46 protein-coding genes (2 of these 46 running past the window's edge) are annotated in these 57,671 nt (G+C 73.6%); 20 read left to right on the top strand and 26 right to left on the bottom strand.

All coding sequences use genetic code 11. The annotated features are described in order from the left end of the window. From ACH4D3_RS21975 to ACH4D3_RS21925, 11 genes are all read right to left on the bottom strand, one after another. Nucleotides 1–1,576, bottom strand: partial view of an SDR family NAD(P)-dependent oxidoreductase gene (locus tag ACH4D3_RS21975; RefSeq protein WP_398324328.1) — the beginning only. Its footprint begins 7,775 nt before the window's first position; the window shows 1,576 of its 9,351 coding nt (coding positions 1–1,576); its start codon is at nt 1,574–1,576; its stop codon lies off the left edge, out of view. Nucleotides 1,577–1,666: 90 nt separating this feature from the next. Further along, complete coding sequence (locus ACH4D3_RS21970) at nt 1,667–7,888, bottom strand: SDR family NAD(P)-dependent oxidoreductase (RefSeq protein ID WP_398324327.1); 6,222 nt, start codon at nt 7,886–7,888, stop codon at nt 1,667–1,669. Next, on the bottom strand, nt 7,881–9,206 hold the full coding sequence (locus ACH4D3_RS21965) for an FAD-dependent oxidoreductase (RefSeq protein ID WP_398324325.1): 1,326 nt from the start codon (nt 9,204–9,206) through the stop codon (nt 7,881–7,883). The genes ACH4D3_RS21970 and ACH4D3_RS21965 overlap by 8 nt, the downstream gene beginning before the upstream one ends. After that, nucleotides 9,203–9,967, bottom strand: coding sequence for a 2-oxo acid dehydrogenase subunit E2 (locus ACH4D3_RS21960; protein WP_398324324.1), 765 nt, complete (start codon nt 9,965–9,967; stop codon nt 9,203–9,205). Before ACH4D3_RS21960 ends, ACH4D3_RS21965 begins: the two co-directional genes overlap by 4 nt. Then, nucleotides 9,964–10,236: an acyl carrier protein gene (locus ACH4D3_RS21955; RefSeq protein ID WP_398324323.1), complete on the bottom strand. Its 273-nt coding sequence runs from the start codon at nt 10,234–10,236 to the stop codon at nt 9,964–9,966. The genes ACH4D3_RS21960 and ACH4D3_RS21955 overlap by 4 nt, the downstream gene beginning before the upstream one ends. Beyond that, nucleotides 10,226–12,124 carry an HAD-IIIC family phosphatase gene (locus tag ACH4D3_RS21950; protein WP_398324321.1) on the bottom strand — a complete coding sequence of 633 codons (1,899 nt, stop codon included), beginning with the start codon at nt 12,122–12,124 and terminating at the stop codon, nt 10,226–10,228. The genes ACH4D3_RS21955 and ACH4D3_RS21950 overlap by 11 nt, the downstream gene beginning before the upstream one ends. Then, entirely contained in the window at nt 12,121–13,176 is a 1,056-nt protein-coding gene (locus ACH4D3_RS21945; protein WP_398324319.1) for a 3-oxoacyl-[acyl-carrier-protein] synthase III C-terminal domain-containing protein, read from the bottom strand. Before ACH4D3_RS21945 ends, ACH4D3_RS21950 begins: the two co-directional genes overlap by 4 nt. Next, nucleotides 13,173–13,433 (bottom strand): acyl carrier protein, encoded by a 261-nt coding sequence (locus ACH4D3_RS21940; protein ID WP_398324317.1) that lies wholly within the window; start codon nt 13,431–13,433, stop codon nt 13,173–13,175. The genes ACH4D3_RS21945 and ACH4D3_RS21940 overlap by 4 nt, the downstream gene beginning before the upstream one ends. A 391-nt stretch (nt 13,434–13,824) precedes the next feature. Continuing rightward, nucleotides 13,825–14,700 (bottom strand): 4'-phosphopantetheinyl transferase family protein, encoded by an 876-nt coding sequence (locus tag ACH4D3_RS21935; protein ID WP_398324315.1) that lies wholly within the window; start codon nt 14,698–14,700, stop codon nt 13,825–13,827. Further along, the gene (locus ACH4D3_RS21930) at nt 14,697–16,466 is read right to left on the bottom strand and encodes an acyl-CoA dehydrogenase (RefSeq protein WP_398324314.1); all 1,770 of its coding nucleotides are present in this window, start codon (nt 16,464–16,466) and stop codon (nt 14,697–14,699) included. The genes ACH4D3_RS21935 and ACH4D3_RS21930 overlap by 4 nt, the downstream gene beginning before the upstream one ends. Before the next feature lie 155 nt (nt 16,467–16,621). After that, nucleotides 16,622–17,314: an alpha/beta fold hydrolase gene (locus ACH4D3_RS21925; RefSeq protein ID WP_398324312.1), complete on the bottom strand. Its 693-nt coding sequence runs from the start codon at nt 17,312–17,314 to the stop codon at nt 16,622–16,624. Between the two features lie 234 nt (nt 17,315–17,548). On the opposite strand from ACH4D3_RS21925, the gene ACH4D3_RS21920 reads away from it, so the two are divergent. Then, complete coding sequence (locus ACH4D3_RS21920; RefSeq protein ID WP_398324310.1) at nt 17,549–17,818, top strand: DUF6059 family protein; 270 nt, start codon at nt 17,549–17,551, stop codon at nt 17,816–17,818. A 24-nt stretch (nt 17,819–17,842) separates the two neighbouring features. Here ACH4D3_RS21920 and ACH4D3_RS21915 read toward each other — a convergent pair whose 3' ends face one another. Continuing rightward, entirely contained in the window at nt 17,843–19,102 is a 1,260-nt protein-coding gene (locus tag ACH4D3_RS21915) for a sensor histidine kinase (protein WP_398324308.1), read from the bottom strand. A gap of 500 nt (nt 19,103–19,602) precedes the next feature. On the opposite strand from ACH4D3_RS21915, the gene ACH4D3_RS21910 reads away from it, so the two are divergent. The 7 genes from ACH4D3_RS21910 to ACH4D3_RS21880 all read left to right on the top strand — a co-directional run bounded on the left by ACH4D3_RS21910 (nt 19,603) and on the right by ACH4D3_RS21880 (nt 27,143). Next, nucleotides 19,603–19,932: a hypothetical protein gene (locus ACH4D3_RS21910; protein ID WP_398324307.1), complete on the top strand. Its 330-nt coding sequence runs from the start codon at nt 19,603–19,605 to the stop codon at nt 19,930–19,932. Nucleotides 19,933–19,975: 43 nt separating this feature from the next. Further along, on the top strand, nt 19,976–22,264 hold the full coding sequence (locus tag ACH4D3_RS21905) for a TOMM precursor leader peptide-binding protein (protein WP_398324305.1): 2,289 nt from the start codon (nt 19,976–19,978) through the stop codon (nt 22,262–22,264). A 187-nt stretch (nt 22,265–22,451) separates the two neighbouring features. Then, entirely contained in the window at nt 22,452–23,057 is a 606-nt protein-coding gene (locus tag ACH4D3_RS21900) for a DNA-binding response regulator (protein ID WP_398324303.1), read from the top strand. Between the two features lie 151 nt (nt 23,058–23,208). After that, nucleotides 23,209–23,982: a BTAD domain-containing putative transcriptional regulator gene (locus tag ACH4D3_RS21895; protein WP_398324301.1), complete on the top strand. Its 774-nt coding sequence runs from the start codon at nt 23,209–23,211 to the stop codon at nt 23,980–23,982. Between the two features lie 142 nt (nt 23,983–24,124). Continuing rightward, a complete protein-coding gene (locus ACH4D3_RS21890) occupies nt 24,125–25,186 on the top strand; it encodes a nucleotide disphospho-sugar-binding domain-containing protein (RefSeq protein WP_398324299.1) in 1,062 nt (353 codons plus the stop codon). Further along, nucleotides 25,183–26,877 (top strand): acyl-CoA carboxylase subunit beta, encoded by a 1,695-nt coding sequence (locus ACH4D3_RS21885; protein ID WP_398324297.1) that lies wholly within the window; start codon nt 25,183–25,185, stop codon nt 26,875–26,877. The genes ACH4D3_RS21890 and ACH4D3_RS21885 overlap by 4 nt, the downstream gene beginning before the upstream one ends. Before the next feature lie 44 nt (nt 26,878–26,921). Beyond that, nucleotides 26,922–27,143, top strand: coding sequence for an acyl-CoA carboxylase epsilon subunit (locus ACH4D3_RS21880; protein ID WP_398324295.1), 222 nt, complete (start codon nt 26,922–26,924; stop codon nt 27,141–27,143). A gap of 31 nt (nt 27,144–27,174) precedes the next feature. Here the strand turns inward: ACH4D3_RS21880 and ACH4D3_RS21875 are convergent, their stop codons facing one another. Beyond that, a complete protein-coding gene (locus tag ACH4D3_RS21875; RefSeq protein ID WP_398324293.1) occupies nt 27,175–28,749 on the bottom strand; it encodes a class I adenylate-forming enzyme family protein in 1,575 nt (524 codons plus the stop codon). Between the two features lie 176 nt (nt 28,750–28,925). On the opposite strand from ACH4D3_RS21875, the gene ACH4D3_RS21870 reads away from it, so the two are divergent. Further along, a complete protein-coding gene (locus ACH4D3_RS21870; protein ID WP_398324291.1) occupies nt 28,926–29,417 on the top strand; it encodes a nuclear transport factor 2 family protein in 492 nt (163 codons plus the stop codon). A 95-nt stretch (nt 29,418–29,512) separates the two neighbouring features. Here the strand turns inward: ACH4D3_RS21870 and ACH4D3_RS21865 are convergent, their stop codons facing one another. After that, entirely contained in the window at nt 29,513–30,292 is a 780-nt protein-coding gene (locus tag ACH4D3_RS21865; RefSeq protein ID WP_398324289.1) for a cyclase family protein, read from the bottom strand. Between the two features lie 213 nt (nt 30,293–30,505). Between ACH4D3_RS21865 and ACH4D3_RS21860 the strand changes: the two genes are divergently transcribed. Further along, complete coding sequence (locus ACH4D3_RS21860; RefSeq protein ID WP_398324287.1) at nt 30,506–30,976, top strand: nuclear transport factor 2 family protein; 471 nt, start codon at nt 30,506–30,508, stop codon at nt 30,974–30,976. A gap of 152 nt (nt 30,977–31,128) precedes the next feature. Here the strand turns inward: ACH4D3_RS21860 and ACH4D3_RS21855 are convergent, their stop codons facing one another. The 8 genes from ACH4D3_RS21855 to ACH4D3_RS21820 all read right to left on the bottom strand — a co-directional run bounded on the left by ACH4D3_RS21855 (nt 31,129) and on the right by ACH4D3_RS21820 (nt 39,773). Continuing rightward, nucleotides 31,129–31,392, bottom strand: a complete 264-nt coding sequence (locus ACH4D3_RS21855) for an acyl carrier protein (protein ID WP_398324285.1) — start codon at nt 31,390–31,392, stop codon at nt 31,129–31,131. Nucleotides 31,393–31,457: 65 nt separating this feature from the next. Next, the gene (locus ACH4D3_RS21850) at nt 31,458–32,399 is read right to left on the bottom strand and encodes an aromatase/cyclase (protein WP_398324283.1); all 942 of its coding nucleotides are present in this window, start codon (nt 32,397–32,399) and stop codon (nt 31,458–31,460) included. Nucleotides 32,400–32,456: 57 nt separating this feature from the next. Further along, complete coding sequence (locus tag ACH4D3_RS21845) at nt 32,457–33,248, bottom strand: SDR family NAD(P)-dependent oxidoreductase (RefSeq protein ID WP_398324281.1); 792 nt, start codon at nt 33,246–33,248, stop codon at nt 32,457–32,459. Then, the gene (locus ACH4D3_RS21840) at nt 33,218–34,351 is read right to left on the bottom strand and encodes an acyltransferase domain-containing protein (protein WP_398324279.1); all 1,134 of its coding nucleotides are present in this window, start codon (nt 34,349–34,351) and stop codon (nt 33,218–33,220) included. Before ACH4D3_RS21840 ends, ACH4D3_RS21845 begins: the two co-directional genes overlap by 31 nt. Continuing rightward, nucleotides 34,348–35,568, bottom strand: a complete 1,221-nt coding sequence (locus ACH4D3_RS21835; protein WP_398324277.1) for a ketosynthase chain-length factor — start codon at nt 35,566–35,568, stop codon at nt 34,348–34,350. The genes ACH4D3_RS21840 and ACH4D3_RS21835 overlap by 4 nt, the downstream gene beginning before the upstream one ends. Continuing rightward, a complete protein-coding gene (locus ACH4D3_RS21830) occupies nt 35,565–36,836 on the bottom strand; it encodes a beta-ketoacyl-[acyl-carrier-protein] synthase family protein (protein ID WP_398324275.1) in 1,272 nt (423 codons plus the stop codon). The genes ACH4D3_RS21835 and ACH4D3_RS21830 overlap by 4 nt, the downstream gene beginning before the upstream one ends. Nucleotides 36,837–37,032: 196 nt before the next feature. After that, entirely contained in the window at nt 37,033–38,079 is a 1,047-nt protein-coding gene (locus tag ACH4D3_RS21825; protein ID WP_398324273.1) for a ketoacyl-ACP synthase III family protein, read from the bottom strand. Nucleotides 38,080–38,228: 149 nt separating this feature from the next. Next, entirely contained in the window at nt 38,229–39,773 is a 1,545-nt protein-coding gene (locus ACH4D3_RS21820; protein ID WP_398324271.1) for an MFS transporter, read from the bottom strand. Between the two features lie 123 nt (nt 39,774–39,896). On the opposite strand from ACH4D3_RS21820, the gene ACH4D3_RS21815 reads away from it, so the two are divergent. The 7 genes from ACH4D3_RS21815 to ACH4D3_RS21785 all read left to right on the top strand — a co-directional run bounded on the left by ACH4D3_RS21815 (nt 39,897) and on the right by ACH4D3_RS21785 (nt 47,846). Beyond that, nucleotides 39,897–41,027, top strand: a complete 1,131-nt coding sequence (locus ACH4D3_RS21815) for a DUF4190 domain-containing protein (protein WP_398324269.1) — start codon at nt 39,897–39,899, stop codon at nt 41,025–41,027. A gap of 147 nt (nt 41,028–41,174) precedes the next feature. Beyond that, entirely contained in the window at nt 41,175–41,927 is a 753-nt protein-coding gene (locus ACH4D3_RS21810; protein WP_398324267.1) for a GntR family transcriptional regulator, read from the top strand. A gap of 448 nt (nt 41,928–42,375) precedes the next feature. Beyond that, nucleotides 42,376–42,567, top strand: a complete 192-nt coding sequence (locus tag ACH4D3_RS21805) for an SPOR domain-containing protein (protein WP_398324265.1) — start codon at nt 42,376–42,378, stop codon at nt 42,565–42,567. 60 nt (nt 42,568–42,627) lie between these two features. Further along, a complete protein-coding gene (locus tag ACH4D3_RS21800) occupies nt 42,628–43,062 on the top strand; it encodes a (deoxy)nucleoside triphosphate pyrophosphohydrolase (RefSeq protein WP_398324263.1) in 435 nt (144 codons plus the stop codon). 38 nt (nt 43,063–43,100) lie between these two features. After that, on the top strand, nt 43,101–43,547 hold the full coding sequence (locus ACH4D3_RS21795; protein ID WP_398324261.1) for an ATP-binding protein: 447 nt from the start codon (nt 43,101–43,103) through the stop codon (nt 43,545–43,547). Between the two features lie 299 nt (nt 43,548–43,846). Next, entirely contained in the window at nt 43,847–46,474 is a 2,628-nt protein-coding gene (locus ACH4D3_RS21790; RefSeq protein ID WP_398324259.1) for a SpoIIE family protein phosphatase, read from the top strand. 241 nt (nt 46,475–46,715) lie between these two features. After that, on the top strand, nt 46,716–47,846 hold the full coding sequence (locus tag ACH4D3_RS21785) for a glycoside hydrolase family 18 protein (protein ID WP_398324257.1): 1,131 nt from the start codon (nt 46,716–46,718) through the stop codon (nt 47,844–47,846). An 11-nt stretch (nt 47,847–47,857) separates the two neighbouring features. Here ACH4D3_RS21785 and ACH4D3_RS21780 read toward each other — a convergent pair whose 3' ends face one another. The 4 genes from ACH4D3_RS21780 to ACH4D3_RS21765 are packed head-to-tail and all read right to left on the bottom strand — an operon-like array spanning nt 47,858 to nt 51,802. After that, nucleotides 47,858–48,637, bottom strand: coding sequence for a succinate dehydrogenase/fumarate reductase iron-sulfur subunit (locus ACH4D3_RS21780; protein WP_398324255.1), 780 nt, complete (start codon nt 48,635–48,637; stop codon nt 47,858–47,860). Beyond that, the gene (locus ACH4D3_RS21775; RefSeq protein WP_398324253.1) at nt 48,634–50,598 is read right to left on the bottom strand and encodes a fumarate reductase/succinate dehydrogenase flavoprotein subunit; all 1,965 of its coding nucleotides are present in this window, start codon (nt 50,596–50,598) and stop codon (nt 48,634–48,636) included. Before ACH4D3_RS21775 ends, ACH4D3_RS21780 begins: the two co-directional genes overlap by 4 nt. A 16-nt stretch (nt 50,599–50,614) precedes the next feature. Further along, on the bottom strand, nt 50,615–51,451 hold the full coding sequence (locus ACH4D3_RS21770) for a hypothetical protein (protein ID WP_398324251.1): 837 nt from the start codon (nt 51,449–51,451) through the stop codon (nt 50,615–50,617). Between the two features lie 60 nt (nt 51,452–51,511). Continuing rightward, on the bottom strand, nt 51,512–51,802 hold the full coding sequence (locus ACH4D3_RS21765; protein ID WP_398324249.1) for a hypothetical protein: 291 nt from the start codon (nt 51,800–51,802) through the stop codon (nt 51,512–51,514). A gap of 322 nt (nt 51,803–52,124) precedes the next feature. Between ACH4D3_RS21765 and ACH4D3_RS21760 the strand changes: the two genes are divergently transcribed. From ACH4D3_RS21760 to ACH4D3_RS21750, 3 genes are all read left to right on the top strand, one after another. After that, nucleotides 52,125–54,395: an ABC transporter family substrate-binding protein gene (locus tag ACH4D3_RS21760; RefSeq protein ID WP_398324247.1), complete on the top strand. Its 2,271-nt coding sequence runs from the start codon at nt 52,125–52,127 to the stop codon at nt 54,393–54,395. A gap of 132 nt (nt 54,396–54,527) precedes the next feature. Continuing rightward, nucleotides 54,528–56,444: a translational GTPase TypA gene (typA, locus tag ACH4D3_RS21755; protein ID WP_398324245.1), complete on the top strand. Its 1,917-nt coding sequence runs from the start codon at nt 54,528–54,530 to the stop codon at nt 56,442–56,444. An 898-nt stretch (nt 56,445–57,342) separates the two neighbouring features. Continuing rightward, on the top strand, nt 57,343–57,671 hold the beginning of the coding sequence (locus ACH4D3_RS21750; protein WP_398324243.1) for an ABC transporter permease. The gene runs 703 nt beyond the window's last position; 329 of the gene's 1,032 nt are visible here — the first part of the coding sequence; its start codon is at nt 57,343–57,345; the stop codon falls past the right edge of the window.

Here is a 57,671-nt window from a genome sequence, read left to right as displayed (position 1 = left end):
GGGTCACGGTGTAGGCGAACGCGCCGTACTCCCCGTCGGACAGCTCCGCCAGCCGGCCGGCCAGCAGGCCCGCCCAGGCGCGCAGGGCGTCCTCGGTGCGGGCGGAGAGCTCGAACCCGGTCACCGGACCGGCGGCGGGCACGGCGGCCGGCCGCTCCGCCTCCGTCGGCGCCCCGAGCACGACGTGGGCGTTGGTGCCGCTCATGCCGAACGAGCTGACGCCCAGGCAGCTCCCCGGACCGCTGTCGCCGGTCTCCCAGGGCACCACCTCGCGGGGGATCTCGATGCCGGTGCCGTCCAGCCGGATGCGCGGGTTGAGGGTACGCAGGTGCACGACCGGCGGGAGCATGCGCCGCTTGACGGAGAGCACACCGCGGATGAGCCCGGCGATGCCGGAGGCCGCCTCCAGGTGGCCGAGGCCGGTCTTGACCGAGCCGATGCGCAGCGGGGCGCCGCTCGCCGACCGGTCGAGGGCGGCGACGATCGCCTCGACCTCGATCGGGTCGCCGAGCGCGGTGCCGGTGCCGTGCGCCTCGATGGCGCCGATCGTCTCCGGCCCCAGCCCGGCATCCTCCAGGGCGGCCCGGATCAGGGCGATCTGCGCCCGCACGTTGGGCGCGGTGAAGCCCGAGGAGCGGCCGTCCTGGTTGACCGCGCTGCCCCGCACCACGGCGTGGATCCGGTCGCCGTCGCGGCGGGCGTCGGCGAGCCGCTTGAGGACGACGACACCGCAGCCCTCGCCACGGGTGAAGCCGTTGGCCCGCGCGTCGAAGGTCTTGCACAGACCGTCCGGGGCCAGGGAGTTGGTCTGCTGGATCAGCCGGGTGGAGCGGGGCGAGAGGATCAGGTTGACGCCGCCCGCGAGGGCCACGTCGCACTCGCCGTGCCGCAGCGCCCGGCCGGCCAGATGGACCGCGGTCAAAGAGGACGAGCAGGCGGTGTCCACGGCGACCGCCGGTCCCATGAGACCCAGGGTGTAGGCGATCCGCCCGGCCGCGAAGCAGTGTCCGTTGCCGGTCAGCCAGTAGGCGTCCTCCTGCCCCGCGGGCTGCCAGTCGCGGTAGTCCTGGCCGGTCACGCCCACGTACAGCCCGGTGCGCCTGCCGTCCTCGGCGAGGGTGCGCGGCGGCAGCGCGGCGTCCTCGAGCGCCTCCCAGGCCACTTCGAGCAGCAGCCGGTGCTGCGGGTCGAGACTGCGGGCCTCACGCGGGCTGATGCCGAAGAAGGCGGCGTCGAAGCCGAGCACGTCGTCGAGGTGACCGCCGCGGTGCGGCAGGCCGTCCCAGGCGTCGGTGAAGGGCTCCTTGCGCTGCTCGGGCATCGGACGGACCAGGTCACGACCCTGGGCGAGGGCGTCCCAGTAGCCGTCGAGGTCGGCGATGCCACCGGGCAGCCGGAGCCCGGCGCCGACCACGGCCAGCGGGCCGGCGTCGTCGGCCGGCTGGGCCTTCGCCTCCTCCAGCTCCGCGCGCAGCTTCTTGATGGTGTCCATCGCCCGGCTGAGCGGGGTGGCGGTGGGGCGTCCGGCGCCGGACTGCCGGCCGGCCGGGGCCCCATGGGTCGGTGTGCTGGTCACAAGAAGTCCCTCGCGATCGGCAGTCGTTGCTGGGCGGCTGAGCGGAGGAGGGGCCGGGCGCCGCCGGTGTGCGGCGGCGCCCGGCCGGCATCAGTTCTGCGCGGGTTCGGCCGGTTCCGTCAGGCGCCCGGCGAGCATTCCGGTGAGCGCCGCGGTACTCCCGTAGGTCCACAGGAGCGTGGGCGACAGCTTCATGCCGAACGCCGATTCCAGTCGGTTGCGCAGCTCCAGGCTCATCAGCGAGTCAAGCCCAAGGGACTTGAAGGGGGCTTCACGGTCGATGGAGGCAGCCTCGAGCCGCAGCACCCGGCCGGCCAGTTCCCGGACCTTGCCCTCGACCAGCCCGGGGCGTTCGGCCTCGTCCGCCCGGCGCACCCGGCCCAGGAACTCCTCGCCGCCGCCCGGCCCGCCGCCGTCCCTGGCCAGCGCGGCCATGACCGTCCAGCTCGGCTGCGCCGCGGTCTCCGGGTAGGCGTCGAACCAGTGCCGGGCGTCCAGCGGTACGTAGGACACCACCCGGCCGGGCCCGCCCAGGAGCCGGGCGAGGGCCTGCCAGCCCTCGGCGGCGGTGAACCCGGACATGCCGTGGTCGGCCAGCCGGGCCCCGCGGATCTCCTCGTCGGCGGCGAGGCCGATGTCGGCGAACGGGCCCCACTGGACGGCGAGCGCGGGCCGCCCCCGCCGCCGCCTGGCCTCGGCCAGCGCGTCCATGAAGACGTTGCCCGCCGCGTACCCGGCCTGGCCGGGGTTGCCGACCAGTCCGGCCACCGAGGAGAACAGCACGAACAGGTCGAGCGGATCGTCGGCGGTCAGCTCGTCGAGGTGGCGTGCCCCGTCGACCTTGGGACCCAGCACCTTCGCCAGTTGCCCGGCCGTCAGGGTCCCGATGACCGCGTCGTCGAGGACCCCCGCCGCGTGGAACACCCCGCGCAGCGGCGGCAACTGGGCACGGACCGCGTCCAGGGCCGAGGCCAGCGCCGCCCGGTCGCACACGTCGACGGAGAGGGTGGTGACCTCGGTGCCCCGGGTCCGGAGCGCCTCGACGCGGCGTTCGGCGGCCTCGCCCGGCCGGGAGCGGCCCAGCAGGACGACGGAGCGGGCGCCGCGGTCCGCGAGGAACTCCGTGAGGGACAGCCCCAGCGCGCCCAGACCGCCGGTGACCAGATAGGTGGCGTCGGGGCGCAGCCGGCCCCCCGGCAGGGCCTGCGGGGCGACGGAGGCGACCTGCTCGGGACCGGTGAGCACGAGCTTGCCGGTGTGCTCCCCGCGGGCCATGGAGCGCAGCACCTCGGCCGCGTCGGCGAACGGGTGCTCGGTGACCGGCAGCGGCGCAAGGGTGCCGTCGGCCACGCGCCGCCACACCTCGTCCAGGATCCGCGCGAAGCGTGCCGGGCGGCGGGTGATCAGACCGGCCACGTCGACGGCCGCGAAGCTGGTGCCCTTGGCGAAGCTGCGCAGGCTGACGGTGCGCGAGGCGTAGATGTCCCGCTTGCCGACCTCGACGAACCGGCCGTCCTCGGCCAGCACCGCCAGGCCCCGCTCGATCGCCGCGCCCGCCAGGGAGTTGAGGACCACGTCCACACCCCGCCCGTCGGTGATCCGGCGCACCTCGTCGGCCCAGGACAGGTCCCGCGAGTTCAGGACGTGTTCGATGCCCATCTCCCGCAGCGCGGCGCGCTTGGTCTCGGTACCGGCGGTGGCGACCACGTGGGCGCCCAGCGCGCGGGCCACCCCGATCGCGGCGAGCCCCAGTCCGCCGGCCGCGGAGTGGATCAGTACGGTCTCGCCGGACTCCAGGGCCGCCTTGTCCGCCAGGGCGTGCCAGGCGGTCGCGGTGACCAGCGGCAGGGCGGCGCCCTGTGCGGGCGTCAGCCCCTCGGGAAGCGGCCTGACGTGCTCGGCGCGTGCCGTCAGGTGCGAGGCGAGCGCCCCGAACCCGCAGGCCACCACCCGGTCGCCGACGGCGATCCCGGTCACCCCGGGGCCCACCGCCGTGACCGTGCCCGCGCACTCTCCGCCCAGCAGCCCGGCACCGGCCGAGTCGTCGGGATAGGTGCCTATGGCCTTCATCACGTCGATGAAGTTGACCGCGGCAGCCTCGACCGCCACCTCGACGCGGCCGGCGGCCGGCGCGCTGCGGGCCAGCGGTCGGAACTCCAGCCGCTCCCACAGCCCCGAGGCGTCCGGCCGCAGCCGGAACGGCTGGGCCGCCCCCGCCCACGGCAGCCGTGCCGTGTCGGGGTCCTCCTCCTCGCCACGCACCAGCCGGCCCACCAGGCGCCGGTCGCCGCGCAGTACGGTCTGGTCCTCGGCGTCCGCGGACAGCAGCAACGCGGCCAGCGGCCCGGTCCAGTCGCCGGCCGCCGTGCGCACGTCGACCAGCGACGCGGCCAGCTCGGGGTGCTCGCGGCGCAGTACCCGGCCGAAGCCCCAGTACAGCGCCGCCCCCGGGTCGGGCGACTCGTCGGCGGACACGCCCTGCGCGCCCTCGGTCACCACCACGGTCCGCGGCGGCACCGGCAGCGCGGTGGCCGCCCGGACCACCTCGGCCAGGTCCAGCAGGCCCGCCCGCTGCTCTTCGAGGCCGCGCCGCCCGCCGGGGGCGAGGAAGACCAGCCCGTCCGGGCCGTCGCCCTCGCGCAGCCGGTCCGCCGCCTCCGGCCCGGCCGGCAGCACGGTGGCGGTCGCGCCTTCGGCGGTGAGCGCGGCGGCCAGTTCCTCGCCGGTGCCCGCGCCGTCGTACAGCACCCAGTGGCCGGTGCGGGTGGCGGTGAGCGCCTCGTCGGCGGGCCGGAACTCCAGCCGGTGCAGCCGCGCCGGGTCCACCGACTGCTCCTCGTCCGCCGCGACGGTCTGGAACCCGAGGCCCGTCATGCCCAGCACGGGCCGGCCCGCGTCGTCGTGGCAGACCAGGTCGAAGGTGCCGTCGTCGCAGCGCCGGGCGTGCGCCGTCACGGCGGTCACGGTCGCGTCCGGGCCGACGGCGAAATCGACGCGGGCCACCGCCGTGGGAACGACGGTGGTGTCGCCCGGCACCAGCGCGAGGGTGACCTGGAGTACGGCGTCCCACAGCGCGGGGTGCAGTTCGCCGGGGCGTACCCCGGCCAGGCAGGCGTCGGGGAGCCGCACCGTTCCGGCGGCCCGGTCGCCGGACACGCGCAGCCCGGTCACGCCGCGGAAGGCGGGGCCGTAGTTCAGCCCGCGGGCGGCGCAGTCGGCGTAGAAGGCCTCCGCCGCCACTTCCCGGGCGTCCTCGGGCAGTTCGGCCGGGACCGGCAGCTCCCGGCCGCCCGCGCCCACCCGTGCGGTGGCGTGCCGGGTCCAGGAGTCCGCGCCCTCGGGCAGTGAGGTGAGGGTGAAGCCCGCCGAGTCGGCGCCGTCCTCGCGCCACACGGCACCGACGCGGACCGGCTCGTCGGTGAGCGTCAGATCGCTGCGGAACCGCACGGAGTGCAGGGCCTCGGGGTTCGCACCGGTGCGCAGGCGGGCGGCGGCCACCGCCAGCGCCAGCATCGCCGCGCCGGGCAGCACCACGGCGTCGTACACCTGGTGGTCGCGCAGCCAGGGCAGGTCGTGCAGGGACAGTTCGGTACGGCCCTCGTGCACGTCCTGCTCGGTCGCCGCGGGGGTGAAGGCGAAGGTCAGACCGCCCGGACCGGCAGTGCGCCGGGGCGCCTCGGGCAGCCAGAAGCGGGACCGCTGCCACGGGTAGGGCGGCACGGCCGCGCCCGGCCGGGCGGGCAGCGTGCCGAACGGGGCCAGGCCCGCCGTGTAGGCGCGGCCCAGCGCACGGGTGAAGTCGACGAGCGCGCCCTCCTCGCGGCGCAGGCTGGACAGCACCGCCACCGGCGTCTCGCGGCCGGCCGCCAGTTGCTCCACGGCGGGCGTCAGCACCGGGTGCGGGCTGATCTCCACGACATGGGTGACCCCGTCGTCCAGCAGGGCGGACAGGGCGTCCGCGAACATCACCGGCCGGCGCAGGTTCGCGGCCCAGTAGGCGGCGTCCAGTTCCGTGCCGTCGACCTCCCGGCCGACCACCGTGGACATCATCGGCACGGCGCCGGCGCGCGGCGTGATGGGCGCGAGCACCTCGACCAGTTCGTCGGTCAGCTCGTCCATGTGGTGGCAGTGCGAGGCGTAGTCGACGTTGACCAGCCGGCAGAACGTGCCGTCCGCCTCCAGCAGCTCGCGCAGCATCAGCACGGCGTCCGTGTCGCCCGACAGCACGCAGGACGACGGGCCGTTGTTGACGGCCAGGGACACGCTGTCCTCGAAGCCCTCCAGCGCCTTCTCGGCCTGAGCGACGCCGAGGTCGACGGCGAGCATGCGCCCGCGGCCGGCCGTGCGCTTGGCGAGTCGGCTGCGCAGCGCGATGATCCGCGCCCCGTCCTCGTAGGACAGGTGCCCGGCGATGGTCGCCGCCGTCACCTCGCCCTGGCTGTGGCCGACCACCACGTCCGGTGCGACGCCCGCGGCCCGCCACAGCTCGGCGATGCCCAGGGACATCGCCCACAGGGTGGGCTGCAGCATCTCGACGTGCTCCAGCCACGCCTCGCCCTCCGTCCCGGAGACGATGCCCTCCAGGTCCCACGGGAAGTGCGGCTCAAGCGCCTTCGCACAGCGCCGGATCACCTGCGCGAACAGCGGCGACTCGACGTACAGCCGCCGGCCCATGCCGGCCCACTGCGAGCCCTGTCCGGGCAGCACGAAGGCGACCCGGCCGCGCTGTCCGGCCCGTCCCGCGACCACGCCCGGGATCTCCGCGCCGGGATCGGCGGCGAACAGGCCCAGCCGGTCCCGCAGTTCAGCCGCGTCACCGGCGACGACGGCGGCGCGCGCCGGGAAGTGGTCGCGCTCGTTGGCGAGCGAGCCGGCCAGGCGTACGACACCGTCGGCGTCCTCGGGCAGCGAGGCGAGCACGTCCTCGGCGCGGCGGCGCAGCGCGGCGTCGTTGTGCGCGGACAGCGGCAGCAGCAGGGCGCCGGACGCGGTGACCGCGGGCGGCTCGTGCACGGGCGGGGTCCGCAGCACCACATGGGCGTTGGTGCCGCCCCAGCCGAAGGAGTTGACGCCCGCGTACAGCGTGCCGTCGGCCGGCAGGTCGACCGGCTCGGTGGCGACCTTCAGATTGTGCTCGGTGAACGGGATCTTCGGGTTGGGGTCCTCGGCGTGCAGGCTGCGCGGGACGTGCCGGTGACGCAGCGCCAGCACGGTCTTGACCAGCCCGGCCAGTCCCGCCGCCGCCTCCAGGTGACCGATGTTGCTCTTCGCGGAGCCGATGAGCAGCGGCCCGGAGCCGGCCGGGCGGGTCCGGCCCAGGGCGCTGCCCAGCGCCTCCGTCTCGATCGGGTCGCCGCGCAGCGTGCCGGTGCCGTGCGCCTCGACGTAGGCCAGCCGGTCCAGGGGGACGCCGGCCCGCGCGTACACCTGGCGCAGCAGCTCGGCCTGCGCCTCGATGTTGGGGGAGACCAGACTGTGCCCGCCGCCGTCGTTGTTGACGGCGCTGTCCACGATGACGCCGTGGATGCGGTCGCCGTCGGCGATCGCCCGGTCCAGCCGCTTCAGCCAGACGCCGACCGCGCCCTCGCCGCGCACGAACCCGTTGGCCTGCGCGGAGAACGCCCGGCAGTGGCCGTCCGGCGACAGGCCGCCGAAGTGGGTCAGCCCGATGGAGTTGTCGGGCGCGAGGATCAGGTTGACGCCGCCGACGAAGGCACCGTCGAGGTCGCCGGAGCGCAGCCCGCCCGCGGCCAGGTCCAGTGCGACCAGGCCGGAGGAACAGCCCGTCTCCACCACCATGCTGGGGCCGCGCAGCCCGAGGAAGTACGAGATGCGGGCCGCGATGATGTCCAGGGCGTTGCCGACCGCGGTGTGCTGGGTGGTCGGTACCCCCCGCTCCTTGCGGGTGGACTGGTAGTCGTGCCACAGCGCGCCCACGTACACCCCGGTGCGGGTACCGCGGACGGCGGCGGCCGGGACACCGGCGTGCTCCAGCGTCAGCCAGCCGATCTCCAGCATCAGCCGCTGCTGCGGATCGAGGTCCTCGGCCTCGCGGGGGGAGATGCCGAAGAAGCCCGGGTCGAACTGGTCGACGTCCTCCAGGAGCGCCGCCACCGACGGGATCTTCTTGGCCGGGTCGAGCTGCGCGGAGGTGTCCCAGCGTTCCGGCGGCACCGGACGCACCGCCTCCGAGCCCTCGGTGAGCAACCGCCAGTACGCGTCGATGTCCGGGGCTCCCGGGAAGCGGCCCGCCATGCCGATCACCGCGATCGGCACCCGCTGCTCCCCGGTGGACGGGGACTCGTCACTCATGCGCGCTCACCTCGTACGTGCTCGGGTCTGCGGCGTCGGCCGCGCGCGGCCCGCCGGTGCGGGCCAGGGCCAGGTCGACGTCGTCGATCGCGTGCCGGGCGTTGATGACCTTGTTGAAGATCCGGTACTTGCCGGGGAAGGAGTTGAGCAGCCGGAAACGCAGCCGGCGCAGCCGTACCCCGCGCGGGTCGCCGACCGCCAGCGCGGCCTCCTGCATCCGCTGGAAGCGGGTGACGTGCGTCTTGTGCGCGCGCCGCGCGGCCACGAAGCCGGCCAGCTCGGCCCGGGTGACGACCCGTTCGGGACCGCCGCGGGCGAGTGCCTCGGACAGGACCGGGACCAGCGTGATCGAGTCCTGCATGGCGAGGTTGACGCCCTGGCCGAGGATCGGCGTCGCCGTGTGCGAGGCGTCCCCGATCAGCAGCAGGCCGTCGCGCGCCCACTGCTCCATCTCCGCGGTGAAGATCTCCAGGAAACCCGTGTCGTTCCAGGACCGCAGATGCTCGTCGACCAGCGGGGCGAGCTGCGGGGAGATCCGCATGATGCCCTGCTTGAAGGCGTCGAAGCCCGCGGCGCGCAGCTCGCCCAGCCCCCGCTTGGGCAGGTTGTGGCCGACGCGGAGCGTGTCGGGGAACGTCGGCAGGATCACCAGGTGCTTGTCCCGCTCGACGACGAGCTGGGCGGCGCTGCCCCACTCCGGCGGCCGGGGCAGCTTGAACGACAGGAAGTCGCGGGCCATCGGCTGGATGTCGGCGGGGAGCCCGGAGGCCTTGCGGACCTTGGAGAACCGCCCGTCGGCGCCGACGACGATCCGGGCACGCACCGACACGCGCTCCTCGCGGCCCCGGCCCAGCACCGCGCCGCGTATCTCGCCGCCCTCCTCGATGAGCGAGGAGAAGCTCCAGCCCTTCAGGTAGTGGTAGCCCTGGAGGTCCTCGGCGGCCCGGTTGAAGATGCGGATCAGGGCGGGCTGCGGAATGTCGATGGGCAGCGGCTGGTCCTTGAAGCGGCGGTAGTCGACGTGCAGGACCGGACGCTGCTCGGCGACCGTGGTGACCGAGGTGGTCTCCAGGAAGCCGTGCGCGCGCAGGGCCGGGCCGAAGCCCAGCCGGTTCAGCGACGTCACCGACGGCGCGGCGATGGTCTCCCCGCGGAAGCTGCGCTCCAGGTCGGTCTGCTTCTCCACCAGGACGGTACGGATGCCGCGCCGGGCCAGCAGCGTGGCGAGCAGGGAGCCGGCCGGGCCGCCCCCGATGACGAGCACGTCGGTCTCGGCCGGCGCACGGCCGGCCCCGGACGGGTTGGTGTGATCGGTCATGCCGGCTCCCAGTTCTCCAGCCGGCTCTTCACGCCGGCGAGGATTTCGGCGGCCATCGCGCCGTCGATGACGCGGTGGTCGAAGACGAGCGAAAGGGTCAGCACGGGCGCGACGACCACGCTGCCCGCGCGTACGGTGGCGGCATCGGCGATGTTGCCGACACCGAACCCGAGCGTCCCGGAGATCAGCGGCAGGATCGCCCCGACCGGCTCGTGGCCGATCGAGGTGACCGAGAACGTGCCCTGCAGCAGAGCCCGCCGCCCCGGGTCGCGGGACATGACCCGGTACAGCAGCCGGAACACCGGCAGCGGCAGCCGCTGGAGCCGGCGCACCCGCGCGAACGGCCCCTCCGGGTCCTCCACCCGGGCCTTCTTGTAGACGTCGATGGTGCTCTGCACGCCGTGGACGTCCTTGTCCTGGACGTCCGGGACCGTGCCGGAGACCACGCAGCGCTGACCGTCGACGGTCTTGTCGAACAGCACCTTGGCGTGCACCGACGGCGACACGCTGAGCCGCGGCGCGAGCCCGCCGCGGAACACCGCGCGGGCCTGCGGGTACTTGTCCAGGACGTCGGCGGCGGCCTTCACCACGTAGCTGACGTAGGAGGCGGGCCGCTCGGCCGCGGCGCGCGCGGTCCGCAGCGCCGTGGCGTCCACGTCCGCCATCAGGTAGACGTGCGCGGTGCGCCGGGCGTCCGCCAGGAAGACGTACGTCCCCCGCCGGGCCGCGGGCAGCGGGGCCGTGCTCATCGAGGCACTCATGGCGCCTGCCCCTCGGCGGCGGCCACCAGCGCGCCGATGTCCCCCGCGGTCTGTGCGGCGGCGAACCGCTCGTAGTCCAGCGGGGCACCGGCCTCGCGCTCCAGGGCGACCAGGACGCGCAGCGCGTTGACGGAGTCCCAGCCCTCGATCGCGGACAGCGGGGTGTCCGGGCCGAGGAGGTCCTCGTCGGCGTCCAGCAGCCGGGCGATCGTCTCGACGGCCGTCCGCATTGCCGAGTCCAGGGCGGATGCTGTTCCCTCAGGGGGCATGGAAGGTCCCTTCGCCGGGGCCGATGCGCACCCATGCGGGCAGCTCGGCGAGTTGGGTGAGGTCGTGCCGGAAGTCGCCGTCCCGACCGGCGAAGCCGAGAGCGGGGTAGAAGTCCGCGAACCGCGCGTTCTTCGCCGTCGGCACGTGGCGTCCGCGTACGGCGGGGGCGCCCGCCTCGCGCGCGGCCCGCAGCACGAGCCCGACGACCGCGTCCTCGACCGAGCGGGAGAACACCCGGCAGGACAGGACGAAGTTCTCGATCAGCCAGGTGCCGTCCGGCTCGCGGACCAGGGTCAGCGCGGCGGCCAGGCCGTTGTCGCCGAAGGCGTCGGTGACCCGGACGCCGAAGCAGCCGGCCGAGCCGTCGGCGACCGCCCGGGCCAGCTCGTCCGCGCCGTAGCGGATGCCGGTGAGGTTGAACTGGTTGGTCTTGCCGAAGAGCTGGGCGATGCGCGCGGCGTTGAGCGGGCCGTGGGCCTCCACCGTGACGACGGTGTCCAGCTCGCGCAGGTAGTCCTCGATGCCGCCGGTGCTCTCGCGCAGCCGCTCCCGCTCGGCGCGGGCCCGGTACATCGCGCCCCGGCCCCGGTCCTCCTCGGTCAGCCGCAACTGGTTGAACCGGCCCGACGAGGCGAGCGCGGCGGCGTAGCCCGCCGGATCGCCCGGCAGGTCCACGACCGCCACCTCCGGGCGCCGGCGGGCCATCAGCCCGCGCTCCGCCGGGTTGTCGTCGACGAAGACCATCGCGTCGGTGCCGATGTTCAGCTCGGCGGCGATGTCCGCGAGATTGCCGGGCTTGGGCTCCCAGTTGGCGCGGAACGCGGCGAAGTCCCCGGTGCGCAGCACCATCTCCGGGTGCGTGTCGACCGCCTCACGGGCCACCGCGTCGTCGTTCTTGGAGCACACGGCGAGCAGGACGCCCTGCCGGGACAGGTCCTTGGCCAGGTGCTGCAACTCGCTGTGGGCCGAGCCGGGGAAGGCCCCGCCGATCTTCAGCGCGCCGACACCGTCGTCGCCGACGACCCCGCCCCACAGGGTGTGGTCCAGGTCGAGGACCAGGCACTTGGCGGCGCGGCCCAGCCGGGCCAGCACCACCCGGGCGACCTCGCGGGCGTAGGCGTCCAGGAACTCCGGCCGGTAGGCGTGCGCGGCGATGTGCCGCATGCGGTCCGTGGCCGCCCAGCCGGTCTCGGCCCGGGCGGCGACGGCGTCGGCGGACAGCACGACGGTGCCCGGACGTTCGGCGAGGTCGAGCACGGCCGCGTTCATCCGCTGCCAGGCCGCCTCGATCCGCGCACGGGTCGCGTAGTCCAGGTACCGGTCGCGCCGCCCGGCGCTCAGCGGCACGGTGTTCAGCACCGCGAGGGTGCCGAGATGACGCTCGTACGCGTCGAGCCAGGCCGCCAGTTCCCCGGGGAAGGCGGCGCAGCGCGCCACCACCTCGTCGGCGTCCAGCGGGTCGGTGACCTTCTCGAAGACGGCGGTGTCGTCGAGGAGGCAGGCGGTGACGGCGGGCCGGTGGTCCTTCAGCGTTGGCGCGCCGGCCAGGATCTCGACCCGCCACTGGTTGAATCCGGTGGCCGCCGTGTCCGGCTGGACGCCCTCGGCCAGCAGCGCGGCCGTCAGCAGCGGCGGCACCGGGTCGGCGGTGGAGGAGGCGAGCAGCGCCAGCGGGACCGGGGTGAACGCGCCGGACTCCGCGAGCGCGGTGCGTGCAGCCCGGGCGCCGAGCAACGCGCCGGCCGCCTCCCGGTCGACGGGGTCCGCGAGCGCGGTGAGGACCGCACGCACCCGGTGGGCCGCGTCGCCGAGTTCCCCGGCGCGCTTGAGCGCACGCAGCTCCGTGAGGTCGCCGGTGGCGGCGGGCCGGGCGGGGGCCGTGGTCATCGCGGGTCTCCGTCCTGGTGGCGCAGGGCCAGGCCGGACAGGATCCACTTGGAGGACTCGACGTTCGCGACCAGCAGCCGGCCGCCGACGCCGAGGCCGGAGCGGATTCGCCCCATGGCCCGGCTGAGCTGGACGAAGGGCACGGCGTTGCCGTTGTTTCCGGTGTCCGCGACGCAGTTGACGGCCTGTTCGGGGCGGACGCCCAGACGCTTGCGGATGCCGTCGGTCATCACGCCGTTGAGCTGGGGCAGCAGGACGTGCTCGACGTCCTCCAGCCGCCAGCCGGTCTCGGCCGTCAGCTCCTTGAAGATGGTCTCGGCGTGCTCCGGCACGTGGTGTTCGATGGCCTTGTAGTCCTCCTCGCCCCACGGCTCGCGCACCGGTCCGTCGGGGCCGTCCGTCACCGGCGCGCCCTCGGTGCCGAACCAGCGCGCGATCTGCGCCGGGGAGCGGCCCATGCCGGTGGTGCGCAGGAAGAGGTGTTCCACCAGCAGCCCCGGCCCGTCCGGGTCGGCCTCGACGACGACCGCACCGGCGCCGTCCCCGAACAGGGCGAAGTTGATCAGCTCGGCCGGTGACATGCCGGCGATCTCGCCGCTGGAGGGGAAGAGCTTCAGACAGGTGTCGGCGCCGATGACCAGTCCCCGGCGCAGCCCGGAGGCCAGCAGGGCACGGGCGGTGTAGAGGCCGGTGAGGGCACCGGCACAGCCCGACATGAGCTGGAAGGTGGGTACGTCGTTGAGGCCGATGCGGTCGGCGACCAGGTTCACGGTGGCCGGCATCAGGTGGTCGGGGGAGGCCGTGGTCAGCACGAGGAAGTCGAGCGACGCCACGTCGGCACCGGCGTCGGCGAGCGCGGCGGTGGCCGCGGCCACCGCGAGGTCCGAGGTGGTCCTGGGTACCGAGGGCGGGGAGTCCGTCCGGCAGAAGTACCGGGTGCGGTTGCCCGTCATCATGTCCAGCCACTTCTCGTGCAGCCCGAAGCGCTCGGCCATGTCACGGTTGGTGACCGGCTCGCCGGGGAGCACCTCGCTGAATCCGCTGAGCCTCATGCCGCCACCTCCGAGAGGGCGGTGTTGACCAGCCGGAGCAGGGCGCGCGGTGTGTCCGCGGCGGCGATCCGGTCCCGGTCCAGCTCCACGCCGTACTCCCGCTGGATGCGGCCGGTGGTCTGGAGCAGCATCAACGAGTCGCACTCCAGGTCCTCGAAGACGACGTCGAGGGCCCGGGTGTCGATGACGCTCGGGGACCCGTGGTCCTGGAACTCGAGCATGATCTCGCCGAGTTCCCGGAGGGTGAGTTGTGCCATGGTCGGTTACCCCTTCGCAGGCGGCGGTTCGTCCGTTCGGCGTGGTCGGGCCGGGCCGGGACGCCATCTCACGGAGCAGCTGCGCGCGCCGGGGAGGTGACGAGTGCGGTCCGAACACGGTCCAGGGGCCGGGACAGCCGGCTTGTGGCCTCTGTCCCGGCCCGGGCGCCTCCGATGGACGCCGCCCCAGGTCCCGAAGCGGTCTCATCGGCGAGTCCACAGTGGCGGTGCGGCCTTGACACGACCTAGAGCCGGGGTGGAAGCGGACCACCCCCGTGCCGGACGGCGGATCCGGCCCACCGGCCCTCCGGCCCTGCGGCCCACCGGGCTCCGGACGCGCGACAGGGCGGCCCGTGCGGAGGGGCCGCCCTGCGGGTGTGCGGGTGCCGGTTCAGTGGTCCAGGGTGCCGATGGCCGCCAGGATCTGCCGGTTCAGGGCCGTACCGGCGCGGGTGTCCGGCTGGTCCGAGCGGCGGGTGTCCTGCAGCGCCAGCGCCGCCAGATGGCCTGAGGGCAGGTCGAACGTCGCGAACCGCCAGGTGTCGTCGGCGACGGGCGTACCGTCGGACCGTTCGAGCAGGATCGTTTCGGCTGCCGGGGTCCCGTCCTCCACCGCCGGCCCCCGCTGCGCCACCGTGCGGAATCCGAACTCGGTGAACGGGAAGCGCAGCCCCTGCCCGAGCGCCTTGCTGTACGCCTCCTTCAGCGTCCACAGGGAGAGCAGCACCCCGTTGCGCTCCTCGTCCGCCGTCGCCGCCAGCCGCAGCCGTTCCGGCGCCGTGCACATCAGCGTCTCCACGTCCCGACCGCTGAGCCGTCGCTCCCGGGGCTCCGCGTCGACCCCGATCACCCCCAGCGAGGTGATCCCGCACAGCAGCAGGTCACCGGTGTGGCTCAGGCTCACGTCGATCTGGTCGTGACCGCGCAGGTGCACCCGCCCGTTGAGCCCGTAGCTCAGCTCCAGCGAGTCGGCCTCCGTGCCCAGCGCGACCGCCGCGGTGCACCGGATCAGCAGCCGGGTGGCCAGGAACCGGTCGCGCAGTTGCCCGCCCCCCAGCCTGTCGTAGCGCGCCCAGTCCCGCCCGAGCAGGAAGCGGCGTTCCTCCTCCGGCGGCAGTTGCGGCCGCCAGTCCGCCAGCGAGGCGTACACCAGACCCACGCCCGACGTGTCCAGGTCGTGCAGGAGCCGGGCCCACGGTCCACCGGGCCCGTCGACCCGGCTCGGCGGGCACAGGGGCGGCCGGGGGCCGCCGCGCAGCGGGCTCATCCCGCGCACCGGGTGCGCAGCAGGTCCAGACTGTGCGGGACGCGGACCCGCTCCAGCACCTCGTCGCACAGCCGGCCCTCGATCGAACGGGGCAGCGCGGGCACGGACCTGCCGATCCGGCGCAGCAGCCGGTGCAGGGCGAGCGCCGCCCACGCCGGGTCGGTGAGGAAGTCGTCGCCGCCCGCCCCCGCGTTCAGCCACACACCGACGCAGGCCGCCGCGGCCAGCACCAGCGCGTACCGCTCGCTGAGCGGGAAGCTGTGGGTGTCCAGCAGCAGCCCGCCCGCCGACGCGGTGAGCCTGCCGGCCTCCTCGCGGATCTCGGCGGCCTCGGCGCACAGCCCGGCGACCAGGTCCCGCATCAGGTCCGTGTGGTCCTGCCCGGTGAGCGCGTCGGGCAGCCGGAGCGCGGCGTGGTCGAGGTAGTCGAGCAGCCCGTCGCCGCCCCCGAACACGGCGAGCCGCTCGCCGTCCATCGGCGGCAACGGCACCTCCAGCCGGAACAGGTCGGCCGGGGTCGGGGCCACGGCGGGCGCGCCGGGTGCCAGGGCCGGCAGGTAGGGCGCGATCACCGACTGGCAGATGGCACTGCTGACATGCCCGAACGTGATGGTGGACAGGTCCCGCATGTGCTTGCGGAAGACGGCGTGGTGGCCCTGGTCGGCATGGAAGGCGTCGCCCATCACGGCCGACAGGTCGTACAGGGCCTCACTGACTATCTTGGGCACGATGTACTTGGTGACCGCCGTGAGCACGTCGCACTGGTCGGGCAGCAGATGCACCGAACGGCTCGCCGTCAGCGAGAGGCAGTCGGCGACCAGCAGGTCGGCGAAGGTGCCGGCGAGCGCCGAACGCGCGGAGGCGTCCCCGGCCGCCCCGCCGAACTCCCGCTCCTGCGCGGCGCGCACCGCGGCCCGCAGGGCCGTGTCGGCGAGTCCGACGGTCATGGCGGGGAAGACGGCGTGCACCGCGGGGTAGGCGCGCAGGCTCAGCGCGACGCCGTCGCCCCAGGTGCCGACCAGTGACTCGCCCGGCAGCGGGCAGTCGGTGAACTGCAGGCCGGCCGCCTGCACGCCCCGCACTCCGGTCGTGCGGTGCCGGCCGAGGGCCCGCACCCGCGAGGGCGGCACCGTGGCCGGGTCGAACATCAGGATCGAGTAGTCGGTGTCGCCGTCGCCGGTGCGCACGAAGCCGATGAGGAGCTCCGCCGTGTGCGCGTTGTTGATGGCGTTCTTGCGGCCGTTGAGCCGCAGCATGCCGTCGTCGCTCCAGGCGGCGGTGTACTCCTGGGAGTGGAACTCGCTCTCGTGCTCGAAACGCTGGCAGGCCACTCCCACCGTGCCGCCGCGCAGGATCACCGAGGCCATCCGGCCGCACTGACGGGCGTCGCCGTTCAGCCAGACCATCTGGGCCCCGAGGAACGGGGTGAAGCCGTGGCTGAAGGCCAGCGCCGTATCGCGCCGGAAGACCGGCCGCATCACCAGGCCGAGCAGGTCGGCGCCCGCCATCCGGCCGCCGAGCGACTCGGGCACCAGCTCGGCGGGCAGGCCGAGGCTCTGGAACCGTCGGACGCCGACCGCCGAGGTCTGTCCCGACCGGTCCGCATCGAGGACCGCGTCGAACCCCATCGGGTTGTCGGGGTGCCACGGGTCGCCCAGGCCGTCCTCGATCTCGTCGAGACGCGCCCGGAGCCGGGTCAACCGGTCGGGCCGCCATTGTGTGTCGTCGCCGGTGACGGCGGCGAGGATGTCGTCGTGTTCGTACATGGTCACCCCAGGGCGTGGAGAGGGGTCGCGAAGGACAGTCCCCCGCACGGTGACCCCACGGGCTGGAGACGGCCTCGACCGGGAGTCGAGGCGGCGTTCCCGGCCCGCCGCCGACGGCCGGTGTCCGAGGAGATCGGGCAGGCGGTCCCGGGCTGTCAGGGGCGCGCGGCCCGCCGGGGCGGCGCCACCCCCTCCACCAGCCAGCGCCGTACCGCGCGGCTGGACGCGGTGGGGCCGACCCCGGCCGGGAAGGCCCGGAACTCGCTGCGCTCCAGGGCGAGTTTCAGCAGGGCCAGGTCCTGCGGCGGGGTGAGCGGGTCGTCGGCCGCGTAGCCGACCCGCACCAGCCCGCTCAGGGGGTAGAGCGTCTCCGGGCGCAGGGCCAGGGCGCCGAGCACCTCGGGCAGCAGCTCCCGGCGGCAGGCCCCGGTCATCCGTACGAGGGCGTCCAGCTCGCCCGTCGGCAGGGACAGCAGCCGCTCCGGTTCGTCGAACAGCCGGGCCACCGGGGCGCCGACCAACTGGACCACCCGGATCCGGTCGTCCCGGGCGGCGGCGCCCAGCGCGAGCCGCCCGCCGAGACCGAAGCCGATCACCTGGAGCTCCTCGACCCTGGCCGCCCGCGCCCCGTCGTCGACGATCCGCGACAGCGGCGCCTCGGGACGGCCGGAGCCGAGCGGCGCCCGGGGCGGCCCGGTGGCGAGCACGGTGTACCCGCGCCGCACCAGCCGGTCGAGCAACGGCGCGTACCGGTGCGGCCCGCCGAGGCCCGCGGTGACGACGACCACCAGGGGCCCGGGAAGCCGGCCCGGTGCTCCTCCCCACCACACGGGCCCCTCGGCTGCCATCAGGCCCTCGCCACGTGACCGGTAACGGGCCTGGTCATCACTCACTCCTCCCACGGCGGCACGAGGGCACGCGGGTCCTGGGGAAACGGAACGAGTGTCCGCGCAGCTCCTCGAGTGCCGCTGAAGCCGACGGCGGGGCAGGGCGGGGCCCGCCGTCGAGCAGGGTTCGAGCCGGACGTGAGCGTGGAGCGGGACGCTGCCGGGAAGAGGACCGGATCGACGGGAGGAGAGGGCGTGACGGGTGGGGGAGCGAGACGCGGCCGGGCGTTGCTGCGCCGGACGGAGGGCGTGCTGACGGCCGTCTACCGGGCGCTGGTCGTCTCCGGCGCGTGCTGGGTGCCGCTGCCGGAGGACGAGTGGCGGCGGCTCCTGGGCGGGTACGCGGGCACCGGGCCGCACGGGCGGCTGACGGGGCCCGGGCCCGGACATCCCGAACGGCTGCGGCCGGACGTGCCGCTCACCTCGCTGGAGTCGCGGCTGCGGTGGGAGCTGGACCTGCGCTGAGCGGGGTGCGGGCGGCGGGACGGGTCAGACGGTCAGCCGGCCGGCGGTGTCCCGGGACCCCGCCGCGTCCGTCGGCGCCGCGTCCGTCGGCACCTGGACCACCAGCCGGAAGACCCCCGCCTCGTCGTCGCGGTCGGGCCCCACGCGCAGCCCGCCCCCGACGGTGGCGACCCGGGCGGCCAGGTTGCCGAGCCCCGTGCCGTTGGGCACCGTGCTCTTGGGGACCGAAGTGTCGCTCCCGACCCCGTCGTTGACCATCTCCAGCTCGACGAACTCCTCCTCCTCGTCCAGCGAGGTGGTGATCGAGCAGGTGCTGGACTGGCTGTGCCGCAGCATGTTGGTCACGCCCTCGCGCAGCACCGTCGCCAGGATGGTGTTGGCCGTGGACGACAGGCCGGTGACGGACACGTCGATCCGGGCGTCGATACCGGCCGCCTTCAGGACCGAGCGCGCCGACTCGGCCTCCACCAGCAGCGACATGTCCCGGTAGCCGCGGGCCACTTCGCGCACGTCGGCCAGCGCCTGCCGGGCGATCGTGAGCACCTCGGCGACCTCTTCGCGGGCCCGCTGCGGGTTGCTGTCGATCAGGCGGGCGATCAGCTCGTTCTTCAACGTGATGGACGAGAGGCTGTAGCCGAGCAGGTCGTGCAGATCGCGGGCGAATCGCAGCCGCTCCCTGGCGACCGCCATCCGCGCCAGCTCGTCCCGCGACGCGTGGATCGCGGTGGCGAGTGCGGCCAGCCGGGCCACCGCGAAGAGGACGAGTCCGGTGAGCGCCGTGGACACCCCCATGTAGGCGACATTGACGACGCCGAGCGACTGCAGCGCCGAGATCACCACGACGGCGACCGTGGTGAGGCCGAACAGCACCCAGCCGGTGACCCGTGGCAGCAGCAGAAGTAACGATCCTGCGAGAAATCCGGCCATACCGCCCCAGTGCCAGCCGAACGCGATCAGCGGAGCGAAGGTCAGCGCCGTCTGCAGGACGAGGCTCCACGGCAGCAACCGGGCGCGCGCGGCCGCCATGTGCGGTGCGGAGTGGAGGTACTGCAGGGCCGCCAGGGCCGGCGGGACGCCCACACACGTCAGGAGTTCCGCGCCGCCGGGAGCGGAGTCCAGCACATTCACCAACTGCATGAGCAGATAGCCCGCGAAGACCACCACGACCAGTACCGAGGCGATGGCCGGACTGGGGGCCGCGGAACTGACCGCCGCCAGGTCCGGCGCGGCGGAATTCGTTCGCTTGGGCGGAACCCTTCTTCTCCGTTCAGCCTGCTGCGGCACCCGACCTCCAGTCGTCCTGGATCCCCCGAACCGGCGTCCGAATCATAACGGAGGTGGCCATCCTGTGGAGGGTACACAGAAAGCTTCCGGGGAGATGCCCGGATTCCCGCGAAACGTCCTGCTCAACGGCCCGATTGACGCGGGTATATGGCGACCAGTGAAGAATTCACATCCCCACACATGAGGCGTTAACTGGCTTCGGGCCAGTGGTATTGCGTTAACTCATGCCCAGCACAGAGGGCACCACCCCGGCAGTACCGATCGCGAAGGACAGTCCGGCGCCTGGGCACACCGCCGCGGATGGCAGAGTTCCGGCCACCGCGCCCGAGGCTCTCCGGCGCCGCCCACGCGGTCGTCCGCACTCCGTACGACGCCCGGCCGGCCGGCCCGCGACGCGACGGCCGTTGGCGTGAAACGTCCGGGACACAGCGCACCGCACGTCCAGTGCAGCACCGACGAAACCGGCGCCCGTGGCGCCGTGCGATCCCAAGGGAGTCACCATGAACCAGTCCGTCCTCACCGACCCGCAGATCGACTCGGCCCTCGCCACCCCCGACGACGAGCTCAGGTTCGCCGAGTTGATGACCCGCGCGTTCCTCGACCCGGCGACCGCCCGGCGCTACGCCACCGCCCCGTCCGCCGTGCTCGCCGAGTTCGGACTCGCGGCCGGCGCCGGCGCCCGTACCCCCGCGCTGCCGCGGCCGGCCGGGCAGGGCGTCGTACGCGAGGACTTCTCCGGACTCGGGGACGCGAGCGTGTGCCTGCTGACGCTGTGCATCGCCGACACGGAGTACGGCACCGGGGCCGAGCCGGCCACCACGAACCGCTGATCCGACCGGACCGCACGACGACTTGGGGGACGCAGTGCTGAGAGTGGGGTTCAGAAGACACGTACGGGCCGAGGTCGTCCCGGGCGAGGGCACGTACGTCGTGTCCGAACGGGGCATCGTCGCCTTCGAGGACGACCGGGTGGAGGTGGTCGCGCCGCTGCTGGACGGCACCAGGGACTTCCGCACCCTGGTCGCCGACGCGGCGCCCCGGTGTTCCGCGATCGACGTGGCGATGGCCATCGGCCGGCTGAGCGAGGCCGAACTGCTCAGCGGAGACCCCGGACCGGCCGCCGGGCCGGGCACGGACGGGGCCGCCCCCGAAGGCCCCGCCCCCGAAGACCCCGCCACGCACCGCGGGCCGGGACCCGCCACCCTCCGGGACACCGTCGTCGAGCCCGCTCCCGTCGCCGGTGCCGCCGCGGCCTACTGGGAACTGGCGGGTGCGCCGGGACCGTTGAACCCCCTCACCGTACGGGTCGAGGCGCTGGGCGGCGCCGACGCGCGGGCCGCCGCCCGGACCTGTGCGGCCTCCGGCCTGACGGTGACCGACGATCCGGCGGACGCCGGCCTGACCCTGGTGTTCTGCGACGACTACCTGGACCCCGCCCTGCGCGTCCTGGACGAACGCCAGCGCGCCGCCGGGAGACCCTGGCTGCTGGCCAAGCCGCACGGGACCACCCCCTGGGTCGGCCCGGTCTTCCGGCCCGGAGAGTCGGCCTGCTGGCAGTGCCTGGCCCACCGGATGGCCGGCCACCGCACCACCGAGGCCCATCTGCGCGCCCGCCTCGGCCGCGCGGTGCCGCACCCGCCGGCCGAGACCCCCGCGAGCCTGCTGCTCGGCCACCAACTGGCCGTCGCCGAGGGCGTGAAGTGGCTGGCCGGCCACCGCTACGCGGGCCAGGACGGAGTACTGACCTTCGACACCATCGGATTCACCAGCAGACTGCACCCGCTGCGGGCCCGCCCCCAGTGCCCGGGCTGCGGCGATCCCACCCTGGTGTCCCGGCAGGTGCTGCGGTCCGTGACGATGCGCTCCCGCCCGAAGGCCGAACGCACCGGCAACGGCCACCGGGCGGTCTCCGCGGCGCGCACCCTGCGCGCCTACGAGCACCTGATCAGCCCGATCACCGGAGTGGTCAAGGCGGTGGAACGCGACCCCCGCGGCCCCGCCGAGTTCAACTCCTTCCGCGCCGGACACAACCAGGCCCAGGGCGCGCACGGACTCACCGGCGCCGCCGCCCGGCTGCGCAGCGAGAGCGGCGGCAAGGGGATGACCGAACTCGACGCCCGGGTCGGCGCGTTGTGCGAGTCCCTGGAACGGCACTCCGGCACCTTCCAGGGTGGAGAAGCCGTCGTCCGCGCGAGCTGGCACGAGGTGGCGGACCGTGCCGTGCACCCCGCCGACTGCCTGCTCCACCACCCCCGCCAGGGCGTCGCCCCGTTCGACGAGTCCGCCCCCGTCGACTGGACGCCCGTGTGGTCCATGACCGGCGGTGAGCACCGCCTGCTGCCCACGGCCCTGCTGTACTACGACGCACCGCGCACCCCCGGACTCGGCGGTGTGCGGGCCGACTCCAACGGCAACGCGGGCGGCACCAGCCTCGAGGACGCAGTCGTCCAGGGCTTCCTGGAACTCGTGGAGCGCGACGCCGTCGCCCTGTGGTGGTACAACCGCACCCGTCAGCCCGGCGTGGACCTCGACTCCTTCCGGGAGCCCTGGATCGACCGCGTCCGCGCGGTCCATGCCGGGCTGGGACGCGAGGTGTGGGCCCTCGACGTCACCTCCGACTTCGGAATCCCCGCCTTCGCCGCGATCACCCGGCGCACCGGCGGCGCCACCGAGGACATCCTCTTCGGCTTCGGCGCCCACTTCGACCCGTCCGTGGCACTGTGCCGCGCACTGGCCGAGATGAACCAGATGATGCCGGCCGTGGTGAGCGCCGGGCCGCGGGGAACGGGCTACGGGTGCCCGGACGAGCGGCTGACCCACTGGTGGGCCACCGCGACCGTGGCCGGGCACCCCTACCTGCTGCCGGACCGCACCACCGCGCCGCGGGCCCGTCGCGACTACCGCTACGCGCCCCGCGCCGACCTGCTGGACGACGTCACGGCCATCCGCGCTGCCGTCGCCGAGCGGGGCATGGAACTCCTCGTCCTCGACCAGACCCGGCCGGACGTCGGCCTCCCGGTGGTCAAGACGATCGTGCCGGGCATGCGTCACTTCTGGGCCAGGTTCGCGCCCGGCCGGCTCTACGACGTACCCGTGGCACTGGGCAGACTCGCCGAACCGACGCCGTACGAGCGGCTCAATCCGGTGCCCATGTTCCTGTGACCGGCGGGTCCGGCTCCGGCAAATGTGCCAGTCGGTCCGGTACGTCCCGCCGCCTGTTCAAAATCGCGGTAATACGCCGAACCCGTCTGTTCACGAGTCACTCTCGTCACCGGCTCCGGCACGTAGTGTGGTTTCCGGCCAACTCCGTGCGGGGGCGCGGACGGCCTGAGGGGGTGAGAGTGCACTCGTGGTCAGGATCCTGATTGCGGAAGACATGCGCATGCTGAGACGGGCTCTGGTGGAGCTGATCTCCATGCAGCCCGACATCGAGGTCGTCGCCGAACTGGAGTCGGGCGCCGAGATCGTCAGCCGGGTGGCGGACCTCGAACCGGACGTGGCCGTCCTGGACATCGAACTACCCGTCCTGGACGGCCTTTCCGCGGCCCAGGAGATGCACGAACGCGGACTGGCCACCCGGGTGCTGATCCTCACCAGCCTCGGCCGGCCCAACCATCTGCGCCGCGCCCTGGACGCCAACGTCCGCGGGTTCGTGCTCAAGGACGCCGGACCGGACCGGCTGGCCGACGCCATCCGCGCCGTCGCCGGCGGCGACCGGGTCTTCGACCCCCAGTTGACGCTCGCCGCACTCGACCACGCGGAATGCCCGCTCACGCCGCGCGAGACGGACGTGCTCCGCCTGGCCGCGGCCGGAGACGACGTCGGGGAGATCGCCCGGAGCCTGCACCTGTCCGTGGGCACGGTGCGCAACTACCTGACGACGGTCGTCTACAAGCTCGGTGCCCGCAACCGCGTCGACGCGATCCGCATCGCCCGCTCGTCGGGCTGGTTGTGAGCGCCCCCGGGTGAATCCCTCACGGCGCGGTCATGAGGGATTCACCCGGGATCCGGTTCCCGCTCACTGGCCCGCCGCGCGCGCCGCGTGCGACGGTCTGTTGAACCGGGGACCACCGGTCCGCGGGACGACCGTCCAGGGAGGGACACCCATGAAGCTCACCGTGCTGGGCCCGTTCTCCGCCGCCATCGACGGTGTTCCGATCGTCCCCACCGCGGCCAAGCCCCGCCAGATCCTCGCCCTGCTCGCGGTCCAGGCCGGCCAGGTCGTCACCGTCCCCTCCGTCATCGAGGAGGTCTGGGGCGCCGACGCCTCCCCGAAGGCCCACATCAGCGTGCAGACGTACGTCCTGCAACTGCGTACGTTCATCGGCCAGGCCCTGGGCGACCCGGCCGCCGCCCGCGAGGTGCTGGTGACCCGGCCCGGCGGCTATGCGCTGCTGACCGGACCCGACGCGGTCGACGCGCACGTGTACGACCGGCTGTGCGCCGAGGCGCAGACCGCGGTGGAGCGGGGCGACGACGCGCGCGGAGCCCGGCTGTTCCGCACGGCGCTCGGCCTGTGGCACGGCGACGCCTTCGCCGACGTGTCCACCGGTGCGGTGCTGGGCCTGGAGGCCATGCGGCTGCGACAGAGCCGGACCGGCGTCACGGAACGCCGGATCGCCGCGGAACTGCGGCTCGGCGCCCACCGGCGGCTGCTGCCCGAACTGGCCTCGCTCACCGCCGCCCACCCGCACGACGAGGCCCTCCAGGCGCTGTACATGAGGGCACTGGACCGCTCCGGCCGCCCCGAGGACGCGCTCGCCGTCTACGACGCCCTGTGCCGGCGCCTCGACGAGCAGTACGGTCTGCTGCCCTCACAGGAACTGCGCCGCCTGGCGGCCGGGGTGCGCCCCCGGGCGGCGACGACCTCCCCCGCCTGACCCGGCACCGCCCCGTCGCGAGCCCCGTTCCGGGGACGGGACTCCAGCGTCTCCCCAACGTCCCTCCAGCGGCCCGGTGTGTGCTGAGCGGTGCCGGCCCTGCGCGGTGAGAGCGCTCGGCCCCGGGCTGCGAGGGGGAGACATGCGTGTGCTGTTCGCCGCACGGCGCTCCCTGCCGCACCTGTCCCCGATGGCACCGACCGCCCTGGCCTGCGCGGCCGCCGGGCACGAGGTGCGGATCGCGGCGCCGGTGCGGCCGGACGGCTACGTGTTCGGCCCCGGACTGTCCGTGCGGCCCCCCGAACCGGGCTGGCGCCCGCACCTGGTGGTGCGCGCGCAGGACGGGGACGCGACCGCCCCCTGGCCGCAGGACGGCCCGGTGGTCCACTGGACGGCCCTGGACCACCGGGATCCGGTCCCCCGGCACGGTGGCGACGCCGGACCGTGGTGCGTCGACCCCTGCCCGCCCGCGCTGCGCACCGACGCCGAGGCCGGAGCGTGGGCGGTGCGGCACGAGGAGCCGGCCGCGGCGCGGCCCGCGCCCCGCTGGCTTCGGACACCCCCCGGCCGGCTGCGGGTGTGCCTGCGTCCCGGCGCGGGGCACGGCGTGTGGCCGCCCGCCCGGGTACGCCGTCTCGCCCGCGCGGTGCACGGGCTCGACGCGGAACTCGTGGTCGTGGCCGACCTGCGCACGCGGTACGTCTACCGGGACGCCTTCGAGGGGCCCGTGCGGTTCGCCGATCCGCACCTGATCGGCACGGTGCTGGCCACCAGCGCAGGCGTCGTCCACGAGGGAGGGCCGGACGTCACACCGGCCGCCGCGGCCGTCGGAGTCCCGCAGCTCGTGCTCGCCGACGTCCGCCCGCCCGGCGACCGGCTGCACCGGATCGGCGCCGGACAGCGCCTCGCGGCGAACGACGCCGACGACGCGGCGGACCTGACGGACGCGCTGCGGCTGCGGCGGCGGCTGGCCGAACTGCTGCACGGCGGCCGGGCCCTCGCCGCCGCGGAACGGCTCAGGTCCGAGATGGCGGCGCTGTCGCCGCCGGACGCACTGGTCGGCCCGCTGGAGGAATACGCCGCGGGCGCGCGGCGCATCGGCCCGGTGCGCCCGACCCGCCCGCCGGAGGACCGGCCGGGCCGGCACCGCGGAAGGCCCGCGGCGAACCGCCGACAGGAACAGGAAGGTGAACGGGCGACATGAGCGTCGAAGAGGCGGAACGGCCCACGACCGCGCCTCGGGGAGCGTGCGGCCGCAAGGCGGAGGAGGGCGAACGACACCCCCTGGCGGCGTCCGCGACCGGGTCGCCGCGCCCCGCGTCCCCGGGCGCCGGACAGGGCACACCCCACCTGCGCGAACTGACCGGCCGGCTCGCCGAGCTGCGGGCGCTCGCCACCGCCGGACCGGGGGAGGCGGCGACCGAGGCCCAGCACCGGCGGGGCCGGCTCACCGTCCGAGAGCGGCTGGAACTGCTCTTCGACGAGGGGACGTTCCACGAGATCGAGACCCTGCGCCGGCACCGGGCCACCGGATTCGGCCTGGAGGACCGCAGGCCCCACACCGACGGCGTGGTCACCGGCTGGGGGCTGGTGGAGGGACGGCGGGTCTTCGCGTACGCCCACGACTTCCGGATCTTCGGCGGCGCCCTCGGCGAGGCCCACGCCCAGAAGATCCACAAGGTGATGGACCTGGCCGAAACGGCCGGCGCACCGCTGGTGAGCCTCAACGACGGGGCCGGCGCCCGTATCCAGGAGGGCATCTCAGCCCTCGCCGGGTACGGCGGGATCTTCCGGCGCAACGTCCGCTCCTCCGGCGTCGTGCCGCAGATCAGCGTCATGCTCGGCCCGTGCGCCGGCGGGGCCGCCTACTCGCCCTCACTCACCGACTTCGTGTTCATGGTGCGCTCCACCTCCCAGATGTTCGTGACCGGCCCCGACGTGGTGCGGGCCGTGACCGGGGAAGAGGTCACCCACGAGGAACTGGGCGGCGCCGAGGTGCACGCGGCACGCTCCGGGGTCGCCGCCTTCGTGCACGACGACGAGGAGACCTGCCTGGCGGAGGTGCGCCACCTGCTGACCCTGCTGCCGGCCAACAACCGCGAACTCCCCCCGGAGACCGAGCCCGACGACCCCGTCGACCGGCGCTGCGAGGCGCTGCTCGACCTGGTCCCGGCCGAGCCCCGCCGCAGTTACGACATCCGTCCGGTCATCGCGGAAATCGTCGACGACGGCGACTTCACCGAGGTGCACGAACTGTGGGCGCCGAACGTGGTGTGCGCGCTGGCCCGGCTCGGCGGCCAGACCGTGGGCCTGGTCGCCAACCAGCCCTCGGTGTCCGCCGGTGTCCTGGACATCGACGCCTCCCAGAAGGCCGCTCGCTTCGTCCAGTTCTGCGACGCGTTCAGCATCCCGCTGGTCACGCTCGTCGACGTGCCGGGCTTCCTGCCGGGCGTGGACCAGGAGCACGGCGGCATCATCCGGCACGGCGCGAAGCTGCTGTACGCGTACTGCGACGCCACCGTGCCCCGCGTCCAGGTGATCCTGCGCAAGGCGTACGGCGGCGCGTACATCGTGCTCGACTCCCGCTCCATCGGCTGCGACCTGTCCTTCGCCTGGCCCGGCAACGAGATCGCCGTCATGGGCGCGGAGGGCGCCGCGGGCGTGGTCTTCCGCAGGCGGATCGCCGCCGCGGACGACCCGGAGGCCACCCGAGCGCGGCTCGTCGAGGAGTACCGCACCGAACTCATGCATCCCTACTACGCCGCCGAGCGCGGCCTCGTGGACGACGTCATCGACCCCGCCGACACCCGCAGGGTGCTCATCGACGCGCTCGCCGTGCTGCGCGCCAAGCACCGTGCGGGCCCGGCCCGCAAGCATGGGAATCAGCCGCAATGACCTCACGGACGACCACTTCCACGCCCTTCCCCCTCCCTCCGGCGGTGACGCCCACCGACGCGTCGGCGGCCGAGCAGCCCCCGAAGCCGCTGCTGGTCTTCCACGGAGACCCGACCCCGGACGAGATCGCCGCGGTCACCGCGGCCATCCTGGCGGTCCTGCCCCGCCGCGGCCCCCGGGCCCGTGCCACGGGCCACCGCGGGGCCCGCCGGACCCGCTGGAGCCCGCCCGAGGTACCGACGGCGTCCTGGCAACGGGCGGGCTGAAGGGTGTCGTCCGGGTCGACCCCCGGCGCGGTCAGCGGGCCGCCGCCGCCGGGGCCGGGACGCGTGCGCGCAGCGCGGCCCGGTCCACCTTGCCGTTGGGCAGCCGGGGCAGGGCGTCCAGGTGCTCGGCGCGGTGCACGCGCTCGGCGGCCGGCCGGCCCCGGTCCAGCTCGGCCACCAGGTCCTCGACCCCGGGGCCGCCGGGGCGCGTGACCACGAACGCCACCGTCAGGGCCTCCCCGTCCGCGGCACCCTCGGCCGGTACGCCCAGCACCACGCACTCCCGTACGTCCGGATGGGCGCCCAGGCGCCTCTCGACGCGCCCCGGCGAGACGAGTTCGCCGCCGTGCCGGTACAGGTCGCCGATCCGGTCCAGGACGAACAGCGTGCCGTCCGCGTCGAGCCGTCCGGCGTCGCCGGTGGCGAGCCAGCCCTCGGCGTCGGCGAGCGGGGTGACGGTCAGCGCACCGGCCGCGTCCGCCCGGGCGTAGCCGGCCGCCACGTGCGGTCCGGCCACCTCGATCGCACCGACCTGCCCCGGCCCCAGCGGCTTGCGGTCGGCGAGGCCGACCACCCGGGTCCTGGCCCCGGGCAGCGCCGGGCCCACCGAACCGGCGGCCGCGCCCTCGGCGCCCGCGGAGTGCGCGAGCCCCGCCGTCTCGGTCAGCCCGTACCCCTGGACCAGGGGCACGCCGAGGCGTTCGGTCAGCCGCCGGACCGCCGACGGCGGCAGCGGCAGCCCTCCGGTCCCGATCAGCCGCGCCTGCGGCAGGGCCAGCGTGCCGAGACGCGGGTCGGCGGCCAGTCGGGCCAGCTGGAACGGCAGCGCGTAGAAGTGCGTGGCCGCCGCGGCGGCCCCGGCGTGCACGGCGTCGACCGGGTCCGGGCAGCCCGCCAGTACCTGGGTGGCCCCGGCCCGCACCGCGGCGTTCAGATGCATGGGGTGGTAGATCGGCAGGCCGTTGAGCACCACGGAGTCCGCGCCCAGGCCGTGGGCGGAGCCGATCTGGCCCGCGCCCGCCACCAGGTTGCGGTGGGTCAGTGCGACGGCCTTGGGCCGCCCCGTGCTGCCGCTGGTGAACATGAGGGCCGCGACGTCGTCCTCGGCGCCCCGGCTGCCGTCGGCCGTCGGCCCGGTGTCCGGCACGGGCCCGCCCGCCGGCGGCAGCTCCTCGAAGCCCAGCACGTGCCGCAGGCTCGCGACCCCGTCCAGCGCCCGCCCCACCCGCGCGCGCACGTCGTCCCCCAGCACCGCCGCACCGGCGCCGACCGACGTCAGCAACGCCTGCCACAGGTGCGGCGGCAGCAGCGGGTTGACCGGGGCCACCACGTGACCGCTGCGGACCACCGCGTAGTACACCGCGGGGAAGTCGGGTCCGAGGACGGAGGAGACGGCCACGACCCGGCGCCTGCCGGTGCCGAGCCGTGCGCGCAGTACGGCGGCGATCGCGTCGATCCTGGCGTCCAGACCCGCGTACGTCAGGTCCGCACCGCCGGCGACGCGGATCGCGATCCGGTCGCCGCAGCGACGGGCCGCCGCCCCGGGGAGCGCGTCCAACAGGACCGGCCGCCCGCTTCCGGCGGCCTGGGTGGGAGCTGTGGTCACGGTCTTCCGTCCCTTCTCGGGTGCGCGGACCCCCTTCGGGACGCGCGTGCCCGCACCCTGCGCGGCCCGGCTGGAGGGCAGATCGAGCACTCCTGAACGAGAGCCGCCCGAGTCCGTGCCGAGCGGTCGCCACCAGCCTGCCGAGCTCAGCGCCCACGCCCGCGTCAGGAGCCCGCATGACCACCGCCCAGGACACCACCGCCCAGGACACGACCGCCCACGACACCGCCGCCCACGACGACGCTCGCGCGGTGGAACGCCACCGCTCGCTGCTGGACTTCTACGCCCGCCAGATGCACGCCGCCGACTCGGACGACGCGGACGCGTACGCGCGGACGTTCACCGAGGACACCCTCTTCGTCAGCAACGCCCTGCCCGCCCCCGTCCGGGGCCGGGAGACCGTCCGGGAGTCGACCCGCCGGTTCGGCGCGGCGCGCGCCGCCCGCGGCGTCGTACGACGGCACCTGCTCACCTCGTTGACGGTCGACGACCTGCCGGACGGCGCGCTGGCGACCCGCAGTTACGTCCTGCTCGTCGAGACGCCCCGCGGGGGCGGCCCACAGGCCTACCTGAGCACGGTCTGCGCGGACGAGGTGATCGCCGGGGACGACGGCTGGCAGGTACGCAGCCGCACCGTGCAGCGCGACGACCTGCCGCCGCTCGGCTGACCGCGTACTCCGCCGGGTACCCCCGGGTACTCGGACACGTACAGCGGGGCGGGCCTCCTCACCGGAGACCCGCCCCGCGGCAGGTGTGCGGCCGCTCACGGCTCCGGCACGTGCGCCACCGCCCGGGCCCAGCCCGCGCCGGCCCGGGCGATCTTGACCGGGAAGCAGCTGACGGTGAAGCCGAACGGCCGCGGCAGCGCCTCGATCCCGGCCAGTCGCTCGATCTGGCAGTACTCGGTCTCCCGCCCCGCGAAGTGGGCCGGCCACAGCACGCCCGGGTCACCGGTCTCCCGGAAGGTTCGGATGATGTGGCCGAAGGGGGCGTCCAGGCTGAACGCGTCGGTGCCGATGACCCGGATGCCCAGGTCCAGCAGGAAGCGCACCGCCGAGCCGTCCAGCCCGGTGAAGTCCGTGAAGTAGCTCTGCGTACCGACCCGTTCGGCGGCGCCGGTGTCGAGCAGCACGATGTCCAGCGGCTGCGGCGGGTAGCCGGTGTCCGCGATCGCCTTCTCCAGGAACGCCGCGTCGACCGTGCCGGTCCCGGCGCCGCGCAGGTCGAGGGTGAAGGCCGGGCGGTGGAACCAGTCCAACGGCATCTGGTCGATGGTGCGCGGCTCGGTGCCGCCCGGCCCGCGGGAGCCGTAGTGGGCGGGCGCGTCCACGTGCGTGCCGGTGTGCGCGGTCAGGGTCAGGAAGTCGTTGGTCAGGAACTCGCCGTCGGGCAGCACGGAGGTGTCGAAGTCCACGCCGAACGCCCGGCGCATCCCGTCGGCCATGTGCCGGGCGCCCTCCTGCGCGGACATGATGGTGTGGGTCACCGGGTCCGGCTCCCAGAACGTGCTGTCCACGGGGGACGACAGATCGATCAGTGCCATGGGCTGCTCCTCGCAGACGGGACGGAACGCCGGTGTGGCGGTGGCGCTGTTCCGGCCATCCTGTGCAACGCCCCTCGTACCTCCCTGGAGCAGTCGTGAACGCGCGGCGGCCCTCAGCGCCGGCCTAGCCGCCCTCGAGCCCGCGCCGCCACCGTCGTACCGGCGGCGCGGCACGCGTGACCGCCGTCCGCCCCACTGATCGGAGGAACCGCCATGCCGACCGCGCAGCCGGAGGCCGTCACCCCGGGCACCGACCCGCGACTCCGCCACGAGGTGGAGGAGTTCTACGCCCGCCACTTCCAGGCCGGCGACGGCGGCGACCCGGTCGCCTGGGCCACCGGGTTCGCCCGTGCGGGCACCTTCAGCTCCAACGCCCGCCCGGAGCCGGTGACCGGCCGGCCGGTCATCGAGGCGGCCGTGACCCGCATGTTCGCGGACCGTGCCGCCCAGGGCGTCGTCCACCGCCACATGCTCACGCAGCTCACCGTGGAGCAGCGCCCCGACGGCCTGCTGCTCGCCCGCGCGTACGTCCTGGTGGTCGCCACCCGCCGGGGCGCCGACGACGGTGCCCCCACGCTGCTGGCCAGCACCGTGTGCGAGGACGTCCTCACCCGCGAGGACGGCCGGCTGCGCATCCTGTCCCGGCACGTGGACCGCGACGACCTGCCACCGGCGACCCGTTAGGACGGCCCGCCCCTGGTCGTACGCCCCCTGAACCCGTGCCCCGGTCGACGTCCCCCGCGACCGGGGCACGATCATGCCCGCGTCCCGCCGGCACGCCGCATGCCGCCGCCCGCCCATCGAACGGTGGGCGGGCGGCGGCATGGGGGGCCGGGTCAGGCGGCGGCCTGTGCGGGGCGCGTCGCGTTGACGACGGCCAGCAGCTGGTACGGCGTCTCCGCCTCGGCGACGACGTCGTCGGGCAGTACCAGGCCGAGGTCGCGCTCGATGCGTCCGGTGGCCTGGAGCATGGCCAGCGAGTCGTAGCCGAGGTCCAGGAAGGACGTGTGCAGCACTTCTCCGGTCAGGTCCACGTTCTCGTCCTCGCCCGCGCAGTCGCGCAGGATGTCCAGGAGCTGGTCCAGTGTCAGGTGTCCCATGGTGATCCTTCCGTGGTGTTCGTTCCCGGCGTTCGTTCCGGGTGTTCGTTCCGGGTGTTCGGTGTTCAGCCTCGACGCTTCTCGGCGTACTCCTTCGCGTACCGCAGCGTCGTGGAGCTGTTGGTGCCCAGGGCGTGGCGCACCAGCGTCCGCGCCTCGGCCGGGGTCGTTCGGGCGCCGAGCTGCTCCCGGACGCCGGCCGGGTCCAGGCTCACGGTGTGCCAGGAGGTGGCGGTGACGGTGTCGCCGTGCTGCTCGACCGTCCAGCGGCCGGTGTGGCCCGTCATGACGGGCGGGACCTTGAGCTGCTTGTAGACCAGCAGGCCGCGCTCGGGGAAACTCACCCGCACCGAGCGGGTGTTGTGCACCGAGCCGTCCGGGCCGCGGGTGTCCATGTCCAGTACCTGGACGCCGCCCGGCTCCTCGGTGAAGCGTGCGGCGGCGACGTGCGGCAGCCGCCGCGGCCAGGCGTCGGCGCGGTCGAGGAAGGCGTACACGTCGTCGGCCGACCCCTGGATCTCCGTACTGTCGCTGAAGGAGAAGGTCAGCTCCGGCCGCTGCACGCCGGTCTCGGCAGCGCCGCGGAGGGCGGCCAGTTCGGCCTCGCTGTTGTGCTCCACCGCGTCGGCCACCCAGGCCGTCGCCCCGGGGTCGTCGTCGACGACGCTGTAGTCGTGCAGCAGCACCACCCGGGTCGCGTCGCCGACCCGCTCGACGCGCCACTCGCCGCCCATCCCCGCCACCGGCGGCGAGGAGACCACCTGGCGGAAGGCGACCGTGCCGGCGGACCGGTCCAGGGTGCGGCGGGAGGTCCAGGAACGGACCTCGTCGTTGGCGAACGCCCAGATGCGCAGCAGCTGTTCGCCCTCCTTCTCCTCGGCCACCTCGGCGTGCACCGTGGGGCCGAACACCTGGGGCCAGCCGGTCACGTCGGCCACCAGGGCGAAGACGTGGTCCGGCGGAGCGCTGGTGAGTACTTCGTGGCGGGTGTGATGGACCGTTTGCACGGATGCTTCCTTCCAGGAGCAGAACGACAGGGGAGGGGGAGCGGCGGGCGCCGGGTCTCAGTAGTTGCCCAGACCGCCGCAGACGTTGAGCGCCTGCGCCGTGATGGAGCCCGCGGTGTCCGAGGCGAGGTAGCCGACCAGGCCCGCCACCTCCTGCGGGGTGGAGTAGCGGCCGAGCGGGATCTTCGCCTGGAAACGCTGGAGGACGTCCTGCTCGGTGGTGCCCCAGTGCTCCGCGTACCCGCGGCGCACCCGGCCCGCCATGGGCGTCTCCACGTACCCGGGGCAGACCGCGTTCACCGTGATGCCCGAGCGGGCCTGGGCCAGTTCGAGCCCGAGGGCCTTGGTGAAACCGACGACGCCGTGCTTCGACGCCGAGTAGGGCGCCGCGAGCACCACGCCCTGCTTGCCGCCGGTGGAGGCGATGCTGACCACGCGGCCGGCGCCGCGGTCGAGCATGCCGCCGCTGGTGAGCACCTCGCGGGTGACCCGGAAGACGGCGTTCAGATTGGTCTCGACGACGTCCTCCCACAGCGCGTCGGGCAACTCGGCCGTGACGCCGCCGCCACCACGACCGGCGTTGTTCACCAGCACGTGCAGCGGTCCGAACCGGTCGGCGGCGGCCCGCACCAGGTCCTTGACGTCCTGCTTCGAGGTCACGTCCGCTCGCGCCCCGGCGGCCTCGTGACCGGCGGCGCGCAGCTTCTCCACGGCCGTGTCCACGGCGTCCTGGTCGCGGGCGCACAGGAAGACCGCGTGGTCCTGCTCGGCCAGCAGCTCGGCACAGGCCAGGCCGATTCCGCTGGTGCCGCCGGTGATCAGTGCCGCACGGCGTCGGCTGGTGTCCATGACGTGTCCTTTCCTCGAACGGGGGTGGAAGCGACGGTGTGAGCGGAACCGGCGGGCAGGAGGGCGGGGTCGGCGACCGGCCGCAGACGGCGGGCCGCCTCGGCGAGCTGCGCCCGGTCGCGCTCCGCCCCCGCCCGCGCCGGGGAGAGCGGGACGACGGTGCCGGCGCCCCGGGTGACGGCGGGATGGCGGCGGGCGACCGTCGAAAGGCCCTGCCCCGGACCGGCCTCCACCAGCAGGAACGGCCCGGCCCCCAATGGACCGCGGGGCCCGAGGAGATGGCTGAGCGCCGCCCCGAAGTGCACGGGCCGGGAGGGCTGCATGGCCCAGAACCGCGGCTCGCGCACGAGCGGATCGGCCAGTTCCCGTCCGGTGTACCCGGACACCACCGGGGTGTGCGGCGCGCGCAGGGAGATCCGCCGGTAGGCGGGTACGGTCGCCGCGCAGGCCCCGGCCACCGAGGGACTGTGGTACCCGGTGGTGGCCTTGGCCGGCATCCACGCCGTCCCGTCCTCGGTGAGCGCCGCGGTGACCTCGCCGAGGTCCGGGTGCGGGCCGGCCAGCATCACCTGGGACGGCGCGTTCACGGCGGCCACCACGACCTGCGGGGTGAGCCGGGGGGCGACCTGGGCCGCGCTCGCCGCCACCGCGACCATGCCGCCGGGCGGGGCCCCCGCCAGGGACTCCACGCGCGCGGCGAGCACGTCCACGGCGTCGTCCAGGCTCATGATCCCGGCGAGTACGGCGGCCGCGTACTCACCGGCGCTGTGCCCGAGGTACGCGGCGGGCCGCACACCCCACGAGGCGAGCAGTGTGCCCAGCGCCACGTCCAGCCCGAACAGCAGGGGCTGGGCACGGCGCACGTCGTCCAGCGGGACGCCCGGGGAGTGGCCCAGCCAGTCGTCCCTGGTCCGCGCGCCCTCCTCGCCGAGCCGCTCGAACACCTCGTCCAGTACCCGGGTGAACACCGGCTCGGTCCCGTACAGCCCGCGCAGCATGCCCGGGTACTGCGAGCCCTGGCCGGGCAGCAGTACGGCCACCGACGGCGCGGCGTCGCCCGCGGCGGCCGCCACGACTCCCGCGGCGCTCGCGACGGCGTTCACCGGGCGTCGCCCCCGCGCAGCACCACGGCGCTGTTGAAGCCGCCGTCACCGCGGGCCAGCACCAGCGCGGTGCGCAGCGGCAGTTCCCGCGCGGCGCCCGTGACCAGGTCGATGCGGTAAGCGGGGTCGGCACGCTCCACGTTGGGCGTCGGCGGGATCACCCCGTCGCGCAGGGCGAGCAGTGCGGTCGCCGCGTCCAGCGCCCCACCGCCGGCGAAGAGCCGGCCGGTGCCCGCCTTCGGCGCGGTGACCGGCACGCCTTCCGGTCCGAACACGGCGACCAGGGCGGCGGCCTCGTCGCGGTCGTGTCCGACGACCCCCGACGCGTCCGCGAACACCACGTCCACGTCGCCCGGTGCGGCGCCGGCGTCGGCCAGCGCGGTGCGCATGGCGCGCTCCAGCCCGGGAGGCCGCCCGGAACCCGGACGCGGGTCCAGCGTGGCGGCGTACCCGGCGATCTCTCCGTACACCCGGTGCACCCCGCGGGCGCGGGCCGCCCCGGCCTCCTCGACGACCAGCAGGGCGCCGCCCTCACCGGGCACGTACCCGGGTGCGCCGGCCGCGAACGGCAGGTACGCCCGGCCCGGGTCGTCGACCCTGCTGAGCCGCCCGGTGGACACCTGGGCCACCCAGCCCCAGGGGCACAGCGCCCCGTCGACCCCGCCGGCGACGACCAGCGGCGTGCCGCGGCGCAGGTGCCGCCGGGCCTGCCCCAGCGTGTCCAGCCCGCCGGCCTGTTCGGCCACCAGCACCCCGCTGGGGCCGCGCAGGCCGTGCCGGATGGAGATCTGGCCGGTGTTGACGGCGTAGAACCAGGCGAAGGACTGGTAGGCGCTGACGTACTCCTTGCCCCGGCCCCACAGGTTCTGCAGCTCGCGGTGGCCGAACTCCACGCCACCGCCGGAGGCGGCGGTGACCACACCCATGCCGTACGGGTCCTGCGAGGCGGTGTCCACGGCCGCGTCGCCGAGTGCCTCGTCCGCCGCCACCAGCGCGAGCCGCGTCATGTGGTCCGTCTGGGGCAGCAGCCGGCTGGGCAGGTGCCCGGCGGGCTCGAACCCGTCGACCTGGCCGGCGACCCGGGTGGGGTACGAGTCGGCGGCGAAGCGGGTCACGGGGCCTATGGCGCCGCTCCCGTCGAGCGCGGCCTTCCAGTGGGCCCCGGTGCCGAGGCCGCTCGGTGCGGCGACACCGAGCCCGGTCACGACGGCTCTCACGGCTGCCTCCTGTCCGGTGCGGCGAGCACCATCGCCGTCTGGAACCCGCCGAATCCGCTGCCCACGCTGAGCACCACGTCGGTGTCGTGGTCCCGGGCGGTCAGCGGCACGTAGTCGAGGTCGCAGTCCGGGTCGGGTTCGTGCAGGTTCGCGGTGGGCGGGACGACGTCGTGCTCGATGGCGAGCGCGCAGGCCGCGACCTCCAGGGCGCCGATCGCGCCCAGCGAGTGCCCGATCATCGACTTGACGGAGCTGACCGGTACATGGTGGGCGTGCGCCCCGAGGCTCCGCTTGAACGCGGCGGTCTCGTGCCGGTCGTTCATCTTGGTGCTGGAGCCGTGCGCGTTGACGTAGTCGATGTCCTCGGGCGCGATCCGTGCCTCGTCGAGGGCACGGTCGATGGCCTCCGCCATCTCCACGCCGTCCGGCTTCAGGCCCGTCATGTGGTACGCGTTGCAGCGCGAGGCGTACCCGGCGATCTCGGCGTACATGTGCGCGCCGCGCCGGCGCGCGCTCTCCAGCTCCTCCAGGACGAGTACGGCCGCACCCTCCCCGAGCACCAGTCCGTTTCGGGTGCGGTCGAACGGCCGGGAGGCGTGCTCCGGGTCGTCGTTGCGCGGGGTGGTGGCGTGGATGGCGTCGAAGCAGGCGGAGGTGATGGGGGAGATCGGTGCCTCCGTGGCGCCGGCGACCATGACGTCCACGGAGCCGTCGCGGATGAGTTCCGCCGCGTGGCCGAGCGCGTCCAGGCCGGAGGTGCAGCCGGTGGAGACGACGGCAGCGGGCCCCTCGGCGCCGGCCTGCCAGGCCACTTCGGCCGCCATCGAGCTGGGCACGAAGTGCCGGTAGAGGGCCGGTACGGCGTACTCGTGGTCGACTTCCCAGGTGCGCCCGCCGTCGCTGACGACGACGTACTCGCGTTCCAGGCTGGTGGTGCAGCCCACCGCGCTGCCCAGCGTGGTGCCGATCCGGCCCGGGTCGGGGTACGACACCGGGTCGAGACCGCTGTCCTGGAGGGCCTCGCGGGCGCTGACGACCGCGAACTGCGCGGCGCGGTCCAGCCGTCGGATCTCCTGCGGTCCCAGTCCCGCCGCGCGCGGGTCGAAGTCGACCTCGGCGGCGACGCGGGAACGGAAGGGCGACGCGTCGAAGTGGGTGATGGTCCGGGTCGCGGAGCGGCCCGCCGTCAGCAGTTCCCAGTAGGCCTTGAGGCCCACGCCGCCCGGTGCGACGGCTCCCATGCCGGTGATCACCACTCGGCGGGTCATCGGTGCGCCGCCGTTCGGTGCGCCGTCGTTCGGTGCACCGGCCGTCGTTCGGCCCGTGGGTGGTGCTGGATCTGTCTCACGTTGCTCAGTCCTTCCGCTGGTGCGGGCGCGTGGCGAAGTCGGGGGAAGGGAGGGGAGAAGCAGTGGGGGAAGCGATGGGAGAAGCGATGGGAGAAGCGACGGGGGAAGAGAAGAGTCAGGCGTCGGGAGCGGCCGGTACGGGCGGGGTGTCGACGATCCGCAGCACGGCGCAGGACCAGGTGAACCCGGCTCCCACACCGACGAGGAGGACCAGCCGCCCGGGGGTCAGCCGCCCCTCGGCGGCCAGGTGGGCGAGCGCGGCGAACTGGTCGGCGGCGCCGAGGTGGCCCACCGTGCCGGCCCAGTCGAGGACGGTGCGCTCCACGGGGATGCCGAACGGCTGGAAGAAGGCCGCGTCGAGCCGCCGCCGCCCGAGGTGGGGCAGGACGAACAGGTCGATCCGCTCCAGCTCGACGTCGGCCTGTGCGAGGGCGTTCTTGAGCGCGGCGCGCTGTCCCGCGGAGACCCGGGCCACACAGAACGACATGCCGTTGCGGGCGACGTGGGCGCGCTTGAGCGCCTCCAGGTCGACCACCGGGCGCCGGCCGAACGGAGCGGCGCCGAAGGGGTCGTCGCCGCGGTGCATGCCTTCCAGCTCGGGGTCGGAGACCGTGGCCAGGCTCAGCAGCCGGGCGAAGCCGGAGCGGCGGGACAGGACGACGGCGGCGCCGGCGTCGCCGTAGAGCGTGCCGGGGTCGGAGCGCCAGCGGTCGAAGGCCGGGGCGCAGAACCGGTCGCCTGCGGTGAGCAGCGCGGCGGACCGGTCGTGGGCGCCGAGCAGGTACCCGGAGGCCAGCTCCAGCGCGGCCATCCCCCCGTTGGACATCTGGCGGATCTCGATCGCGGGGCAGGTGTCGGCGCGGACCGCCCGCTGTACGTAGGAGGCGGGCGGCCACAGGTCGTGGCCCTGGTAGTGCACGCTCGCGTGCAGCAGCAGATCGAGGTCGACGGCGCCGAGCCCGGCGTGCGCGAGCGCCGCCCGACCGGCCTCGGCCGCCAGTTCCGGGCCCGCCGTGCCCGGGGACACGGCCACGCTCTCCATCCGTGTCTGGCGCGCCGTCCGCTCGTCGAGCAGGCCGGCCGCCACGGCGTCCCGCACCGGGTGCAGCGGGGGCAGCACGCCGGCGACACCGGCGACGAAGACGTCCTGTTCGTACCTCATGGCAATCTCACCCGAACCTCCTCCTCACACTCGGACTCCCGCGCGACGCGGGCCCGCTGCCTCGAACCTCCGCCCCTTTCGGCTCCCTCTGACCCCGGGGCCGTGGGCCGCCCGCGGACGTCCGGCCCGCCGGTCGGCCCGCCCGCCGGTCAGCCGCGCAGGCCGACCGGCGGCTTCGCGGCAGCGGCGCCGTCGGGCACCGGCACGGTCGCCGCCGGGGCCGGTGTCGCGGGGGCACCGCCGGAGAACTCCGCGTCGGTGCCGGCCGGCCCGGGGTCCGCGTCGGCACCGGACCCGGGTGTGCGTCCGCCCAGCCACAGCGACCACACCGCGGCCGCCGCCACCGCCGCCGCCCCCAGCCAGACCGCCGCCCGCATACCCGTGACGAAGGCGTGCCCGCTCTCGTAGCCGCCCCGCGCGGCGAACACCGCGCTGAGCACGGCCACGCCGAACACGCCCCCGAGTTCCCGGATCGTGTTGTTGACCCCGGAGGCGATGCCCTCCTCGGTGCGCCGTACGGCGCCCAGCGCCAGATTGGCCGCGGGGCCGAAGTACAGGCCCATGCCGAGGCCGTTGAGGACGAAGGCGGGCAGCAGGGTCAGGAACCCGGAGGACTCGGTGACCGTCAGGGCGATGACCACGAGCCCCGCCGCCTGGAGCACCATGCCGGTCAGCACGATCGGCCTGCCCCCGATCCGGTCGGAGAGCACCCCGCCGATCGGGGCCGCGATCAGGGTCATGCCGGTCCAGGCGAGCAGCCGCAGCCCGGCCCCGAGCGGCGACGCGCCCTGGACCGTCTGGACGTACTGCGTGACCAGGAAGATGGACCCGAACATGCCGAAGTACATGAGCAGCGACACGCCGTTGATCGCGTTGAAGCCCCGGTTGCGGAAGAAGCGCAGCGGCAGCATCGGCGTCGGCGTGCGGTGCTCCCAGCCGAGGAACGCGAGCAGCGCCACCGCACCGAGCGCGAGCGCACCCGTGACCCGCGGGCTGCCCCAGCCCGCCGAGTTGCTCTCGACCAGGCCGAAGACGAGTCCGAGCACGGCGACGCAGCCCAGCAGCGTGCCGCCGATGTCCAGCGGCTTGCGTTCGCCGCGGCTCTCGGCCAGCCAGCCCGGCGTCAGGGCCAGCAGCGCCACCCCGATCGGCACGTTGATCCAGAAGATCCACTGCCAGGACAGGTAGTTGATCACCACGCCGCCCACCACCGGACCGAGCGCCACGGCGAGACCGCCGACCGCTCCCCAGATGCCGAGGGCCGCACCCCGCTGTTGGGGCGGGTAGGCCGCGGACAGCAGGGTCAGCGTGAGCGGCAGCACGATCGCGGCGCCCACCCCCTGCACGGCCCGCCCGGCGACGAGCATCTCGATGCCCGGAGCGAGCGCGGAGAGCACGGAACCGAGCGTGAAGACGCCGATGCCGATCGCGAACAGCCGCTTGCGTCCGAAGCGGTCGGCGACCGCGGCGGCGGAGAGCAGGAGCACGGCGAACACGAGAGTGAAGGAATTGACCGTCCACTCCAGCCCGGCCAGGCTCGCGTCAAGGCTCTCCCTGAGCTTCGGAAGGGCGGTCGTGACCACCAGGTTGTCCAGGGACACCATGAACACGGCCACCGAGGTGACCGTGGCGGTGCGTCCCGGATGGCCGCGGGTCTCCACGGGGCCGGGTGCTGCTGCGTCGGTGGCTGCCATCGCCGTAGGTCCTCTCTCGCTGTGGGGTGCGGGGTGTTCCGCACAGGAGAGTCACGGCAGCGGATAGCGCAGGGGTGGAGAAGCTCTGAAGAACCGGCGGCGCCGAGCGCCTACGATGACCCCGTGTCCATACCGCCCCCACCAGGACCCCAAGGGCAGTACCCCCAGGGTCCGTACGCTCCGCAGTGGGGCCACCCGCTCGCGCCGTACCCCCGGCAGGCTCCCGTGAACGGGCTCGCCGTCGCCGCGTTCGTGCTCGGTGTCCTCTGCTTCGTGCCGGCGGTCGGGCTCGTGCTCGGCCTGATCGCGCTGGCCCGGATCCGGAAGCGGGGGGAGCGGGGCAAGGGGTTCGCGGTGGCCGGCTGCGTGCTGTCCTCCGTGGGGCTGGCCCTGTGGACGCTGACGCTGTCCACGGGCGCCGCCGGCGACTTCTGGGACGGCTTCCGGGACGCCGCGCGCGGCGAGGGCACCGCCTACTCCCTGGAGAAGGGCCAGTGCTTCACCACCCCCAGCGGCTCCCTCCAAGGGGTGACGTACGACGTCGACCAGGTGCCCTGCGCGCGGGAGCACGACGGCGAGGTCTTCGCCGCCTTCGACCTGCCGGAGGGTTCCTACCCGGGCGACGGGGAGATCACGCGGGCCGCCGACGACCGGTGCTACGCCCTCCAGGACGCCTACGCGATGGACCGCTGGGCGCTGCCGGCCGACGTCGACGTGTACTACCTGACCCCGACGTCCGCGAGCTGGCGGACCGGTGACCGCGAGATCACCTGCCTGTTCGGGAACACGGACGAGCGGGGCACGCTGACCGGCTCGCTGCGCAACGACGGCGCGCGGCTCGACGCGGACCAGCACACGTACCTGCTCGCCGAGGGCTACCTGAACCGGGCCATGGACGAGGTGCCCGCGGCGGAGGCGGTCGAGGACGACCTCGCGGGCTACCGGGTCTGGGCCGGGCAGGTCTCGGAGGCGCTCAGGGGCGAGGTCGCGATGCTGGACGGGCACGACTGGCCCGCCGGCGCGGAGCGCCCGGTCGCCGCGCTGACCGACGACCTGCGGTTGGCGCAGGAGGAGTGGGGCCTGGCGGCGAAGGCCGCCGACCTCGACGCGTACTTCGAGCACTACGGCAAGGGCTACGACCTCGTCGTCGCCGACAGCACGGTCACCGCCCGCAAGGCTCTGGGCCTGGCCACCACGCCGCCGGAGTACGAGGGCGGCGACGGCGGGGGAGACGACCCCGGCGTGGAGGTGTGAGAGCGGCCACAGCGGGGAGAAAGTGCCTGCGCAAAGCCCTCGGGCGCCACAAGTCATCACATCGAGTGATTCTTTGGCCTTTGCTTGCCTGGTCCAACCTACGGTTGCCACGCTGTTGCTGTCTGTACAACCTGATGGGAGCGACCAGTGACATTCGGTGAGCAGCCGGCGTATCTGCGTGTCGCGGGTGATCTCCGCAAGAAGATCGCCGACGGCCTGCTGCCGCCCCATACCCGTCTCCCGTCCCAGGCGCGGATCCGCGAGGAGTACGGCGTCTCGGACACCGTCGCCCTGGAGGCGCGCAAGGTGCTGATGGCCGAGGGTCTGGTCGAGGGCCGCTCCGGCTCCGGCACCTACGTGCGCGAGCGGCCCGTCCCGCGACGCGTCGCCCGCTCCGGATACCGGCCGGCCGGCGGGGCCACCCCCTTCCGCCAGGAGCAGGCCGACGGGGACGCGCGCGGCACCTGGGAGTCGCGCAGCGAGCAGGCCGAGGCGAGCGGTGCCGTGGCCGAGCGGCTCGGGATCAAGCCCGGTGACCGGGTGATGTGCACGCGGTACGTCTTCCGGGAGGGCGGTGAGGCCGTGATGCTCTCCACCTCCTGGGAGCCGCTGGACCTGACCGGCCGCACTCCGGTGATGCTGCCCGAGGAGGGGCCGCTCGGCGGCATGGGCGTCGTCGAGCGGATGGCCGCCATCGACGTCGTCGTCGACAACGTCACCGAGGAGGTCGGCGCCCGCCCCGGCCTCGCCGAGGAGTTGCTCGCCCTGGGCGGTGTTCCGGGGCACGTGGTGCTGGTCGTCCAGCGCACGTTCTACGCCTCGGGGCGTGCCGTGGAGACCGCCGACGTGGTCGTCCCGGCCGACCGTTACCGGGTGGCGTACCACCTGCCCGTCAGGTAGCCCGTCGGGCAACCCCTCAAGCGGGGCCGTGGCCGGGAGAGTTCGGGGGGCCCTGCCCGTCGTGCGGGTTCTGCGGTGCACGGCGGCGGTGTGAGACGGCGGTGTGAGATGGCGCACGCCTGTCGTGCGCCTCCCGCGCCCCGTTCCCCCGCTCACGCATGCGCCGGGGCCCGCCGCGCCGTTCGCCCCGCGCCGGAATCCGGTCGTTCCCCCAGGTCGCCTCCCCGGACCCGGTCCCGCCCGTGACCGGAGGCATCGGTGTGCGGGGACGGCGCGTTCCGTACCGTGCGCCCCCTGCGTTCTGGCTGGTTGCGTACCTCTTTGTGTAAAGCCGTATTCGCTCCGTGAAGGTTGGGCGTAGGCTCGGGCATATGCGGATTGCGGTTTCCTTGGCGGGCGGGGCGCGGCGGGTGCCGTGGGCGGCGGGAACGGGAAGTGGAGGGGCGCGATGAACGACAGCACGGTCACTCTTCCCTGGCTGGTCTTCCGGCAGGACGACAACGGCAATCGCTATCGCGTGGGCAGGTACGCCACCCGGGCGGAGGCCCAGAAGATCGCGGACACCCTCGACGGTCGCGGCCACCAGCAGCTCTACTGGGTCGAGAAGCTCGCCGCGCCCGGCGCGGGCGCGGCGGACTGACCCACCCCGGACCGACCCACCGCGGACCGGCCCGGCCGGGCAGGCCGTAGGCTCCGGCGCATGACGGAACGGATCGTGGTGGGCGCCGCCCTGCTCGACGGCGGGCGCCTGCTCGCCGCGCGCCGCAGCGCACCCGCCGAACTGGCCGGACGGTGGGAGCTGCCCGGCGGCAAGGTCGAGGCGGGCGAGACGCCCGAGGCGGCACTCGTGCGCGAACTGCGCGAGGAACTCGGGGTGGCGGCCGAGGCCGGCGAGCGCGTTCCGGGGCAGTGGCCCCTGCGGGCCCCCTTCGTCCTCCAGGTGTGGACCGCCCGCCTGCGCCCCGGCTCCGCGGCCCCCGCGCCCCTGGAGGACCACGACGAGCTGCGCTGGCTGACCCCCGGCCAGATCTGGGACGTGCCCTGGCTCGACCAGGACGTACCGGCCGTCGAGCGGGTGCTCGCACACCTGCGAGTCGAGGCGGGCCGCGCGAGGAACGGTATCGAGCCCGGATAAAGGGTATGTGCCCATTAACCCCATGAAAACGGACAGTAGTGGGGTCGTCGGCCGGGGAAGTGATCGGCGTGAGTGACGGTGAGGGCGACTGCGCCGAGTGGGTCTTTCCCGCGGCGCCGGACGCCGTGCGCACCGCCCGCTCCCTGGTCCGCCGCACCCTGGGCGAGTGGCGGCTCGACAGCGTCGGGGACATCGCCGCCCTGCTGGTCAGCGAGCTGGTCACCAACGCCCTGCGGCACGCCACCGGCCCCATCGGCGTCCGCCTGGTGCGCAGTCCCGCCGCCCCGGCCGCCGCCGGAGTCGACGGCGTCCTGCTGGTGGAGGTCTCCGACCCGCTGCCGGACCCGCCCCGCGAGCGCGTCGCCCGGCCCGACGACGAGGACGGCCGAGGTCTGCAGTTGGTGGCCTCCGCCGCGCGGCGCTGGGGCACCCGTCCCGGGGAGGCGGGCAAGACCGTGTGGTTCGAACTCGCCCTGCCGCGTTAGTGCGACGGCCTCGTGACGCACTGTCGCCGACACATCGGCCGACGTACTGAATGTCCCGGTATCGTCCCTGGTCCGGGGCGCCAACCGGTTCAGGCCAGTGGCAGTTGTGGAACTGCGTGATTCGATGCCGTGTCCGCTGGTTAGAAGACTGGAAGTGTTGTCGCGGTCCGGACCGAAAACCATCGGGACCGTGCTGTGATCGTGAACACCGTGTCGTGCGGCGCCGTAGTGCTGGATACTGCGGGCAGCCGCCTCCGGTGACCGGTGCCGGATGCGGTGAGCTGGAGGGGACGGTTCGCGTGAGCGAGATACCAGCGAGGGCCAAGGAGCCCACGGAGTCCACGGAGTCCGAGGGCCCGTCGGCGGACGCGCCACTCGGTGACGCGGTGTGGCAGAGCAGCCCGCCCGGCTCCATCTACGACTACATCAAGGTCGCCTCCTTCTCCATCGGCCCCGACGGACTCGTCGACCAGTGGAGCCTGCGTGCGGAGCAACTGCTCGGCATCCGGGCCGAGGACGCCGTGGGCACCGACCCCATCGAGGCCTTCATCGATCCCGACCTGCGGGAGCGCGGCCAGCGCAAGATGACCGAAATCCTCGACGGCCGGGAATGGACCGGAGTGGTCCCCTTCCGGGCCCCGGACGAGGCCGGGGGGACGGCAGGGCACGCGGGCGGCCGGCACACCGGCGGCCCACGCGGACAGCGCGGACTCGCCGAGGTGTACGTCATGCCGACGCGCACGGAGGACGGGGAGAAGGCCGCCGTCTGCATCGTCGTCGACGTCCGCGTCCTGCGCAGCATCGAGACGGATCTCGCCGCCTCGCAGGCCATATTCGGCCAGTCTCCGTTCGGGTTCCTGCTCATCGACCCCGATCTGACGGTGCGCCGCGCCAACCAGCGGTTCGCCTCCATCTTCGGCGGCACCCCCGACGACCACCGCGGCAAGGGCGTCCACGACTACCTGCCGCGCGCCGAGGCCGACCGGGTCTCCGCGACCCTGCGCCGGGTCCTGGAGACCGGCGACTCCATCACGGACATGCACGTCACAGGCTTTGTGCCGGGCTCGGAGGAGCGCCGCCACTGGTCCGTCAACCTCTACCGCGTGCACAGCGGTTCCGGCCGGCCCATCGGCGTCGCCTGGCTCGGCACCGACATCACCGCCCGCCGCCAGGCCGCCCGCGAGGCCGCCAACGCCCGGCGCAACCTCGCCCTCCTCAACGAGGCCGGTGCCCGCATCGGCAACTCCCTCGACCTGGAGACCACCGCCCGCGAACTCCTCGACGTCGTCGTCCCCGGCTTCTGCGACCTGGCCACGGTCGACCTCTACCAGGGCCTGCTGGTCGGCGACGAGACCCCGCCGGGACTCGCCGACGGCAGCGCGGAACTGCGCCGGGTCGCCTTCTCCAGCGCCGTCTCCGACGCCCCGTTCCTGGGCACCGGCGAGCGGGTCAAGCTCGGCGCCGTCCACCACTACCCGTTCAACTCGCCCTGCGCCGACGCCCTGCGCACCGCCCGGCCGCGCAGCGTCCCCGCCGAGGACGGGGGCCTCGTGCAGTCCACGCTCGCCGTGCCGATGGTCGCCCACGACACGGTCGTCGGACTCGTCCAGTTCGCCCGTACCAAGGGCAGCGAGCCGTTCGGGGACCGCGACCGCGACCTCGCCGTGGAGCTGGCCGCGCGCGCCGCCGTCTGCATCGACAACGCCCGGCTCTACCGGCGCGAGCACGAACGCGCCCTGATACTGCAACGCTCCCTGCTCCCGCCCGGCGACCCGGAGGCCTCCGGACTCGACATCGCCTGCCGCTACCTGCCCGGCGAGGCGGCCACCGGCCGGGCCAGCGAGGTCGGCGGCGACTGGTTCGACGTGATCGAACTCCCCGGGCACCGCACCGCGCTGGTGGTCGGCGACGTCATGGGCCGCGGGCTGCGCGCCGCCGTCGCGATGGGCGAACTGCGCACCGCCGTACGCACCCTGGCCCAGCTCGACATCGAACCGGCCGAGGTGCTCTCCCAGCTGGACGAGATCGCGCGCGGCCTCGGCGCGCCCGGGGGCGTCCAGCAGGCCACCCGGGCCGCCCGCCGCCCCCGCGAGGCCGACCTGTCCGAGGTCTACCTGGCGACCTGCGTGTACGCGGTCTACGACTCGGTGACCCGGCGCTGCACCTTCGCCAACGCGGGCCACCTGCCGCCCGTCCTGGTCGAGCCCGGCGAGTCCGCGCTGATGCTGGACGTGCCGCCCGGTCTGCCGCTCGGCGTCGGCGGGGAGCCCTTCGAGGAGGTGGAGGTGGAACTGCCCGAGGGCGCCCTGCTCGCCCTCTACACCGACGGACTGGTCGAGAGCCGCGACCACCCCCTCGACGAGGGCCTCCAGGCCTTCGTGGGCGCCCTCACGGACCCCACCCAGCCCCTGGAGGACGTCTGCGACCAGGTCCTCAACACCCTCGACAGCCACCACGGCGAGGACGACATCGCGCTGCTGATGGCCCGCGTCCAGGGCCTGCCCAGCGACAGCGTCGGCGACTGGACCCTGCCGCGCGAGCCGCGCAGCGTCGGCCGGGCCCGCGAGTACGCCCGCGCCCAGCTGCTGGCCTGGGACATGGAGCCGCTGGTCGACACCACGGAACTGCTCGTCAGCGAGCTGGTCACCAACGCGCTCCGCTACGGCGAGGGCGAGATCAGGCTCCGCCTCCTCCTCGACCGCACCCTGGTGTGCGAGGTCTGGGACTCCGGCCTGGTCCAGCCGCGCCGGCGTCGTGCCCGGGACACCGACGAGGGCGGCCGCGGCCTGCAACTGGTCGGCCTGCTCAGCGCGGCCTGGGGCTCACGCCGTACGCCGCACGGCAAGACGGTCTGGTTCGAACTGCCCCTGCCGGGCGCCGACACCCAGCTCACGGACCCCGCGGAGGCGTTGCTGAGCCTGTTCTGACCCGGCCCGGCGTCGTACGGGTCCGGGCCCGCCGGATACGGCGCACCCGGCCGTATCCGGCCAGCAGCAGGGCCGCCCCGGCCGTGGCCAGGGGCGGCACCAGATCGACGGAGATCACCGCCGCACACCCCTGACCGCAACCGGAACACCGGTTCGAGTCGTCCCCGCTGGCACCACGCTCGGAGCGTAAGCGCGGCGACCGGTCACCGCGACCGGGGACGGACCACAGGGAGGGGACACCGTGGCGGACACGGAACCGAGAGACACCGAACCGGCAGCCGCCGACGGCGATCAGCCCCCACAGGGGCCACCCGCACCCGGCGACCAAAGCGGCACGGACGGTGCGGGTGGGAACACGAAAAAGAAGAAGCGGCTCCGCCGCACCCGCCGCATCACCCTCGCCGTGCTCCTCGTCCTCCTCGTCCCCCTCCTCACCGCCGAGACCGCCCTCCGCATCAACTACATGGGCGACCCCGCCGACGGCACCCGCACCAGGAACCGCGACGCGATCTGGCTCGGCCACGCCTGGGTCGACGGCCGCAAGAAGGACGCGGACCTCACCGCACTGGCCCGCAGCCTCAAGACGACCGGAATCCGCGACCTGTACGTCCACACCGGCCCGATGGAGCACGACGGCACCCTGCCGAAGTCCCTCTACCCCAGGGCCCGCTGGCTGGTGGACGGCGTCCACCGCGAGATGCCCGGCGTCCGCGTCCAGGCCTTCCTGGGCGACGTCCTCGCCACCGAGAGCCCCGACGGCATGCGCCTGGAGAAGCCCGCCACCCGCGCCGCCGTCGTCGACTCGGCCCGCCAGGTCCTGGACGTGGGCTACGACGGAGTCCACCTCGACCTGGAACCGCTGCACTCGGGCGACCGGAACTACCTCTCCCTCCTCGACGACGTCCGCGCCGTCACCCGCGCCCGCGACGCGCAGCTCTCCGTCGCCGCCCACCAGATCGACCCGCTGCCGGGCTTCCACTCCTTCTGGGGCACGGTCGCCGGACACCCCAAGTGGTGGTCGCAGGAGTTCTTCGGCCAGGTCGCCCGCCGCGTCGACCAGATCGCCGTCATGTCGTACGACACGATGCAGCCCCTGGAGAGCCTGTACGGCGGCTACGTCGCCCAGCAGACCTCGCTGGCCCTGGAGGTCACCCCGCCGACGACCCACCTCCTGATGGGCCTGCCCTTCTACCACGAGAACCGTTTCGGCCACTGGAACCACGCGGAGACCGTCGCCGCCGCCGTCCGCGGTGTCCGCCTCGGCCTGTCCCGCACGGACGCCGACCGCGAGCGGTTCGGCGTCGCGGCGTACATCGACTTCGCGGCGACGGACGAGGACTGGGCGTCGTACCGGGACGGCTGGGTCCGCTAGGCGATGTCGGCCTAGGACCCGTCCCGGGAGCGGCGTCCGATCTTCGATCCCAGCCAGACCAGCGGGTCGTACTTGCGGTCCACGGCCCGTTCCTTCAGCGGGATCAGCGCGTTGTCCGTGATCCGGATGCCCTCCGGGCACACCTCCGTGCAGCACTTGGTGATGTTGCAGTAGCCGAGGCCGTGCTCGTCCTGGGCCGTGCGGGAGCGGTCCAGGCCGGTGTCACCGGCGGCGTCCAGCGGGTGCATGTCCAGCTCGGCGACGCGCATGAGGAAGCGCGGGCCCGCGAAGGCGGGCTTGTTCTCCTCGTGGTCCCGCACGACGTGGCAGGTGTCCTGGCACAGGAAGCACTCGATGCACTTGCGGAACTCCTGCGAGCGGTCCACGTCCTCCTGCATCATCCGGTACTCGCCGGGCCCGAGATCGGCGGGCGGCACGAAGGCCGGGACCTCGCGGGCCTTGGTGTAGTTGAACCCGACGTCCGTCACCAGGTCCCGGATCACCGGGAAGGCGCGCAGCGGAGTGACGGTGATCGTCTCCTCCCGGCTGAACACGGACATGCGGGTCATGCACAGCAGCCGCGGCCGCCCGTTGATCTCCGCCGAGCACGAACCGCACTTGCCCGCCTTGCAGTTCCAGCGCACCGCGAGGTCGGGGGCCTGGGTGGCCTGGAGGCGGTGGATGATGTCGAGGACCACCTCGCCCTCGTTGACCTCGACCGTGAAGTCGGCCAGGCCGCCGCCCTCCACGTCGCCGCGCCACACCTTGAAGCGGGCCTCGTAGCCGCTCATTCGGACCGGTCCTCCAGTTCCTCGTCGGCGAGGTACTTCACCAGCTCCTCCTTGTCGAAGAGGGCGAGCAGGTCGGGCCGGATGGGCTCGGTGGTCTGCCGCTCCAGGGCGATCCGGCCGCGCTCCGGGTCCGTCGCCGCCGGGTCGCCCGCGAGGTCGCCGCCCGCCGGGTCGGCCAGCGAGCAGAGCAGGTTGGCCGGGCGCCAGCGCCGGTCCATCGACGGATGGTCCTCGCGGGTGTGCCCGCCGCGCGACTCGGTGCGCTCCAGCGCGGCCCGTGCCACGCACTCGCTGACCAGCAGCATGTTGCGCAGGTCCAGGGCGAGGTGCCAGCCCGGATTGAACTGCCGGTGCCCCTCCACCCCGGCCCGGCGGGCGCGCACCCGCAGCTCCGCCAGCTTCTCCAGGGCCTGCTTCATCTCCGCCTCGCGGCGGATGATCCCCACCAGGTCGTTCATGGTCTGCTGGAGTTCCTGGTGGAGGGTGTACGGGTTCTCCGGCGGGCCCGCGTCCGGCTCCTGCGCCTCGGCGGAGAACGGCCGCAGGGCCTCCGCGGCGGCCGCGTCGACCTGGGCGTCCTCGACCCGGGCGCGGGCGCCCTCCTCAGTCCGCCCCGCCGCGTACTCGGCCGCGTACCGGCCCGCCCGGCGCCCGAACACCAGCAGGTCGGACAGCGAGTTGCCGCCCAGCCGGTTGGAGCCGTGCATGCCGCCCGCCACCTCACCGGCCGCGAACAGCCCCGGCACCCCGCGGGCGGCGGCGGTGTCGGAGTCGACGGCGATGCCGCCCATCACGTAGTGGCAGGTCGGCCCGACCTCCATCGCCTCCGCCGTGATGTCCACGTCCGCCAGCTCCTTGAACTGGTGGTACATCGAGGGCAGCCGGCGCCGGATCACCTCGGCGGACATCCGGGTCGACACGTCGAGGAAGACCCCGCCGTGCGGTGAGCCCCGGCCCTCCTTCACCTCGGCGTTGATCGCGCGGGCGACCTCGTCGCGGGGCAGCAGCTCGGGCGGACGCCGGTTGTGGTCCGGGTCGTCGTACCAGCGGTCGCCCTCCGCCTCCGACTCGGCGTACTTCTCCTTGAAGACGTCGGGGACGTAGTCGAACATGAACCGCTTGCCCTCGGAGTTCCGCAGCACCCCGCCGTCCCCGCGCACCGACTCGGTGACGAGGATGCCCTTGACCGAGGGCGGCCAGACCATGCCCGTCGGGTGGAACTGCACGAACTCCATGTTGAGCAGCGGCGCCCCGGCCAGCAGCGCCAGGGCGTGGCCGTCGCCGGTGTACTCCCACGAGTTCGACGTCACCTTGAACGACTTGCCGATGCCGCCGGTGGCGATCACCACCGACGGCGCCTGAAGGACGAAGAAGCGGCCGCTCTCGCGCTCGTAGCCGAAGACGCCCGAGACCTTCCGGTCCTCCTGGAGCACGCGGGTGACCGTGCACTCCTGGAAGACCTTCAGCCGGGACTCGTGGTCCCCGGTCTCGCGGAAGTCCTCCTGCTGGAGCGAGACGATCTTCTGCTGGAGGGTGCGGATCAGCTCCAGACCGGTGCGGTCGCCGACGTGGGCGAGGCGCGGGTACTCGTGGCCGCCGAAGTTGCGCTGCGAGATCCGGCCGTCCTTCGTCCGGTCGAACAGCGCGCCCCAGGTCTCCAGCTCCCACACCCGCTGCGGAGCCTCCTGGGCGTGCAGCTCGGCCATCCGCCACTGGTTGAGGAACTTGCCGCCGCGCATGGTGTCGCGGAAGTGGACCTGCCAGTTGTCGCCCGCGTTGACGTTGCCCATGGAGGCGGCGATGCCGCCCTCCGCCATCACGGTGTGCGCCTTGCCGAACAGCGACTTGCAGATCACGGCCGTACGGGCGCCCCGCTCGCGGGCCTCGACGGCGGCGCGCAGCCCGGCACCGCCCGCGCCCACCACGACGACGTCCCATTCCTGCCGGTCGACCACGGACATCAGAAAGCCTCACTCATCAGAAGAAGCGCGGATCGTCGAAGACACCGGACGCGACCAGGTACACGTAGAAGTCGGCGAGCGCCACGCTCACCAGCGACGCCCAGGCCAGCTGCATGTGCCGGGCGTTGAGCCGGCCGACCAGCTGCCACGTCCGGTAGCGCACGGGATGCCGCGAGAAGTGCTTGAGCTTGCCCCCGACGATGTGCCGGCAGGAGTGGCAGGAGAGGGTGTACGCCCAGATCAGCGCGATGTTGGCGAGGAAGACCAGGGTGCCGAGCCCCATGTGGCCCCAGGCGTAGTGCTCGTCGCGGAAGGCGAGCACGGTGTCGTAGGTGAGGATCAGCGCGACCAGGAGGGCCGCGTAGAAGAAGTACCGGTGGACGTTCTGCAGGATCAGCGGGAAGCGGGTCTCGCCGGTGTACTTCTGGTGCGGCTCGGCCACCGCGCAGGCCGGCGGGGAGGCCCAGAAGCCCCGGTAGTAGGCCTTGCGGTAGTAGTAGCAGGTCAGGCGGAAGCCGAGCGGGAAGATCAGGATGATGATCGCGGGGGAGATGCCCCACCAGGTGCCGAAGAGTTCCCAGTTGGGCCCCGAGCGCATCGGCTCGCAGTTCTCCGCCAGACAGGGGGAGTAGAAGGGCGAGACGTACGGTGCCGCGTAGTAGTCGGCGTTCGCGAAGGCCCGCCAGGTCGAGTAGACGACGAAGGCCAGCAGGCCCGCGGCGGTGGCGGCCGGTGCCAGCCACCAGCGGTCGGTGCGCAGGTGCGGGGCGCGGATGGCGGCGCGCGTCGGGGTGTGGACGCCACCGCCCGGGGGACGGTCTTCGGTGGCTGGCGGTTCGGTACCAGTGGCCACTGGGCGGCTCCGGTCGGTCGGGTCGGGTTGAGGGCCTTTCTCGAGTCCCCGGAACAGGCCCTAGGGGGCGTGGCGGTCGCGGGCGCCGAGACCCTCGTCGTCCGAGTCCGTCCACAGCGAGCCGTCGTACGGCGTGTCGGGGATCGGGACGAGGTCCGGACGCCTGGGCGCCTCCGGCGCGGCGGCCGCCGCCCGCAGCAGCGCGACGCTCTCGCGCAGGTGGTCGGCGTCGGTGCGGACCCGGCGGACTTCCAGGTCGCCGCTGCCCAGCTGCTGTTCCAGCCGGGTCACCGTCCTGGACAGTTCGTCCAGGCTGCGTTGCGCCGATGACAGATCGTCGTGGACGGACAAGACGTGACCTCGCTTCCGTCGGACACGGCAGCGGGCCGCCGGCCTTGGGGGGCTACGTTCATGCGCCTGAGAGTGTCGCGCGTCACACCAGCCGCTGGGAAGGGATGTGCAGCGATTGGCCGGGGCGTGTCGGTGCACCGCGGGCGGCATTGCGCCGCACGGGTGACCTTACGCACCGTCGCCGCCGTGTCTCCGAGCGTGGCGGAACCGTTTCCCCTTCAGTGGCCGCATCCCCGTCCGGATACAAATGATCAACTTGAATACCGCACATACGGCAAATACGGCACAACGCGGCGAACGCGGCCTTCCGGAGGTAGCAGAGATGTCCCACGCAGGCGTCGGACCGCGCGCGGTCATGCGTTCGGTCGCCTTCCTCACCGCGGGCGTCCTCGCGGTCCCCGCGCTGGCCGGCTGCACCTCCGAGGACCCGGCCGGCAAGCCGCTCGCCGAACAGGACGTCGCCGCCGCGGCCCGCGCCAGGATCTCCGACGGCGGCACCCTGCGCTGGGCCGTGGACTCCGTACCGGACACGCTGAACGCCTTCCAGTCGGACGCCGACGCCACGACGACCCGCGTCGCGCAGGCCGTGCTGCCCTCCATGTACCGGACGGACGAGACCGGCAGCCCGGTGCGCAACCCCGACTACCTGGAGTCGGCCGAGGTCGTCGACACCGAGCCCAAGCAGGTCGTCGTCTACAAGCTGAACCAGCAGGCCGTCTGGAGCGACGGCCGGGAGATCGGCGCCGCGGACTTCGCCGCCCAGTGGCGCGCCCTGTCCGGCAAGGACAGCGCCTACTGGACCGCCCGCAACGCGGGGTACGACCGCATCGAGAAGGTCGAGCGCGGTGCGAACGACCTGGAGGTCAAGGTCACCTTCAGCCGGCCCTACGCCGACTGGAAGGCCCTGTTCACGCCCCTGTACCCGAAGGACGTCACGGGCACCCCGGACGCCTTCAACGACGGCGCGCGGCGGGCGCTCAAGGTCAGCGCCGGGCCCTTCGCCGTCAAGAAGGTCGACACCAAGGGCGACAAGGTGGTCCTCACCGGCAATCCGCGCTGGTGGGGCGAGCCGGCGAAGCTGGACGAGATCGTGCTGCGGGCCGTCCCCCGCGACGAGCGGGTCGCCGAACTGGTCGCCGGCAAGCTCGACCTCGCCGAGATCGACCCGGAGACCGCCGACGAGGTCACCCTGGCCGCCGGTCCCCGGCATCCCGCCACCGGCACCCCGCTCATGGGCCCCGGGGGCACCCCGGCCGCCGGCGCGCAGGGCAGGTCCGCCGCACAGGCGCTGCGCTCCTGGGCCATCGCCAACGGCTCCGACGAGGAGGCCGCCGAGGAGGAGGTCCTCGCCCGCGAGGAGCGCAGCGAGGCCGAGGCGAAGGCCCGGCGCCGGCAGCAGGCCCTGAGCGGCTTCGAGCTGCGCAAGTCCCTGGAGCCCGCCTACACCCAGCTCGCCCTCAACGGCGCCGACGGTCCCCTCGCCGACGAACGCGTCCGCAGGGCCGTGGCCCGCGCCCTGGACCGCGAGGAGCTGGCCGAGGCGGTGCTCAAGCCGCTCGGCCTGCCCGCCGAGCCCGTGGGCAGTCACCTCGCGCTGTCCGGCCAGCCCGCCTACGCCGACGGCAGCGGCGCCCTCGGCGAGCAGAACGCCAAGGAGGCCCGAGCCCTGCTCGCGGACGCCGGATGGGTCCCCGGCGGTCCGGTGAAGAAGCAGGACGGCGAGGAGGCGGCCGGCGCCGAGAAGGACAAGGCCAAGGACAAGAACGAGAACGCGGACGAGGACAAGAAGGACGAGAAGAAGTCCGAGGGCGGCGACGACGGCACGTACATCGTCGGCGAGGACAACAAGAACGACGACGGTGACGACGCCAAGGACGGCGCCGACCGGGAGAGCGGCGAGAAGCACAGCAGCGGCAAGAACACCGCGCAGGGCGGCGCACCCGGCGCCTACGCCCCCAAGGGCACCGCGGCTCCGGCCGGCGCGGCGGCGGCCCCGCTCGCCAAGGACGGCAAGGCGCTCACCCTCCGCTTCGTGCTCCCCTCCGGCCCCGGCTCCGGGACCCTGCGCACCGTGGCCGACCGCATCACGGACATGCTGAAGGAGATCGGCATCGGCACCAAGATCACCAAGGTGCCGGACGAGAGCTACTTCAAGGACCACATCGCCGCCGGCGAGTACGACCTGGCCCTGTACTCCTGGCCCGCCTCCGCGTTCCCCGCCACCGACGCCCGCCCCATCTACGCCAAGCCCGTCCCGGCCGCCGACGGTTCCCTGAACGTCGCCCAGAACTACACCCGGGTCGGCACCGACCAGGTCGACCAGCTCTTCGACCGGGCCCTGGCCACCCTGGACCAGAAGGAGGCCCGGGACCTGCTGCGCAAGGCCGACTCGCGGATCTGGGCCGCGGCCGGCTCCGTTCCCCTCTACCAGCGCCCCCAGCTGACGGCGGCCCGCAAGAACCTCGCCAACGCGGGCGCCTTCGGTTTCGGGACCCCGGTCTACGAGGACATGGGCTTCCTCAAGAAGGGCGCCCAGGGCTCCCGCCCCACCGCCCCGTCCTCGTCCTCCGCCTCGCCCTCCCCCTCGTCCTGAACCCTCCCGGCAAGCCGCAGCCCCCGGGGCCCCGTACCATTGGGTGAGGCCGTGGCATGTACCGCCCGGCAGGCCCGCGTGACACGGACGTCCGCGACGGCCGTCCTCACACCCTCCGGGAGTAAGCCACTTATGGCCGCGTCTACAACGCGTCACGACATCCGCAACGTCGCCATCGTCGCCCACGTCGACCACGGCAAGACCACCATCGTCGACGGAATGCTGAAGCAGGCCGGTGCCTTCGCCGCGCACCAGCTCGAAGGCGTCGACGACCGCATGATGGACTCGAACGACCTGGAGCGTGAGAAGGGCATCACGATCCTCGCCAAGAACACGGCGGTGAAGTACCACCCGAAGGATGGCGGCGACGTCATCACCATCAACATCATCGACACCCCCGGCCACGCCGACTTCGGCGGCGAGGTCGAGCGCGGTCTGTCGATGGTGGACGGTGTCGTGCTGCTCGTGGACGCCTCCGAGGGCCCGCTGCCGCAGACCCGGTTCGTGCTGCGCAAGGCGCTCAGCCAGCGGCTGCCGATCATCCTGTGCATCAACAAGACGGACCGCCCGGACGCCCGCATCGACGAGGTCGTCAACGAGACCTACGACCTCTTCCTCGACCTGGACGCCGACGAGGAGCAGATCGAGTTCCCGATCGTCTACGCCTGCGGCCGGGACGGCATCGCCTCCCTCACCAAGCCCGAGGACGGCACGGTCCCCTCCGACTCCACCAGCCTGGAGCCGTTCTTCTCGACGATCCTGGACTACATCCCGGCGCCGACCTACGACGAGGACGCCCCGCTCCAGGCCCACGTCACCAACCTGGACGCCGACAACTTCCTCGGCCGCATCGCGCTGCTGCGCGTCCACCAGGGCGAGCTGAAGAAGGGCCAGACCGTCGCCTGGATGAAGCGCGACGGGTCCGTGCAGAACGTGCGGATCTCCGAGCTGATGATGACCGAGGCGCTCACCCGCAAGCCCGCCGAGAAGGCCGGCCCCGGTGACATCTGCGCGGTCGCCGGCATCCCGGACATCATGATCGGCGAGACCCTGGCCGACGTGGAGAACCCGGTCCCGCTGCCGCTGATCACGGTGGACGAGCCCGCGATCTCCATGACCATCGGCACCAACACCTCCCCGCTGGTCGGCCGCGGCGCCACCGGCAAGGGCGCCGACAACAAGGCGGTCGTCAAGGACCGCAAGGTCACCGCCCGCCAGGTCAAGGACCGCCTGGACCGCGAGCTGATCGGCAACGTCTCGCTCCGCGTCCTGGACACCGAGCGCCCGGACGCCTGGGAGGTGCAGGGCCGCGGTGAGCTGGCGCTGGCCATCCTGGTCGAGCAGATGCGCCGCGAGGGCTTCGAGCTGACCATCGGCAAGCCGCAGGTGGTCACCAAGGAGGTCGAGGGCAAGACGTACGAGCCCGTCGAGCGGATGACGATCGACGTGCCCGAGGAGCACATGGGCGCGGTCACGCAGCTGATGGGCGTGCGCAAGGGCCGGATGGACAACATGTCCAACCACGGCTCGGGCTGGGTCCGCATGGAGTTCGTGGTGCCGTCCCGCGGCCTGATCGGATTCCGGACGGAGTTCCTCACCCAGACCCGGGGCACCGGCATCGCGCACTCCATCCACGAGGGCCACGAGCCCTGGTTCGGCACCCTCACGACCCGTAACAACGGCTCGCTGGTCGCCGACCGCTCGGGTGCCGTCACCGCGTTCGCGATGACCAATCTCCAGGAGCGCGGCGTGCTCTTCACGGACCCCGGCACCGAGGTGTACGAGGGCATGATCGTCGGCGAGAACTCCCGCGCCGACGACATGGACGTGAACATCACCAAGGAGAAGAAGCTCACCAACATGCGGTCGTCCTCGGCCGACTCGTTCGAGGCGATCGTCCCGCCGCGCAAGCTCTCCCTGGAGCAGTCCCTGGAGTTCTGCCGCGACGACGAGTGCGTCGAGGTGACCCCGGAGGCCGTCCGGATCCGCAAGGTGAACCTGGACGCCCGCGAGCGCGCCCGCGCCGCCAGCCGGGCCAAGCACGGCTGACCCCACCGCACGCCGGACGGCACCGGACACCACGGCTCACGTGGGGTCCGGTGCCGTTTGGCGTAAGAGCGGGACGCGGGGTAGGGAAAACCCTCGATTTCCCGGCGGGGCGGCGCGGGGCGGCCAGGGCCGCACTAACCTGCGCGGAAGCACTCCGCCCGGAGCGCCGGCGGGCAGCCCCGTCCGGTGGCCGGGCGGCCGGCGCCGACGGACGTGCCGGGCGCGGGACATACCTGCGGGTCAGCTTGCACCTCGTGCACGTTACGCGCAATCAATTTCTGTCGCGCGGACGTCCGTTATACGGACGGTCACCACCGTTAGATGTGTAACAAGTCCGTTTCGCAGCGATCTCGTACCAAACCCTTTGTCCGGATTTTGAAAGATCTGGCCCCTATCTGTGATCGAACCGAGACCTCGAACCTGTGGTTCGTTCCCCGGAGGATGGCAGATAGTTAGGCGCGTAGAGCTCGGATAAACGGGTCACGCGCTGACGGGGCGCAGGCTCGCGAGCGTGAGGGCGCGCGACGATCTCATCATCGGCCGATGGCCGGAATGTGTCGTGTGCTCCTCTTTGCGGTGAACCAGCGGATTCATGAGGAGGAACCCATGCGAGGTGCCACAAGCGCCATATGGGTCGCGTCGTCCCCGATGGCAGGTGTAGGCCCCGCGGGTGCGTTCAGTGCCGTCACGGTTGATACGGCAGCGGCCCGGCGTCGCGAACTTCCTTGACGTCGTGTGCTGTCGGTCGGTAGCCGCCGACCGCGAGCCAGGGTTCTCCCGGGGGCGGTCCCGCCCCTCCGTCGTTGTTCCCCTCGCGCGCTGCGGAAGACGTACGCCGTGCGAAGGCCGTCGGCCGCGTGCACTCCCGACGACCTCCTACCTGTGAAATGGACGAATCATGACGAGTCCAATCGAGATTGAGGGTGCTGAAGCCTCTTCCGTCTTGGACAAAGAGAGCGCGCCGCAGGGCGACGCCCCGAAGCCCAAGGAGCCGGAAGGGCGCAAGCCCGGCCAGTTGATGTGGGCGCGCTTCAAGCGCGACCGGGCCGGTGTGATCTCTGCCTGCGTCGTCCTGTTCTTCTTCGTGATCGCGGCCGCGGCGCCGCTGATCTCGAAGGTCTACGGCAAGGACCCGTACACGCTGTACGGGCAGGAGAACCCGGACCTTCTGGACATGTTCACGATGCCCGCCGCGCCGTTCGGCGGCATCGACGGCGACTTCTGGTT

The sequence above is a fragment of the Streptomyces sp. NPDC018026 genome (genome assembly GCF_044327745.1).
Classification (GTDB): domain Bacteria; phylum Actinomycetota; class Actinomycetes; order Streptomycetales; family Streptomycetaceae; genus Streptomyces; species Streptomyces rubrogriseus.
Note: the sequence above shows the minus strand (reverse complement) of the source record. Positions and strands in the feature narration are given on the sequence as shown.

Bases quoted from the DNA above. Each gene is read 5' to 3' on its own strand.
- ACH4D3_RS21895 (WP_398324301.1), top strand. From the start codon at position 23,209: ATGAAGCTCACCGTGCTGGGCCCGTTCTCCGCCGCCATCGACGGTGTT.
- ACH4D3_RS21865 (WP_398324289.1), bottom strand. From the start codon at position 30,292: ATGGCACTGATCGATCTGTCGTCCCCCGTGGACAGCACGTTCTGGGAG.
- ACH4D3_RS21960 (WP_398324324.1), bottom strand. From the start codon at position 9,967: ATGAGTGCCTCGATGAGCACGGCCCCGCTGCCCGCGGCCCGGCGGGGG.
- ACH4D3_RS21885 (WP_398324297.1), top strand. From the start codon at position 25,183: ATGAGCGTCGAAGAGGCGGAACGGCCCACGACCGCGCCTCGGGGAGCG.
- typA (WP_398324245.1), top strand. From the start codon at position 54,528: ATGGCCGCGTCTACAACGCGTCACGACATCCGCAACGTCGCCATCGTC.
- ACH4D3_RS21930 (WP_398324314.1), bottom strand. From the start codon at position 16,466: ATGTACGAACACGACGACATCCTCGCCGCCGTCACCGGCGACGACACA.
- ACH4D3_RS21805 (WP_398324265.1), top strand. From the start codon at position 42,376: ATGAACGACAGCACGGTCACTCTTCCCTGGCTGGTCTTCCGGCAGGAC.
- ACH4D3_RS21945 (WP_398324319.1), bottom strand. From the start codon at position 13,176: ATGAGGCTCAGCGGATTCAGCGAGGTGCTCCCCGGCGAGCCGGTCACC.
- ACH4D3_RS21860 (WP_398324287.1), top strand. From the start codon at position 30,506: ATGCCGACCGCGCAGCCGGAGGCCGTCACCCCGGGCACCGACCCGCGA.
- ACH4D3_RS21910 (WP_398324307.1), top strand. From the start codon at position 19,603: ATGAACCAGTCCGTCCTCACCGACCCGCAGATCGACTCGGCCCTCGCC.
- ACH4D3_RS21970 (WP_398324327.1), bottom strand. From the start codon at position 7,888: ATGAGTGACGAGTCCCCGTCCACCGGGGAGCAGCGGGTGCCGATCGCG.
- ACH4D3_RS21820 (WP_398324271.1), bottom strand. From the start codon at position 39,773: ATGGCAGCCACCGACGCAGCAGCACCCGGCCCCGTGGAGACCCGCGGC.
- ACH4D3_RS21955 (WP_398324323.1), bottom strand. From the start codon at position 10,236: ATGCCCCCTGAGGGAACAGCATCCGCCCTGGACTCGGCAATGCGGACG.
- ACH4D3_RS21855 (WP_398324285.1), bottom strand. From the start codon at position 31,392: ATGGGACACCTGACACTGGACCAGCTCCTGGACATCCTGCGCGACTGC.
- ACH4D3_RS21870 (WP_398324291.1), top strand. From the start codon at position 28,926: ATGACCACCGCCCAGGACACCACCGCCCAGGACACGACCGCCCACGAC.
- ACH4D3_RS21950 (WP_398324321.1), bottom strand. From the start codon at position 12,124: ATGACCACGGCCCCCGCCCGGCCCGCCGCCACCGGCGACCTCACGGAG.
- ACH4D3_RS21935 (WP_398324315.1), bottom strand. From the start codon at position 14,700: ATGAGCCCGCTGCGCGGCGGCCCCCGGCCGCCCCTGTGCCCGCCGAGC.
- ACH4D3_RS21800 (WP_398324263.1), top strand. From the start codon at position 42,628: ATGACGGAACGGATCGTGGTGGGCGCCGCCCTGCTCGACGGCGGGCGC.
- ACH4D3_RS21965 (WP_398324325.1), bottom strand. From the start codon at position 9,206: ATGACCGATCACACCAACCCGTCCGGGGCCGGCCGTGCGCCGGCCGAG.
- ACH4D3_RS21845 (WP_398324281.1), bottom strand. From the start codon at position 33,248: ATGGACACCAGCCGACGCCGTGCGGCACTGATCACCGGCGGCACCAGC.
- ACH4D3_RS21925 (WP_398324312.1), bottom strand. From the start codon at position 17,314: ATGGCAGCCGAGGGGCCCGTGTGGTGGGGAGGAGCACCGGGCCGGCTT.
- ACH4D3_RS21760 (WP_398324247.1), top strand. From the start codon at position 52,125: ATGTCCCACGCAGGCGTCGGACCGCGCGCGGTCATGCGTTCGGTCGCC.
- ACH4D3_RS21775 (WP_398324253.1), bottom strand. From the start codon at position 50,598: ATGTCCGTGGTCGACCGGCAGGAATGGGACGTCGTCGTGGTGGGCGCG.
- ACH4D3_RS21940 (WP_398324317.1), bottom strand. From the start codon at position 13,433: ATGGCACAACTCACCCTCCGGGAACTCGGCGAGATCATGCTCGAGTTC.
- ACH4D3_RS21890 (WP_398324299.1), top strand. From the start codon at position 24,125: ATGCGTGTGCTGTTCGCCGCACGGCGCTCCCTGCCGCACCTGTCCCCG.
- ACH4D3_RS21825 (WP_398324273.1), bottom strand. From the start codon at position 38,079: ATGAGGTACGAACAGGACGTCTTCGTCGCCGGTGTCGCCGGCGTGCTG.
- ACH4D3_RS21780 (WP_398324255.1), bottom strand. From the start codon at position 48,637: ATGAGCGGCTACGAGGCCCGCTTCAAGGTGTGGCGCGGCGACGTGGAG.
- ACH4D3_RS21830 (WP_398324275.1), bottom strand. From the start codon at position 36,836: ATGACCCGCCGAGTGGTGATCACCGGCATGGGAGCCGTCGCACCGGGC.